Origin of the sequence: Thioalkalivibrio sp. ALMg13-2, assembly GCF_000381185.1 — a bacterium.
GTDB classification, from domain to species: Bacteria; Pseudomonadota; Gammaproteobacteria; order Ectothiorhodospirales; family Ectothiorhodospiraceae; genus Thioalkalivibrio; species Thioalkalivibrio versutus.
In genome coordinates, this window is sequence record NZ_KB906100.1 from 1 (window position 1) to 56353 (window position 56353).

Below are 56353 nucleotides of genomic sequence, written 5' to 3' on the forward strand. Positions count from 1 at the left end.
GCTCACCGTCTCCGCCGAGACGCCAACCCGCGCGCCAATCTCCGAAGCCTTCAGGCCTCGCGTGCTCAGCAGAATCATGCGCGCGCGCTGTTGTTCCGCCGCGGGCATCTGGCGCCGCCGCAGCCAGCTCTCGAGCTCGTCGCGTTCGGCTTCGCTGATCGTCAACGTCTTGATCGGTCGTCCCATTCCGGTCGCCTCCCGAGTGCCTGTTATCAGGATACAGGGGGACAGTCACGGAGTCGATGAACTTTTGTTAAAGGACACTAGGGAAACACTGATCAATGAACGCGTTCGCGCTCGAGTCGCTTTTGCGTGCGAACAAGGCGCGGTGACTGCCGTGCAGTCATTCTGCACAAAGGAGCCGCAACGCCGTTCCCGCGCAAAAGCGGCCGAGCCCCTGCTTTCAACCGTTTGCGGGGTTGGAACCCCAGGTTCCCCGATTCTGCGTTGCGCCGCTTGCCGGTAGAACCACTACCGGCTGCGCGCCGCGCCTTGTCTCGGAAAACCTGGGGCACCAACGCGAACGCGTTCATTGATCAGTGTTTCCCTAGCGTCCGTGGATGTAGCGCTCGTCCGACCAGGTCGCCAGCCACTCGGGACGCACCATGACCAGGCCGGTAATCACGATCCCGTTGATCACCGCCTCGGGCAGCACCAGCAGGGCCAGGTAGCGCAGGTAGTCGCGATGGATATCTGCCCAGGCGAGCTCGGTGAACAACCCGTAGATCGCCGCCGAGGCCAGCACGGTGGCAACCACCGAAAGCGCCCCGCCGAGGAAACCGACCGCGTAGAGGTAGATGAACATGTGCGCGGGCAGACGCGCCTCGGACAGCCGCAGCAGCCCCCAGGTGACCGCGACCGGCAGGATGCCCGCCAGCAGCACCGTCAACGGGAAGGCGGCTAGCGGGAGCACGCCGAACAGGCCGAGGATCGCCACTACCAGGAAGACCATCAGGATCGCCAGCTGCCAACCGAACATCAGGGTCACGGTGGCCATGCCCAGAAAATGCAGGGCCAGCCCATCCAGGGCCTGCGCCCGCAGGCTCCAGATCAGCAGCAGGCACAGCGTGGCGATCACGAACAGCTGAGCGCGGCCGGGCACGAAGAAGGTTTCCCAGGGCATGCGCCGCAGCATCACCAGCATGCCGCCACCCAGCAGCACGGCGGACAGCACCCGGAGCGCAACCGGCAGTTCGCCCGCCCCCTCGACCATGCTCAATCGGGCTCGCGCACCGCGGCCGCGACAGTGTACTCGCGGCCCTGCTTGACCTTGTCGTAGTTGCCGAACACTTCCTTGAACCCCTTCTCGATGAACCGCCGCAACCCGGTAATGGTTACGACATAGATGCGTCCATCCGGGTTCATCTGCTCGTGGGCGTCCAGCAGGTAGGTGTAGAGCATCTCGCGCCCCACCTTGGCCGGCAGGTTCGAGGTGACCAGGTCGAAACGCCGGTCACGGATCTGCGCGAAGCCGTTACTGGTCACGCAGTCCACATTGGTGATGCCGTTCAGCTCGGCGTTACGCCGGCTGTACTCCACCGCCAGGAAGTTGGTGTCCACCAGCGTGCAGTGGCCCTGCGGCGCCTTGCGCGCCAGCGTCAGGCCGATCGGGCCATATCCACAGCCCAGATCCAGGCAGGCATCGGTTGGCTCCACCTCGATGCGCTCCAGCAACATCCGCGTGCCATCGTCGATGCGGCGCGGCGAGAACAGGCCCCAGGTCGTGCGGAACCGCAGGTGTTCTCCGGCCAGCGTGTCCTCGAATTCCAGGTCGCGCTTCAGCTCCGCCTGACGGGTACGCCGCGCCTGGATCGTGGGGAAGTCCTCCTTCATGCCACCCCTCCGTCCGCAGTCCGCTCCACAGCCTCGGCCAGGCCCTGCCACAGGGCCTCGGCGGTGGAGGCCGCGGCGCCGGCGTCATCCTCGCCCGGCAGACCGAGCACGTTGACGTGCCCCATCTTGCGGCCGGACCGGGCCTCGGCCTTGCCATACAGATGCAGCCGCGCGCGGCCGGCAGCCAGCACGCCCTGCCAGTCGGGGTCCCCTGCGGCGGGCCACAGGTCACCCAGCAGGTTGACCATCGCCACCGGCGTGGTCAGCAACGCCGGGGCCAGCCCCAGCCCGCAGACCGCGCGCACCTGCTGCTCGAACTGGCTGACGGTGCAGGCATCCTGGGTGTAGTGCCCGGAGTTGTGCGGACGCGGCGCGATCTCGTTGACCAGCAATTCACCCTCCACCGTGAGGAAGAACTCCACCGCCAGTATCCCCTGGTAGTCGAGCTGCTCGGCGATGTGCCGCGCGATCGCCGTGGCGCGTTCGCGCGGCTCGTCGCCGACCCGCGCCGGCACCCGCGTCAGGTGCAGGATGCCCTCGTGATGGGTGTTTTCCGCCACCGGAAAGGCCTCGTTCGCGCCGTCCGCGGTTCGCGCCACCAGCACCGAGAGCTCGCGCTCCAGCTCGACCTGGGCCTCCAGCACGCAGTCCACCAGCCCCAGCTCGGCATGCGCCGCGGGCAACTCGCCGGCCTGCGCCAGCCGGACCTGGCCCTTGCCGTCATAACCCAGGCGCGCGGTCTTCAGGATCGCGGGGAACGTCGGCCCTCCCGCGTCCGTTCGCACTTCGGGCGTCTGGCCGGCCAGGACCGCCTGCCAGGGGGCTACCGCCACACCGATCTCGCCGAGGAAGGCCTTCTCCTCCAGGCGATCCTGGGCAATGCTCAGGGCGCGCGGCCCCGGGCGCAGACAGGCATGCGCATCCAGCCACTCCACGGCCGGGCGCGGGATGTTCTCGAACTCGGTGGTAATGACCGCGCAGGCCCCGGCCAGGGCCTGCAGCGCATCGGGGTCGTCGAAGGCCTGGCACAGGTGGCGCGCCGCCACTCGCCCGGCCGGGCTGGCCGGGTCCGGGTCCAGGACCCATACGGGATAGCCCATGCCCTGTGCGGCCTCCACGAAATAGCGGCCGAGCTGCCCGCCACCGAGCAGCCCGAGGGTCGCAGGGGGCTGGATCATGACGGGTCCGGTGGCAGGGTCTGCCCCAGCACGGCCTGACTTTGGGACTGACGAAAGGCATCCAGACGCTCACGCAGATCGGGATCGTGGTTCGCCAGCATCGCGGCGGCGAACAAGGCGGCGTTGGCCGCGCCCGCCTCGCCGATCGCGAAGGTCGCCACGGGGATGCCGCGCGGCATCTGCACGATGGACAGCAGCGAGTCCTGCCCCTTCAGGTGGCGCGAGGCAACCGGCACCCCGAGCACCGGTACCGGCGTCTTGGATGCCAGCATCCCCGGCAGGTGCGCCGCCCCCCCGGCCCCGGCGATGATCGCCTGTAGACCACGCTCGCGTGCCTGCTCGGCGTACTCGAACAGGAGATCCGGTGTTCGGTGAGCCGACACCACCCGGGCCTCGAACGGGACCCCGAGTTCGTCCAGCACATCCACCGCCCGCTCCATGGTCGCCCAGTCGGAGGTGCTCCCCATCACGACGCCCACGCGAGGCGCCGCCGAATTGCCTGCCATCTCAGTCATGGCCCGAACGATAGCGACCCCGGCCCCACCCGACAAGCCATGCGCACCACGAAGCCCACCAAGGCACGAAGAAAAGGCCGGTCAAGGGCGACCCACAGGGAGACGCAGAGGCCGGAAGGCCTTACTGGTGAGAGCGAAGCGGGGGCGTGAATGGCCGGTGGATAAGGCGCGACGCGCCCATGCGCTTGCTGCCGATCGTCGCGTCTCCTTGTGGATCGCTTTTCTTCGTGGCTTCGTCCGCTTCGTGGTGCGCAAGGCCCGCGCCCGGTAGAATCGCGGCATGACTGACACCCTGCTTGAAAGCCACCTCCCCGACCTGGAACTCGTGCATCGCGGCAAGGTGCGCGATCTCTATGCGGTGGACGCCGACCACTGGCTGATGGTCACCACCGACCGCCTGTCCGCCTTTGACGTGATCCTGCCCACGGCCGTGCCCGAGAAGGGCCGAGTGCTAACGGAGATCACGCAGTTCTGGATGCACAAGGTGGAGCGCGAGCTGGGCATTTCCAACCAGCTGACCGATATCCCGCTGGAACAGGTGATCCCGGACCCGGCCGTTCGCGCCCCGCTGGAAGGACGCAGCCTGGTGATCCGCCGGCTCGAAGCCCTGCCGGTGGAGGCGGTGGTACGCGGCTACCTGATCGGCTCTGGCTGGAAGGACTACCAGGCCAGCGGCGCGGTCTGCGGCATCCCGCTCCCGGCCGGCCTGGAGCTCGCCTCGAAGCTCCCCGAGGCGATCTTCACCCCCAGCACCAAGGCCGACGTCGGCGACCACGACGCCAATATCGACTTTGATGCCGTCGTGGCGACCATCGGCGAGGACCGGGCGCGGCAGGTGCGCGACGCGGCACTCTCGATCTACGCGATGGCGCGCGACTACGCGGCCGAGCGCGGCATCATCATCGCCGACACCAAGTTCGAGTTCGGCGTCGATGCGGCCGGCACCCTGCATCTGATCGACGAGGTCCTGACCCCGGACTCCTCGCGCTTCTGGCCCGCCGACCGCTACGCGCCAGGCACCAGCCCCGAGTCCTTCGACAAGCAATACGTACGCGACTACCTGGAGACCCTGGACTGGGACAAGCAGCCGCCCGGCCCCAAGCTGCCCACGGAAGTGGTGGAACAGACCGCGGCGCGCTATCGCGAGGCCCTGGAGCGCCTGACCCGCGACGCATGAGCCCGACACAGACAGGAGCGCCCCCGCAGGGCCTGTTCGTCACCGGCACCGACACCGGCGTCGGCAAAACCTTCGTCAGCTGCGCGCTGCTGGAACTCTGGCGGAATCGTGGGCTGCCGCCGCAACCACGCAAGCCGGTGGAATCCGGCTGCCCGCCGGGCCCGGATGGGCTGCGGCCCGAGGACGGGATGAACCTGACCCACGCGGCGGGCCTTCCGGACGCCGCCATCGAGCAGGTCACGCCCTGGCGCTTCCCCGATGCCATCGCCCCGGACCAGGCCGCCGCGAACCAGGGCGTGCGCCTGACGATCGCGGAGCTGGCCGCGGCCTGCGCAGCCGACGGCACGGGCCCGCGGCTGGTGGAGGGTGCGGGGGGCTTCTACTCGCCGCTCTGCGCGGATGGCCTGAACGCGGACCTCGCCGCGGCCCTCGGGCTACCGGTCCTGCTGGTGGCCGAGGACCGGCTGGGCACACTGAACACCTGCCTGCTGACCCTGGAGGCCCTGGAACGACGCGGCCTGCAACTGGCCGGGATCGTACTGAACCGGCGCCGGGTGGATGCCGACCCGCGCCTCGACAATGCCGCCGCGCTGCGTTCACGCACGAGCGCCCCGATCATCGAGTCAGCGGAAGGCATCACCCGCGCGGCGCTGGCTCAGAAGCTCTCCACCTCGAAGTTGTCCGGGCGCACGCCGCCGGAGGACTCGCGCTCCTGACCGCGGGACTCGGAGGCCGCAGGGGCTTCCTCTTCGTCAACCCGGAACCCGGCCAGGGTCTCGCGCAGGGCACGGGTTCCCTCGCGGTCGACGCGGCGGGTCTCGATGATATGCACCGGGCGCTGGGACTCGCCGTAGTACGCCTCGTTGAAGTCGTCGCGCACGGTCATGCGCGAGCCGGACAAGCTCATGCCCAGGTAGGCACCCCGCGCCCGCGAGTAGGACAGGAAGTCGGCCGTCGGGGTGGCGCTACGGCCCGCACCCACCGGACCGGCAGCCACCGAGGCATCGCCCCCCAGGCGGATGGCGGATCCGAACATCGAGTCCACCGCATCCTGGGTGCGCGCGACCATCACCACCTCGGCGGCATCACCACCGAACTGCATGCCGAAACTGACCGAACCGAGGGAGTAGAACGCCACCGGCGAATAATCGCCGCGCTCGTCGTCCCAGGCCAGGAACACGCCGATGCCGCCGGAGCCTCCGATCAGGAAGGCCCCGCGAGCCACGCGCGGGAAGATCACTACGCCGCGGGCGTCGCGCAGGTCCTCTTTAAGGGACTCGTACTCGGGGTGGGTCGCCATGTTCTCCACCGTCGCCTGGGCGCGATCGATGATGTCCTGCGGATCGATCTCGCGGCTGAACGGGTTCGCGTGAGCGCTCCCCACCATGGTGGCAAACACCAGCGTCGTCAGGCAGAAAAGGATCAGTCGTTGCATCGTGGAAACCTCCAGAAAGGCCAAGGGAGACGCGGCCGCGCGAATGCGTCGGCGTCTCCCTAACGAATACATTCATCATGGCACAAAAAAAGGGGGCCGAAGCCCCCTTTTTCGTGCTGCAATCCGCAGGATCAGTTGACCTTGGGATCCAGCTCGCCGGACAGGTAGCGCTTGACCATGTCGTCCAGGGAGATCGGCTTGATTTTGGACGCCATGCCGGCGCAACCGAAGGCCTCGTAACGGGCCTGGCAGAGGTCCTTCATCGCGGCAGTCGAGGCCTTCAGGAACTTGCGCGGATCGAATTCCTTCGGGTTCTCGGCCAGGAACTTGCGCACCGCACCGGTGGAGGCCATGCGCAGGTCGGTGTCGATGTTGACCTTGCGCACGCCGTGCTTGATGCCTTCCTGGATCTCTTCGACCGGCACGCCGTAGGTCTCGCCCATGTCGCCGCCGTACTTGTTGATGATCTGCAGCCACTCCTGCGGAACGGAGGAGGAGCCGTGCATGACCAGATGGGTATCCGGGATGCGGGCGTGGATCTCCTTCACGCGCTGGATGGCCAGGATGTCACCGGTCGGCGGACGGGTGAACTTGTAGGCGCCGTGGGAGGTACCGATGGCGATCGCCAGGGCGTCGCACTTGGTGTTCTTCACGAAGTCGGCGGCCTCGTCCGGGTCGGTCAGCAGCTGGTCGTGGGACAGCTGGCCCTCGGCGCCGGAACCGTCTTCCTCGCCGGCCATGCCGGTTTCCAGGGAGCCCAGGCAACCCAGCTCGCCTTCCACGGACACGCCACAGGCGTGAGCGATCTCGGAGACCTTGGCGGTCACGTCACGGTTGTAGTCGTACGAGGCCGGGGTCTTCATGTCAGGCATCAGGGAGCCGTCCATCATCACCGAGCTGAAGCCGGACTGGATGGAGCGCAGGCAGACTGCCGGCTCGGAGCCGTGATCCTGGTGCAGCACAACCGGGATGTCCGGGTACTGCTCGATGGCGGCGATGATGTTGTGGCGCAGGAAGGGCTCGCCGGCGTACTTGCGGGCACCGGCGGAGGCCTGAATGATCACCGGGGAGTCGACCGCAGCGGCCGCTTCCATGATCGAATGGACCTGTTCCATGTTGTTGGCGTTGTACGCCGGCATGCCATAGCCATGTTCGGCGGCATGGTCCAGAAGCTGGCGAAGTGAGATTAGAGCCATGGATTCCTCCTTACGGGATTCGGACTGAGGTAGTGAAAAAGTCGATTATCTGGTTGGCGACTGCGGGCGGTGCGCGGTTCAGGCCAGTTCGCCGACGCGCACGATCTTCATGGCGTTGGTGCCGCCATGCTCGCCCTGCAGGTCGCCCTTGGTAATGATGACCAACTCGCCATCCTGCACGACGCCCTCGGCCTTGAGCAAGTTCACCGCCTCACGGTTCACGCTTTCGTGGCTCTCGGGGATCGGCTTCAGGGTCACCGGATAGACGCCGCGATAAAGCGTCATGCGGCGGCTGGTGGATTCGTGCTGGGTGAGCGCGTAGATCGGGATGCCCGAGCTGATGCGCGACATCCACAGCGCCGTGGACCCGGACTCGGTCAGCGCGGCGATCGCGGAGACATCGAGATGGTTGGCGGTATACATGGTGGCCATCGCGATGGCCTCGTCGACCCGGCCGAAGGTCGAATCCATGCGATGGTCCGACTGACGTGCGGCGCGCTGGCGCTCGGCGGCCTCGCAGATCCGGTCCATGCTGGTGACCACGCGCGCAGGATAACGCCCGGTCGCGGTCTCGCCGGAGAGCATCACCGCATCCGTGCCGTCCAGCACCGCGTTGGCCACGTCGAACACCTCGGCGCGGGTCGGGATGGGGTTCTGGATCATGGTCTCCATCATCTGGGTCGCGGTGATGACCAGACGATTGAGGCTGCGCGCGCGCGTGATCAGGGTCTTCTGCACCCCCGGGAGCTCGGCGTCACCGATCTCCACGCCCAGATCGCCGCGGGCGATCATGATGACCTCCGAGGCGGCGATGATCTCGTCGATCACCTCCAGGGCCTCGGAGCGCTCGATCTTGGCGCAGATCCCGGCCTCCCAGCCGGCATCCTTCAACAGGCCCCGCGCCAGGTGCAGGTCCTGGGCGGAACGCGGGAACGAAACGGCCAGGTAGTCCACCTGCAGCTCGGCCGCCAGGCGGATATCGTCGCGGTCCTTGTCCGTAATCGCGGGCGCAGACAGGCCGCCGCCCTGGCGGTTGATGCCCTTGTTGTTGGACAGCTCGCCACCGACCTCGACGGTGGTCTCGATCCGGCTGCCATTGACCGCCGTGACCTTGAGCACGATACGACCGTCATCCAGCAGCAGGATGTCGTCCGTGCGCACGTCGTCCGGGAGGTCCTTGTAGGTCAGGCCGACCTGGGTGGCATCGCCCGCGTCGCGATCCAGCTCGGCATCCAGCGCGAAGGGCGCGCCCTCTTCCAGCTGCACCTTGCCCTGCTGGAAGCGGTCGATGCGGATCTTGGGGCCCTGCAGGTCGCCCAGGACACCAACGCAACGGCCGGCGCGCTCGGAGGCGGCCCGCAGCCGCGCCAGGCGCTGGCGGTGGTCATCCGGATCGCCATGCGAGAAGTTCAACCGGACCACATCCACACCGGCCCGGATGATGGCCTCCATGGCCTCGTCGCTGTCCGTTGCCGGCCCCAGCGTGGCTACGATCTTGGTACGTCTCATCCGCGCGTGTCTCCGTCAGCGGGGAAGGACAAGGGCCTCAGCCCTTGGCCCGTTCTTCCAGGATGGCGACGGCCGGCAGGGTCTTGCCCTCGAGGAACTCGAGGAAGGCGCCGCCGCCGGTGGAGATGTAGCTGATGCGATCCGCCAGGTTGTACTTGTCGATCGCGGCCAGGGTGTCGCCACCCCCGGCGATGGAGAACGCATTGCTCTCGGCGATCGCCTCGCCCAGGGCCTTGGTGCCACCGGCGAACTGATCGAACTCGAACACGCCCACCGGGCCGTTCCAGACGATGGTGCCGGCATTGCGCAGAGCCTCGGCATAGGTGGCCGCGGTCTCGGGGCCCACATCGAAGATCATGTCGTCGTCCGCAACGGCGTCCACGGCCTTGGTCTCGGCCGGGGTGGATTCGGAAAACTCCTTGCCCACGGTCACGTCGGTCGGGACCGGGATCTCGCCGCCCTTGGCGCGGGCGGCCTCCATCAGGCGCTTGGACTCTTCGACCAGATCCGCCTCGTACAGCGACTTGCCGACACCATGGCCCTGGGCCGCGATAAAGGTGTTGGCGATGCCGCCACCGACGATCAGCTGATCGACCACCTTGGACAGCGACTCCAGCACGGTCAGCTTGGTCGAGACCTTGGACCCACCGACGATCGCCACCAGCGGGCGCTTCGGGGTCTCCAGGGCCTGCCCCAGGGCCTCCAGCTCCTTGGCCAGCAACGGGCCGGCGCAGGCCTGCGGGGCGAATTTGGCCACGCCATGGGTGGAGGCCTGGGCGCGGTGGGCGGTACCGAAGGCGTCCATCACGAACACGTCGCACAGCGCAGCGTACTTCTTGGCCAGCGCCTCGTCGTCCTTCTTCTCGCCGGCGTTGAAGCGCACGTTCTCGAGCAGGATCACCTCGCCCGGCTTGGCATCCACGCCGTCGAGGTAATCCCGCACCAGGCGCACTTCTCGCCCGAGCAGGCCACCCATATGCTCGGCGACCGGGGCCAGAGAGTCCTCCTCGGAGAACTCGCCCTCGGTCGGGCGGCCCAGATGCGACATCAGCATCACGGCCGCGCCGGCGTCCAGGGCCTTCTGCACGGTCTCGAGGCTCGCGCGGATACGGGCGTCCGAGGTGACCTTGCCGCCCTTCACCGGGACGTTGAGATCCTGACGCACCAGCACACGGCGACCCTGCAGGTCGAGATCGGTCATCTTGATGACAGACATGGGAGTACCTCTCGAAATACGGTTGGAAAGAGAAAAGGCTTCGGGCGAGCCCCCGCAGGGACTGGCCCCAGGCCTCTTGGACCCAGGCAATGCAAATGGCCGGACCCCGAGGGGCCCGGCCATCCGGCCTTACTTGGCGACGTGCTCCACCATGCGCAGCATGTTGCAGGTGTAGCCGTACTCGTTGTCGTACCAGGCGACGACCTTCACGAAGGTCGGGTCCAGCTGGATGCCGGCACCGGCGTCAAACACGGACGGGGCGGTGTAGCCACGGAAGTCGGTGGAGACCACCAGGTCTTCGGTGTAGCCCAGCACGCCCTTCAGCTCGCCCTCGGAGGCCTTCTTCATGGCCGCGCAGACGTCGTCGTAGTTGGCGTCGCTGTTGAGCTCCACGGTCAGGTCGACCACCGACACGTCGGAGGTCGGCACGCGGAAGGCCATGCCGGTCAGCTTGCCGTTCAGTTCCGGCAGCACCTTGCCCACGGCCTTCGCGGCACCGGTGGAGGACGGGATGATGTTCTCCAGGATGCCGCGGCCCCCGCGCCAGTCCTTCATGGACGGGCCATCGACGGTCTTCTGGGTCGCCGTGGCGGCGTGCACGGTGGTCATCAAACCACGCTTGATGCCGAACTTGTCGTTCAGCACCTTGGCCACCGGGGCCAGGGCGTTGGTGGTGCAGGAGGCGGCGGAAACCATGGTCTGGCCGGCGTACTCACCATGGTTCACGCCAAAGACGAACATCGGGGTGTCGTCCTTGGACGGCGCGGACATCACGACCTTCTTGGCGCCGGCGTCCAGATGCTTCTGGGCGGTCTCGGCGGTCAGGAACAGACCGGTGGATTCGATCACGATGTCGGCGTCGATATCGCCCCACTTCAGCGCGGCCGGATCCTTTTCGGCGGTCAGGCGGATGCGGTTGCCATTGACCACCAGGTCGTTGCCGTCGACGCTGACGTCGCCTTCGAAGCGGCCATGGACCGAGTCATAACGCAGCATGTAGGCCAGGTATTCCGGATCCAGCAGGTCGTTGATGCCGACCACCTGGAGGTTCGGGAAATCCTTGGCGATGGCACGGAAAGCCATGCGGCCGATACGACCGAAGCCGTTGATACCAACCTTGATAGACATGAGAGTCTCCTCTTTATTGCTTAAGCGAAATCGATTCGGGCTCAGCCGTTCATCACGTCACGTGCGACCTGGGCGACGTTCTCCGGCTTGAAACCGAAGTAATCGAGCAGGGCACCACCGGGGGCGGATTCGCCGAAGCGATCCAGGCCAAACACCGCGCCGTCGAGGCCGGTGAACTTGTGCCAGGTCGTGGTCGCGCCGGCCTCGATGGCGACACGGGCGCGCACGGCCTTCGGCAGCACGGCTTCGCGGTAGGCCGGATCCTGCTGGTCGAACAGCTCGACACAGGGCATGGAGACCACGCGGACCTTCTTGCCCTCGCCGCTCAGCACGTCGGCGGCCTGCACGGCCAGTTCAATCTCGGAACCGGTGGCGATGAAGATCAGGTCCGGGGTGCCGTCGCAATCCTTCAGCACGTAACCGCCGCGGGCGATGTTGGCGAGCTGCTCGCCGTCACGCTCCATGTGCGGCAGGCCCTGACGCGACAGGATGAACGCGGACGGGCCGTCGGTACGCTCGATGCCGGCCTTCCAGGCGACGGCGGTCTCGACCGCGTCGCAGGGGCGCCAGACGTTCAGGTTCGGGATCAGACGCAGGCTCGGAGTCTGCTCGATGGGCTGGTGGGTCGGGCCGTCTTCGCCGAGACCGATGGAATCGTGGGTCAGCACGTACATCACGCGCTGCTTCATCAGCGCGGACATGCGGATGCCGTTGCGGGCATAGTCGGAGAAGATCAGGAAGGTACCGCCGTACGGGATGAACCCGCCGTGCAGGGCGATGCCGTTCATGATTGCGGCCATGCCGAACTCGCGCACGCCGTAGAACACGTAGTTGCCGGCGGCGTCGTCACGGGTGACGCCCTTGGACCCGCCATACATGGTCAGGTTGGAGCCGGCCAGGTCGGCGGAACCGCCCAGCAGTTCCGGAACGGCCGGGGCCATGCCGGCGATCGCGTTCTGCGAGGCCTTGCGCGAGGCGACCTTTTCGGCCTTCTCGATGGTCTGCTTGATATAGGCGTTGGCCTTCTCGCTCCAGTCAGCCGGCAGATCACCGGCAATCCGGCGCTCGAACTCGGCGGCCAGTTCCGGATGGGCGGCCTTGTAGGCGGCGAAGCGTTCCTTCCACTCGGTCTCGGCCTTGGCACCCTTGTCCTTCGCGCTCCAGCCCTCGTAGATGTCGCCCGGGATCTCGAACGGGCCGTGCTCCCAGCCCAGTTCCTTGCGGGTCAGGGCGACCTCGTCGTCGCCCAGGGCGGCGCCGTGGCACTCTTCCTTGCCGCACTTGTTCGGGGAACCGAAGCCGATCACGGTCTTGCAGCAGATCAGGCTCGGCTTGTCGCTGTTCTGGCGTGCCTCTTCGATCGCGGCCTTGACCGCGTTGGCGTCGTGGCCATCCACGCCGCGCACGACATGCCAGCCATAGGCCTCGAAACGGGCCGGGGTATCGTCGGTGAACCAGCCCTCGACTTCGCCGTCGATGGAGATGCCGTTGTCATCCCAGAACGCGACCAGCTTGCCCAGACCCAGGGTGCCGGCCAGCGCACAGGTCTCGTGGGAGATCCCTTCCATCATGCAGCCGTCGCCAAGGAAGGCGTAGGTGTTGTGGTCGACGATGTCGTGACCGGGCTGGTTGAAGTGGGCGGCCATCATCTTCTCGGCCAGCGCCATGCCGACCGCGTTGGAGATACCCTGGCCGAGCGGACCGGTGGTGGTTTCGACACCGGCGGTGTAGCCGTATTCCGGGTGGCCCGGGGTCTTGGAGTGCAGCTGACGGAACTGCTTGATCTCGTCCATCGGCAGGTCGTAGCCGCTCAGATGCAGCAGCGAGTAGACCAGCATGGAGCCGTGACCGTTGGACATCACGAAGCGGTCGCGATCCGGCCAGCTCGGGTTCGCCGGGTTGTGCTGCATGTAGTCGTTCCACAGCACCTCGGCGATGTCCGCCATCCCCATCGGCGCTCCCGGGTGACCGGAATTGGCCTTCTGAACTGCGTCCATCGAAAGGGCGCGGATGGCGTTTGCAAGCTCTCTACGGGTCGGCATGCTGATCTCCTGCTCTAAGTAGTATTGGGTTCGGCTGATGGCGGGCGGCGGCGCGAGGCGCCAGCGGCGGCAGACCCGGACGAGTCGACCGAACGAGGGCTCACCAGTACCGGCCGGCGCGCCAGCGCACGGCGGTGGCCCGAGCAGCCTGCGGGAGCGGGCCCTTACTCGGCCACGCGAACGCGCGGCGGGCAGCACTCCCCATCAAAGGCGGTGCATTTTGGCCACTTTCGGGCACCGGGGCAAGTCGGCCCCAAACCGCGCCACGCTGCGCCCTCGCCGCCGGCCGGGACACCGATGCCCTGACTGTCGCGGGGGAGGGGCTTAGAAAAATCCTGCGAGTCGCGTTACACTAGAGGTCGTTTTGCGCAAAACTAAATCGAAACGACCCCAAAAGGAACGCTTAATGTCCAACGACTATATCTTTACTTCGGAATCTGTCTCTGCCGGTCACCCCGACAAAATGGCTGACCTGGTGTCCGACACCATCGTCGACGCCATCATCGAGCAGGACCCGCATGCACGCATCGCCTGCGAGACCGCCACCAAGACCGGCATGGTCATGCTGCTGGGCGAAATCACCACTGGCGCGCAGATCGACTACGAGCGCCTGGTGCGCGACACCGTCGTCGAGATCGGCTACAACGATTCCGACGTCGGCTTCGACGGCAAGACCTGTGCCGTGCTTAACGTGCTGGGCGAGCAGTCCCAGGACATCGCCATGGGTGTGGACCGCGACGTCTCCGACCGCGCCACCCAGGGCGCTGGCGACCAGGGCCTGATGTTCGGCTACGCCGCCCGCGAGACCGACACCCTGATGCCCGCCCCGATCTTCTACGCCCACAAGATGGTGCGCATCCAGTCCGAACTGATGAAGAGCGGCAAGCTGCCGTGGCTGCGTCCGGACGCCAAGAGCCAGGTCTCCCTGCGCTATGAAAATGGCAAGCCGGCCGGCCTGGACGCCGTGGTCCTGTCGACCCAGCACAGCCCGGACATCTCGCAGAAGGACCTGAAGGAAGCGATCTACGAAGAGATCTTCAAGAAGGTCCTGCCGGCTGAATGGCTGAGCCAGGTCGCCGACGACAAGCTCCACATCAACCCGACCGGCAAGTTCGAGATTGGCGGCCCGGTGGGCGACGCTGGCCTGACCGGCCGCAAGATCATCGTCGACACCTACGGCGGCATGGCCCGTCACGGTGGTGGCGCGTTCTCCGGCAAGGACCCGTCCAAGGTGGACCGTTCCGCAGCCTACGCCGGTCGCTATGTGGCCAAGAACATCGTTGCCGCCGGCCTGGCCGAGAAGTGCGAGATCCAGGTCTCCTACGCCATCGGCGTGGCCGAGCCGACCTCGATCACGATCGACACCTTCGGCACCGGCAAGCTGGACGATCGCAAGATCGAAGGCTTTGTGCGCGAAGTGTTTGATCTGCGCCCGTGGGGCCTGATCCAGATGATGGATCTGCTGCGTCCGATCTACAAGGCGACTGCCGCCTACGGTCACTTCGGCCGCGAAGATGTCGACCTCCCCTGGGAGCGTACCGACAAGGCCGAGGAACTTAAGAAGATGGCGGGCCTCTAAGAGCCCCGACATTTCTTGAAAGAAATACCCATCCGGCTGAGGAGCGCTGCAGCGGTTTTACCGTCAGGCTCAGCCGGATGCACCCTGAAACATGAACACGGCGCTCATCCAGATAAACGGAGAAGTTGATCCATGAATGCTGTGATGAACGACAAAAAGACCACCGATTACGTCGTCAAGGACATTAACCTTGCCGAATTCGGCCGCAAGGAAATTGCGATTGCCGAGACCGAAATGCCCGGTCTGGTCCAGACTCGCGAAGAGTACGCGGCCTCCAAGCCGCTGAAGGGCGCCAAGATTGCCGGCTCCCTGCACATGACCATCCAGACCGCGGTGCTGATCCAGACCCTGGAAGCCCTGGGTGCAGACGTGCGCTGGGCCTCCTGCAACATCTACTCCACCCAGGACCACGCCGCGGCCGCGATTGCCGACGCCGGCACCCCGGTCTTCGCCGTGAAGGGCGAGACCCTGGAAGAGTACTGGGACTACTGCCACCGCATCTTCGAATTCGACGGCGGCGCCAACATGATCCTGGACGATGGCGGTGACGCCACGCTGCTCCTGCACATCGGCGCCAAGGCCGAGAAGGACCAGTCGGTCATCTCCAACCCGGAGAACGAAGAAGAAGTCGCCCTGTTTGCCTCGATCAAGGATCGCCTGGCCAAGCAGCCGACCTGGTACTCCGAGCAGCTCGCCAAGATCAAGGGCGTGACCGAAGAGACCACCACCGGTGTGCATCGCCTGTACCAGATGGCGAAAGACGGCGAACTGGCCTTCCCGGCGATCAACGTCAATGACTCGGTCACCAAGTCCAAGTTCGACAACCTGTACGGCTGCCGCGAGTCCACCGTGGACTCCATCAAGCGCGCCACCGACGTCATGATCGCCGGCAAGATCGCCGTGGTCTGCGGCTACGGTGACGTCGGCAAGGGTGCCGCCCAGTCGCTGGCCGGCCTCGGTGCCACCGTGTGGATCACCGAAATCGACCCGATCTGCGCCCTGCAGGCCGCGATGGAAGGTTTCCGCGTCGTCACGATGGAAGACGCGGCCGACAAGGCCGAGATCTTTGTCACCGCGACCGGTAACAAGGACGTGATCACCGAAGATCACATGACCCGCATGAAGAACCAGGCCATCGTCTGCAACATCGGTCACTTCGACTCCGAGATCGCCGTGGCCGCGATGCGCAAGTACGAGTGGGAGAACATCAAGCCGCAGGTTGACCACATCATCCTGCCGAATGGCAACCGGATCATCATGCTGGCCGAAGGCCGCCTGGTGAACCTGGGCTGCGGTACCGGCCATCCGAGCTTCGTGATGTCCAACTCCTTCACCAACCAGACCCTGGCTCAGATCGAGCTGTGGACCAAGGGTGACCAGTACGACAAGAACGTCTTCGTGCTGCCGAAGCACCTGGACGAGAAGGTCGCACAGCTGCACCTGTTCAAGCTGGGCGCCAACCTGACCCGTCTTACCGACGATCAGGCGAAGTACCTGGGTATGTCGGCGGATGGGCCGTTCAAGCCGGAACACTACCGCTACTGATCGGCCAGCCTCACATTTCAATTCGTTGGTAATGTGAACGCCGAGGCGGGCCGCATGTTCGTGCGGTCCGCCTTCTTTTTGTCTGGAGGACAAACATGTCTGCACAAGAACGCGTCTACAGCGTTGAATTTTTCCCGCCCAAGGACGAGGCCGGAGCCGAACGCCTGGCCAAGGCCCGCAAGCGTCTGGGCGCACTGAATCCCGAGTTCTATTCCGTCACCTTCGGCGCCGGGGGATCCACCCGCGACCGCACCCTGGAGACGGTCCGGGACATCATCGACCACGATGGCATCCCCGCCGCCCCGCATGTCTCCTGCATTTCGTCGACCAAGGACGAGCTGCGGGACCTGCTGTCGACCTACCGCGATTCCGGGGTCAAGCGCATTGTGGCGCTGCGCGGCGACCTGCCGTCCGGCACCAAGCATTCCGGCGGTGATTTCCGTTATGCCTCCGAGCTGGTGGAGTTCGTCCGCGCCGAGTTCGGCGACCAGTTCAAGATCGAGGTCGCGGCCTATCCGGAGTTCCATCCGCAGGCACCGAATGCCGAGAAGGACCTGGAGAACTTCAAGACCAAGGTGGATGCTGGCGCCGACGCCGCGATCACCCAGTACTTCTACAATCCGGACGCCTACGTGGCCTTCATGGAACGGGTAGAGAAGATGGGCATCACAATCCCGATCATTGCCGGGATCATGCCGATCACCAACTACACCCAGATCGTGCGCTTCTCCGAGATGTGCGGCGCCGAGATCCCGCGCTACATCCGCAAGCGGATGGAGGCCTATGGCGACGACAAGGAATCGATCCGCAAATTCGGGATCGAGGTCGCCACGCGTCTGACCGACGACCTGCTCGATAACGGCGCGCCTGGAATCCACTTCTATTCGATGAACCAGGCCGGACCGACCGAACAGATCTGGAAGGCCCTGGACCTCGACAACCGGAAGTAGACGGCATGCGCTGCCCCCGGCTGCTGCTCGAATCCGAGGCACTGGCCGCGGGGCAGTTGCTCCCCGCCCCACAGGACCGGCTGCATTACGCCACCACCGTCCTGCGTCTGAAAAGCGGCGCCCCCTGCCGCGTCTTCGACGGCCTCGGCAACGAATTCGACGCGACCCTCGAACTCACCGACCGACGCCACGGCACCTTCCATCTGGGCGAACGTGCCGCCGCCCCAACCCATCCCGCGTTTCCGATCCACCTGCTGCAGGGCATGGCCCGCGGCGACCATATGGACCTGGCCATTCAGAAGGCCGTGGAGCTCGGCGTTCAGTCCATCCGCCCGGTGCTGTGCGAGCGCTCGCGTTCGGCTGCCGCCCACAAGGGACTGGAGAAGCGCCAGCGGCACTGGCAGGGCATCCTGCAGGCCGCTGTGGAGCAATGCGGCCGCAATGAACTGCCCGCGCTACATCAACCGGCCCTGCCCGCGGCCGCACTCGCGGAATGCCCGGACAGCCTCGGGCTGCTCGCCGAGGAAGGCGCGCCCGGGCTGGACGACCGCCTGGTCGCACGCGGGCACCCGCCCGGCGCAGTGGCGCTGTATATCGGACCGGAAGGGGGGCTAACGCCTGCGGAGCGCGAGCAGGCCCGGGCAGGCGGATTTCTGGGCGTCGGCATGGGCCCGCGGACCCTGCGCACCGAGACGGCCGCAATGGCCCTGATCACCCTGGTACAGGCGCGTCTCGGGGACCTTCGAGGCTAGTCACAACAGGCGGGAACCGCCCCGGTGGGGTCGCCTCGAGTCGCCGCCACATGATCAGGCTGGCTGCGTCTCCGCAAGCTCGAGCAGACGCTGCTCGAGGGTATCCAGTCGAAGCAAGTGCGTCGTCACGCCCGAGGCCTTCACCCGCCAGGACCACGGAGTGGCGTCGACGTCCTCCAGCGCATAGATATTCTGCGCGGTGATCTGCACCGGATGCGGCGTACCGCGAACCTCCAGGGCATAAAACGGCAGGTGATCCGGCTGCATCACCGCCTGCATCACCAGAAGGCGGGTGAACCGCCGGCGATCCTCGCCGCTGTCGCGGCCCGGATCCAGCAACTGGTTCACGTTGATCACCGGCACCTGCACGTCCTGCCAGACCAGGCTGGGCTGCAGCCAGGGGACATCCGGATGCTCGGATTCCTGCTGGACGGCCCCGGCGCGGGTGGTCACCTCGAGAAAGGCGCTGCGGGGCAGCAGGATGGAGCCGCTATCCAGCTGAACGATCACCGCCTCGACGGCCTGACCCTGTGCTTCCTCGCTCATGCCAGTATCCCTTCGAGTTGCTCGCGGATCGCGTTCAGCAGGTCATTCTCCAGATACGGTTTCCCGAGATAACCGTTGACCCCGAGACGGTTGGCGCGCTCGCGGTGCTTGGTCCCGCTGCGCGAGGTGATCATGATGATGGGCACCCCCCCGAAGTCCGGATGATCGCGCACGTGGGCGGCGAACTCGAAGCCGTCCATGCGCGGCATCTCCACGTCCAGCAGGATCAGCTGCGGGCGCCGCTCGTCGAGCAGGCCCACCGCATCGAGACCGTCGCGGGCCGTGACCACGTCGTAGCCGTGGCGCGTCAGCAGGCGCGCGGTGACCTTGCGAATGGTAATCGAGTCATCCACCACCATGATCCGTTTCGCGCTCGCCGTCTCGACAACAGCCTGCGGCGTCTCCGCCAGGGACGCCGTCGCGGAGGCAAACCGCACCAACATGCTCAGGTCAAGAATCAGCATGACCGAACCATCGCCCTGGAGGGTGGCACCGGCCACACCCGGGATACGACTGAGGACCGGGCCTACCGACTTCACCACAACCTCCTGGCTTCCCAGCAGGCCGTCAATGCGCAACGCGATACGCTGATCGTCGGCGCGCACGAGCAACAACGGGAACGGATGATCCGGCAAGTGTTCGACGCCCGCCTGACTCTCCACACCCATCAAGTCACCGAGCCCGCGCACTGCGTAGTCCTGACCGATGTAGTTGTAGATTGCCTCGTCGTCCCGGCGATCGATCTCCTCGGCTCGCGTGCGAACCACGCCCTCCACCGAGGCCATCGGGACGGCAAAGGTTTCTTCGCCCACCTGCACCAGCAAGGCCTGCGAGATCGCCAGGGTGAACGGCAGGCGCATGATGAAACGCGAGCCCTTGCCTGGCGTCGACTGGATCTCCAGCGTGCCGCCCAGCTGTTTCACATCGCTGTTCACCACGTCCAGGCCAACGCCGCGCCCCGCCACCTGCGAGACTTCGGCGGCGGTGGAGAAACCGGACTGCAGGATGAGCTGCAGGGCCTGGGCATCCGTGACCTCGGCATCCGCCGCGATGAGCCCGCGCTCCGCCGCGCGCGCCCGGATCGCCTCGGCATCGATGCCCCGGCCGTCATCCGTGACCTGCAACCGGATCTCGCTGCCGGACTGCTCCAGACTGACATCGATCTGGCCCTGCGCCGGCTTGTGTGCCTGTTCCCGCTCGGCAGCGCCTTCGATACCGTGCGCAATGGCATTGCGCAGCAGGTGCTCCAACGGCGACACCAGGCGTTCCAGCAGGGCACGGTCCAGCTCGGCCCCCTGGCCGGTGAACTCGACGCGGACCTGTTTGCCCAGGTCCTCGCCCGCCTGGCGTACCACCCGTCGTAGCCGCGGCGCCATACGCGCGAAACGCACCATGCGCTGACGCATCAACTGGTCCTGCAGATCGGTTCCCACGCGCCGCTGCTGCAGAAGGATGCCCCCGGCATTCTGCAACTCGTCACCGACTTCCTGCTTCAGGGCCTCGAGGTCACTGACACTCTCGGCGAGCGCGCGGGACAGCTGCTGGATGCCGGAATAGCGGTCCATTTCCAGCGGATCGAAGTCGAGGGCGTCCTCCCCACTCTCCTCCTCCACCCGGAACAGGATCTGGGTCTCGGTTTCGATCTCGAGCTTGCGCAGCTGGTCGCGCAGACGGGCGATGGTGCGCTCCAGTTCGTCGACCTGGCTCTCGACCCGCCCAACCGTCTGTTCGAAGCGGCGATGGAAGGTCGCCAGCTCGCCGGCATTGTTCACCAGGCTGTCGAGGACCTCGGCATCCATGCGCACCTGGTCCTGGATCCGCCGGCCCTCGGTCTCCGGCGCCTCGTGGCTGCGCCGGTCCGTCTCCGCTCGGGCCTCCTCGACCACCAGATCCTTCCCGGAGGTGGCTTCGGCTTCGGAGTCGTCGCTCTCAAACGTATCCGTCTCGGGCTCCGCTTCGGTCGATTCGGCGTCCGCTTCACCCCCGGCCCAGGCGCGCAGCGCGGGCAGCGATTCGCTGGCCGATTCGTCCATCTGCCAGGCCCCGACCCCGCGCTCGACCAGGCGCTGTACGTCGCTCAAGGCCCGCTCGGTAAGCTGGAAGAAGCCGTCGCGCGGCTCCAGACCGGTCTCGGTCTCCACACTCAACGCACTTTCCAGGGCGTGCGCAATGGCTCCGACCACGGTGAAACCGGCCATGCGGGCGCTGCCCTTCAGGGTGTGCACTTCGCGCTGGAAGGCATTCTGATCGGGCCCCGGGCGCCCCCCAGTCTCGCGCCAGCCATTCAGGGCCGTGAACGCAGACTCGAGGATATCGCGCGCCTCCTCGATGAAGACCTCGGCAAACTCCCAGTCGATCTCCGGTTCCGGTTCCGGCTCTGCGGTCGACTCGGCGACATCGAGGTCGTCGAAGTCGGGCGACTCTTCCTCGCTGGCATCATCTTCTGTTCGCAGCAGCTGTTCCGCGGTCGCATTATCCAGCAGGGCATAGACCTCGGGGGCCCAGGGCGGCGGGTCCAGGACCTTGAGCGGGTCCGGTGCCTCGTCGCCGACTGCATCGGCCACGTACGTCTCCAGCTGCCGCAGCAACTCGATGGCCTGCGGCAGCAGCGCCCATTCCATGTCGCGATGGATCCGGATCAGCCGTTCGAACGGTCCGCACACCGAATAAATGCCACGAATATCGGCCGTCCGGGCGCTGCCGTTCAGGGTATGCAGCGCCCGCTCGAGGTCATGATTCGGGACCCGGTCCGGGCGCCACTGGGACTCGTCCAGCCAACCACGCAGCGCGAGCAGATGGACCTGCGCCTCAGCGGCAAACACCTGCCACAGCTGGGGATCCGTGTCCATGCGAGCGGCCACAGGCTCGGACGGGAGCTCCGGCTCTTCAGCCTCGGCCTCTCCGTCGACAGGACCTTCGAGGGCGCCCTCCTCGACGGCGCCGGAATCCTCCCCGACCTCGACCCCAACATCCGGGGCCATCGTGTCGCCCTCGGTCAGCGCCTCTTCGGTCACCTCGAAGGCATCGGCGGGAAGCTCCAGGGCGTCGAGATCCAGCGGTTCAGCAGACCGCTCAGCCGCCGGCGGCTCTTCCGTCTGCCACGGCGAATCCAGGGTTCCGCCGTACTCGGACTCGGCGGATTCCGTTCTGTCGGTCGCCGCTGCAAGGGCATCCGGCGGCAGATCGGGCACAAAGGCGCCCGGCTCCTGCAGGAGCTCGTCGACCGCCTCGTCCTGGTCGGGGGCTGCCGTCTCGGCGCCTGCGAACGAATCCGGGGCGTCCAGTTCGTCGAGGGTGCGCGCCAGGGCCTCGAACTCCGCGTCCGCCCCCGGCGGCGCAGCGCGCACAGCCGCCTCGTCATCTTCCGTTTCGGCCTCGTCGGGTTCCGGCTCGCCGGCGGCCAGAGCCCGCAGACGCAGGGCAATGTCCAGAACCGGCGTAACCGGCCCGGTATCGTCACGCACCTCCGCGACCAGTCCGGGCAGGACGCCGATGCCATCCTCGATGACCTGCAACGTGGCGTGGTCCGCCTCCTGGCCGGAATCCAGCTGGCGGTTGAGGAACGACTCCACGGCCCAGGCGAATTCGCCCAGACGCAAGGCGCCGGCCAACCGGCCCGACCCTTTCAGCGTGTGGAAGGAACGGCGAATGACCGAGAGGCTGTCGAGATCGGCCGGGTTGGCCTGCCAGCGCGGGAAGTGTTCGCCCAGACTGGCTACCTCCTCGTCCGCCTCCTCGAGGAAGATTTCCAGGATTTCCAGGTCCACATCGGGACCGCGGACCTGCTCCGCCAGCACGGTGTCGTCGAAAGGCAATGAATCGCGGCCGGCCGCGGGCAGCGGGCTCGCCGGCTGCACGACAGGCGCCGCATCGGCATCGGCATCGGCATCGGCATCGGCATCGGCGGCGAGCGTGTCCAATGGATCTTCGTCAGGTTCATCGCCGGGTGTGCCGAGATCGAAAACCGGAGGCTCGGCGAGGCCGGCGGGGTCCGCTTCAGCCCCGGTGTCTGCCGCCGGCGCATCCGGGGCCGCAGCCAGACGGACGGCGGCGACATCGCCGCCGCCGGAGATCGCACCAATGCGCTGCAGGGCCGCAATCCCCCGCTCGTGAACACTGTCCAGCTCACGCCAGGGCTGTCCGGAAGACTCCAGGGCGACCTCGATACTGCTAAGGACCTCGGCAAGCGCCTCGACCTCGCCTTCGTCGAGTTCGGCCGCTGCCATGCCGGCGCGGGAATCAAGATGACGGATCAGCGGGCCCAGCAGGGCGTGCAGGGCCTCGAAGCCGGACATCGACATCGCGCCCTCGATCCGGCGCAGCCCCTCGCGGGCCTCGTCGAGTCCATCGCCAGAGGCGTCCGCGCCGGCATCAAGGAATCCGAGGAAGATGTCGCGGACCCGGCGCACATCCACCAGGGCCTCCTTGTAGACGGCCGCCGCCAGCGCGCGATCGAATTCGGCCTGGGGCGAGGGGCTGGCGCTCTTGCGGCGCAGACCCGATTCCAGCAGGGACTCCAGCGCCAGCAGGTGCTCCGCCAGCACCATGTCGACCTGTTCATCCGCCGCGCCCGCGCGCTCGGGAGTAAGCGATGCCATCAGGGCGTCGGTGTGGTCCTGTCCGGCATCCAGCCCGAGAAGACTGAGTGTCGAGCCAATACGCTCGACCTGCCCGCGCAGGCTCTCGAGGTCGTCGACACCCCGCACCTGTGACCGCATCAAGACATCCAGCCGCTCGCGGACCTCGGCAAGGTCGTCTTCCAGGGCCTGGCGCAGGTTGTCGTAGACCGAACGGCCCACCCCGGTACCACCTTCCACGAGGCTCAACTGGTCGAGCCCGAATACCTCGCGCACGGCGAGGGTCTGTTCGCCCTCGGAGGTTGCACAGGCAACGTGGAACAGAAGGGTCTTGATCAGGTCGGGCGATGCCTCGTATTCCGGTTCCGATCCGGCATTACCGGCCTCCACATGGGCCGACAAGGCGTTCAGATAGCGTCCGAGTTCGCGATCGACCCGGCCGACCAGTCGGCGCACGTCGGTATCGGCTTCAACACCGCCCTCGGCGACCGCCTCGAGCATCGCACCGGCGACCCAGAACAAGCGCCGGGCCTCGCCCGCCGGAACGGCCTCCTCCACCACGCGGGCAGTCGCCTGCATTCGGGCGGCTGGTTCGGTCGCATCTTCGCCGCGCACCAATTCCAGCAGATCGCGCTGAAAGCGCCGACGCGCCTGTTGCAGCAGCGGGACGCGAGATGCCGGATCGAGCACATCGCCACCCGAGCCTACACGCTCGTCGTCCACTGTCTGCGGGTCCGGCATCAATGCCGCGACATCCAGCAGCAACGAAGCGCCGCGACTGGTGCGCAACTCATTCAGCAGAGGGACAAGGATCATGGGCGACGGCAATTCGCCATCGCCCTCGTTCTCGAGGTAGTCGGGCAGCTGCAGGGCGGCCCGCAGCAGCGGCTCGGTGGCGGCCACATTCGGCTCGTCAGCGCGTTCGATCTGCCCCAGGACCTGCAACATCTCGTCGCAGATCAGGACCACGCTGTCGACCTGGACCATGACCAGGGTGTTGCGGATCTGTTCGACACGACTGCGCGCCTCGGCCAGACAATCGCTACAGCCCGGATCGTCGGAGTACCGTCGCAACGCGTCCTGGACCTCGACAAACAGCTTGTCGAGTTCGTCGCGGACCCAGTTCAGTGCGCTGGATGCCATCGGCCGCGTCCGCCGTCAGGCTCGTTGTTCGTCGGAAGAGGTCGGATCGGGGTCGGAAGCCGGCTCCCCCTCGATCGCAGCATCGACGCGTTCGGTGGTGCCGCCCGGCTCCGGCAGCTTGAAGTCCGATACCGAGGACTGCAGCTGGGCCGAGAGCTGGGCCAGGTCGCCGATCGCCGCCGCGGTGGACTGGGTCCCCTGCGTGGTCTCGGAGGTAATCTCGCGGATCTGGGCCATGATGGAGGTCACGTCCTGCGCCATCTCGGACTGCTTGCGCGCCGACGAGGAGATCCCGTCGATCAGATCCGCCAGATCACTGGAGACCTGCTCGATCTCGGACAGCGCCTCGCCCGCGGCCTGGGCCAGTTCGGCCCCCTGCACCACGTTGGCGGTACTTTGTTCCATGGAGCTCACGGCCTCGCTGGTATCGGCCTGGATGGCCTTGACCAGCCCCTCCACCTGACGGGTTGCACTGGAGGAGCGCTCCGCAAGGCGCTGGACCTCATCCGCCACCACCGCGAAGCCGCGACCGGCCTCGCCCGCGGCGGAGGCCTGGATCGCGGCATTCAGTGCGAGCACGTTGGTCTGTTCGGCGATGTCGTTGATCAGGCCGATGATGTCGCCAATCTCCTGCGACGATTCACCCAGGCGCTTGATCCGTTTCGCCGTCTCCTGGATTTGTTCGCGGATGTTGTCCATGCCCTCGATGGAACGGCGCACGGTGCCCGCCCCGCGGGATGCAATCTCCACCGAGTTACGTGCCACGGAGGCCGACTGTTCGGCATCCTGGGCGACCTTGTCGACCGAGCCCGACACCTCCTCGATCGCGTCGTCCGCGCGCTGGATCTCGCGGGCCTGTTCTTCCGACTTCTCGGCCAGCCCCAGCACCTGGGACCGCGTGGAAGCCGAGGATTCGCTGATATCGGCCGCCACCGTGTTGATGGTCGCGACCAGGGTGCGCAGGTTCTCGATCGCGTAATTCATCGAGTCCGCGATGGCCCCGGTGAAGTCCTCGGTCACCGTCGCGTTGACCGTGAGGTCGCCATCCGCAAGGTTCATCATTTCATCGAGCAGGCGCAGGATTGCCTGCTGGTTGCGTTCATTCTGCGCCTCGGTCTCGGCCAGCTCGCGCTTGGTATCGCGGTAGAGGAACAGACCCATCGCGATCAGCAGCAGCAGCGCGAGGCCACCGAAGCCGAACCCGATGAGCGCGACCAAGCCCGCGCGTTCGGCCTCAACGGTGATGGCGTTTTCGAAGTCCCCGGTGGTCTCCAGCATCGCGCCACTGCTGGCCTCGACATTGGAGGCCGCCGCATTGACCTCGAACACCTGGGTAGAGGTATCCAGAACGCCTTCCACGGCCTCGCTAAAGGCGACGAACAGCGTGGCGATCTCCATCAGCAAGGCGCGCGCTTGCGGGTCATCGACCGGTTCGACCCCCAGCGGGGCGAACCCCTCGATCAGGCCGTCCAGCACGCGGCCGTACAACGTTGCATCACGCTCGAAGCGCTCGATCGCGGGGGCCGCCTCGGCGCCCCCCTGGAGCACGCGACCCAGGCTGTTGGCAATACGCTGAATCAGCATGGTCTGGCGCGCCGCCACATAGACCTGCTCCGGCGGCTCGCCGATCCGGGTCATGCGCCGCACCACATCGTCGGACAGGCGCGAGAGCTCCGGCGAAAACGCGGCCACCGCATCGGAGAATTCCGTGATCAACTGGATGTCCGAACGCCCGAGGATGACCGTGTTGATGTTGTCCCGGTACGCCGACCATTCGCGATCCACCGCGGCGATATCCTCTTGCAAGGGTTCCGGAAGTGGCTGCAGACCGTCACCCCCCTGGCGGATTCGATCCAGGCGGGCCTCGAAGTCATCGCGCAGGGACTGCAGATCGCGGAATCCCTGCTCGGAGCCGGCGGCCGCCTCCAGCGAGCTGGTGGCGAGACGCTGCGACAACAGACGCAAGTCATTGGCCAGCGCGATCCGGTCACGGTACTGACTCTGCTCGTACTCGTGGTAGGTAAAGGCCCCGCCTGTCGCGATCAGGGCCAGCACCAGCAAGCCCCCGAGGACGAAGTTACGTGCGCGACGACTCGATCCCATCAGTTCATACTCCCTGTCGCAGCACCGCGAACCCCGTCATCAGACGGTAGCTGCGGACTGTTCGCTATTGGATGCACCGGCCAAGCCCGTGCCGGTAAAGCGATTGTTGTCATTGAGTAGCAGGTCCAGATCCAGCACCGGGTGCAACCGGTGCCCGAGATCGAATCCGCCAGTAATAAAGGGTCGGACGGCCTCGGGTACCGAGACCTCCAGGCGCCGTTGGGAGGGGATGCAACGGCGCATCCCCTCGACCTGGCTGACCAGAAGCCCGGCCATGCCTTGGCCCTGAGGCGCCACCACGATGCGCTGCCCGGTCGCGTCGTCCGGCAATGGCCGGTCCAGCAGCAGCCTGCCCATGTCGAAGACCGGCAGCACCAGCCCCCGCAGATTGCCCACGCCGAGCACGGCGGAGTCCGCCAGCGGCACGCGGGTCAGCGCCATCGGGTCGGCGACCTCCGCGATCGAATCCATATCGACCAGGAAGCGGAAATCGCCAACCCGTAACAGGACGCCGCGCCAGCCGGTGCCGATGTCCCGCCGCAGTTCGCGATTGACGCGGCGCCCTTCACGATCAAGGCTCGCAATCAGCGCAAACGGCGAGGACAGGTCGGTCTTCATGCCGACAGATATTTCCCGATGGTGGCCAGCAGGTCCTTCTCGACCACTGGCTTGGTGATGTAGTCGCGAGCCCCCTGACGCATCGCCCAGACCCGGTCGGTGGCCTGATCCTTGGTGCTGACCACAACCACCGGGACATGCGCGGTTTCATCCGCCTGGGAAAGCTGACGCGTGGCCTGGAAGCCATTCAGGCCCGGCATCACCACATCCATCAGGACCAGATCCGGCACCTGCGACTTGGCGGCGGCCACCCCATCCTCGCCACTTTCGGCGGTGGTCACCGAGTGCCCGTTTTTCTCGAGCATCGTGCGCAGGACATGGATTTCGGTCGGCGAATCGTCAACGATCAGAATGCGGGCCATGGGGTTCGTCTTTCCTTGGTTGGTGTGCAGTGGCGACGCTGTGCATCACGCCGCAGGACTGGCGTATCGGCGCATGGCGCCCAGGAGGTCATCCCGGGTAAACGGCTTGGTGAGGTAGTCTTCCGACCCCACAACGCGCCCCTTCGCCTTGTCGAACACGCTGTCCTTGCTCGACAGCATGATGATCGGCGTGGCACGGAATTCCCTGTTGTTCTTGATCAGTGCGCAGGTCTGGTAGCCATCCAGACGCGGCATCATGACGTCGATGAAGATAATGTCCGGGCGCGACTGCGCGACCTTGGACAGCGCTTCGAAGCCGTCCACGGCGGTGATGACTTCGGCCCCGTGCTTCTGCAGCAAGGATTCGGCGGTACGCCGAATGGTCTTGCTGTCATCGATCACCATGACCTTGAGCCCCTGAAACTCGGTGGCCGAGTCCGCTTCGGCAAGCGCGTTAGACACCTTTTCCCCCTGAGGTCATTTCGCCCCGAATCTAGCGGAACCGGGGCTCTGTGACAAACAGCACACAATGATATTGCATACCGGGGGCCGCAACGCGCGCGGCGCTGATCCAGCTTGCGGGGTCACCGACAGCCCCGGCGGGCATGGCATACTCCCCGGAACATCCCGTTCGTGCGAGGCAACGTGGCCCAGAACATCGCCATCCTGATGGACCCGATCGCGGGTATCAAACCGTGGAAGGACACCACCTTCGCCATGATGCTGGCAGCACAGGCCCGCGGCCATCGCCTGCACTACCTGGAGCCGGCCGACCTGTGGATCGAAGAGGGCCGGGCGGCGGCCCGGAGCCGCCCGATCGACGTGCACGACCGGCACGAGGACTTCTTCACCCTGGGCGAGCCCGTGACGGGTCCGGCGGCGCGCTTCGACCTGCTGCTGATGCGCAAGGACCCGCCGTTCGATCTGGAGTACATCTACGCGACCTACGCGCTCGAGCTCGCCGAGCGCGACGGCGTACGGGTATCGAACCGCCCGCAGGCCCTGCGCGACGTCAACGAGAAGGCCTTTACCGTCCACTTCCCCCAGTGCTGCCCGCCCACCTTGATTACCCGTGACCGGGGCCGGATCCGCGCCTTCCTCGAGGCGCAGGGAGACATCGTGGTCAAGCCACTGGACGGCATGGGCGGGGCCTCGATATTCCGTGTCCGCGAGGGCGACCCGAACACCTCGGTGATCCTCGAGACCATCACCGAGTTCGACCAGCGCAGCGTGGTCGCGCAGCGCTTCCTGCCGGAGTTCACTGCTGGGGACAAGCGCATCATCCTGATCGGTGGCGAGCCCTACGACCACGCCCTGGCCCGCATCCCGGCCGCGGGCGAAAGCCGCGCCAACCTGGCCGCCGGCGGCCGGGGCGAGGCCGTGCCCCTGACCGAACGCGATCGCTGGATCTGCCACGAAATCGCCCCGGAGCTGAAGGCCCGCGGGCTGGACTTCGTCGGCATCGACGTCATCGGGGACTCCCTGACCGAGATCAACGTCACCAGCCCCACCGGTGTCCGCGAACTGGACGCGGCAGGCGGCGACGACCTGGCCGGCCAGTACATCGACTACCTCACTCGCCCGATCGAAGGATGAGCGGCATGCGCTCCATATTGATTCGAACCCTGCCCCTGCTGCTCGCGGCCGCCCTGCTGGCCGCCTGCGGCCGCGAGGAACCGGATACGGAACAGCTTGGCTTTTACGCCTTCGGCACGCTGGTGGACCTCAGCCTTTACCCGGCCGGCGAATACGACGTGGAGGCGATCGGGACCGCAGTTCAGGAGGAACTGGAAATCCTGCATACCTCTTGGCATGCATGGGAACCCGGGTCGCTCGGGCGCACCAACGAGCTACTCGCCCTGCAGGGCGAGTTCAGCGCCCCGCCGTCGGTGCTGCCGCTAATCGAGCACGGCCGCGAGATGGAGACGTTGAGCGACGGCCTCTTCAACCCCGCACTGGGCAAGCTGGTCGCCGCCTGGGGCTTCCATCAGGACGAACCCGGCGGCCCACCCCCGGACGAGGCCACCCTGGCCGAGCTGCTGGACGACCCGCCCCGCATGCAGGACATCGAACGCAACGGCGTACGCCTGCGCGGGACGCACCCGGACCTGCAGCTCGACTTCGGCGGGCTGGCCAAGGGCCTGGCGGTGGAGCGCGTACTGGAGCTGCTGGCGGAACGCGGTGTCGAGGCCGCGATCTTCAACGCCGGCGGCGACCTGATGACCCTGGGCCGCCCCAGCGAACGGCCCTGGCGGGTCGGCATCCGTCATCCACATGGCGGCGTGCTTGGCAGCATCGAACTGGACGCCGGCGAGGCCCTGTTCACCTCCGGCGACTACGAGCGCGGCTACGAGTGGGAAGGCGAGCGCATCCACCACGTCATCGACCCGCGCAGCGGCCACCCGAGCCAGGGAATCGACAGCGCCACAGTGCTCCACCACGATCCGGCGCTGGCCGATGCCGCCGCCACCACGCTGATGATTGCCGGGCCCGACGCCTGGCCGGAGTACGCCCGCAAGATGGGCATCGAACAGGCCCTGGTGGTTCTCGGCGACCGCATCGAGGCCACGCCGGCGCTCGCCGAGCGCGTGCAACCCGGCCCCGACCGGGAGCCGTTCGTGGTGCGCGAACTGCCGTGAACCACAGGCTGCTGCGCTGGGGCGACACCCTGATCGGGGCTCTGGCTGCGGGGGTCGTAGTCGCGGCCTTCGTTTTCGCCTACAGCCCTTCGGGAGAGGCCCGGGTACTGATCATCAGCCAGGCCGGGGCCACCCCGCAGCACGAGCCACTGGATCGGGCCCGGGTCCTCGAGATCCACGGTCCGGCCGGGATCACCCACATCGAGATCGAACCGGGCCGGGCCCGCTGCGCCGACTCCCCCGGGCGCCAGAATATCTGCGAGGCCAGCGGCTGGCTGCAGGCCCACGGCGAGGTCGCCGTCAGCCTGCCCAATCGACTGACCCTGCAGGTCCTCGGCACGGAACCGGGCTTCGACAGCATGCATTACTGATGTGGCCACGATGACCGGCGATCCGCATGCCGGGACCGACACCCGCGACCGCGCGATCGCTGCGCTGGCCGCCATTGCCATCGGGATCCAGATCCTCGAGGCCGCCATCCCCAGCCCGGTCCCGGGCATCAAGCCGGGGTTGGCCAACATCGTCACCCTGATCACCCTGCTGGTCCTCGGCTGGCGCGCGGCCGTCGCGGTCACCCTGATCCGGGTGGTCGGCAGCAGCCTGCTGCTGGGGACCCTGCTGAGCCCGGCATTCTGGCTGTCGCTGGCCGGCGCCCTGGCGAGCCTCGTCCTGCTGGCCGCCCTGCGCCCCTTCGCCCCCCGGCATGTCGGCCCGGTGGGCCTGGCCATCGCCGCCGCGATGGCCCACATCACCGGGCAGTTTCTGCTCGCCTGGGCAATCATCATCCCGCACCCCAACCTGCCGCTGGTGCTACCGCCACTGTTGCTCGCCGCCCTGATCACCGGCGGCCTGACCGGTATACTGACCGCCCACGTACTCGCCGACCCGCGAATCCAGCGCCATGTCCACAACCCCACGCCCAATGATTAGCGCCAGTCCGGCCCGCCCCACGGGCCCCGGGGCAGTGTGCGTCCGCCGTGGGCCGGAGGGGACGTGACAGCGAATACCGCTTCGAACGCCCTCGCCGGACGGCCAGCCGGCACGCCCCCGCCGGAGGCGCCCCGCGTACAGGACCACCTGGGGACCATGATCTTCCTCGCGGTGGTCGTGCACGCGCTGATCATCCTGGGGATCGGCTTCGCGGTCGATCCGATCGAGGCACCCACTCGCGAGCCCCTGGACATTACCTGGGTCACCGATCCCGATGCCCCGCCACCAGAACTGGACGACGAGGTCGAGCACATCGCCACCCGCGACCAGGCTGCGAGCGGTGAAGGCGAGGAGGTCCGCGAGGCGCAGGCCCCGGATGCAGAGGATGCCGGCATCGGCGAGCCCGCGCCGGAGGGCCTCGACGCGCCCTTGCCGGAGGCCGGCCCGCTGATCCTAGACCCGGCGCTCCCGGAGCCCGAGCCGGAACCCGATCAGGTCACCGCCGACACCCCGGACGAGCGTGCCGCGCCGCCCGAGGTCGCCGACCCCGAGCCGCTGGAAGCCCCCGATGCCGAGGACCGACCCTCCGCCGCGACCCTGATGAATCGCGGCCTGGAGAGCGCGCGGGCGGCACCGGCGGAAGAGCGCCAGACATTCTCCACCCGCGCCAGCCGCACCCGCTATCTGGACAGCCTGGCCGCGCGCAGCGCCCCCGAAGCCGCCTATCTGCAGGCCTGGATCAACAAGGTGGAACGCCTGGGCAACGTGAACTATCCAGACGAGGCGCGGCGCCGCGGCCTCTCCGGGACCCTGGTCCTGTCGGTCCGCCTGAACCCGGAGGGCGAACTGATCAACATCGAGGTCGCCCGCAGCTCGGGCGAGCCGGTCCTGGACCAGGCCGCCATCCGCATCGTGGAGCTGGCGGCCCCGTACGCGCCGTTCACCGAGGCGATGCGCGAGGAATACGACGAACTGGTGATTACCCGCACCTGGGCCTTCCGCCGCGACCAGATAGAACAGATCCGCTAGGGAGACACGAATTAACGGCGCCGCACACGGGATCGGGAAAACCGGCCCGGCCTTCCTTGCGACCTGCAGAGTCAGCATCGATACTGGTGGCATGAAGCCGACGCCCGCCCGTCACGAGCCCGACTGCCTGCGCGATCACTTCCTGATCGCCATGCCGAGCCTGAACGATGGCTATTTCAGCCATGCGGTCACCTATATCTGCGATCACGACGAACAAGGTGCGCTGGGCCTGGTCATCAATCAGCCCACCGAGTTCTCCCTGCGCGAGCTGCTGGAACATGTGGAGCTGGAACCCGGCGAGGATCTGCCGGAGATGCCGGTCTATCGCGGCGGCCCGGTGCAGCCGGAACACGGTTTCGTTCTGCACTCCGCCGAGCAGACCTGGCGCGGCAGCCAGCCCATCACCGACTCCATCGTGCTGACCACCTCGCGCGACATCCTCGAGGCGATCAACGCGGGCCAGGGGCCGCGCCGGGTTCTGGTCGCATTGGGGCACGCTGGCTGGGGCCCCGGCCAACTGGAAAGCGAGCTGGCCGATAACGCTTGGCTCACCGCTCGCGCCGACGCGGACATCCTGTTTGATCGCGCCAGCGCCGAGCGCTGGCGCGCCGCCGCGGAACTGATCGGCATCGACGTCAACCTGATCAGTTCGGCCTCCGGCCACGCCTGACGGTGGGGCTGCTGGCGTTCGACTACGGGCGGCGCCGGATCGGGGTCGCGGTGGGCGAGGAACTCACGGGTTCCGCGCGCGGCCTGCGCACGCTCACCAACGATGCGCCCGCCCTGTGGCCCGCGATTGATGCCCTGGTCGCGGAATGGGGCCCGGAGGGGTTCGTGGTCGGCTGGCCAACCCAGGCCGATGGCAAACCCACGCCGCTGGCCCGACGTATCCGCGCCTTTGCGCGCACGCTCGAAGAGCGCTACGGGCAACCGGTATACTGGTGCGACGAGCACCTGACATCTCATCTGGCCCGCGAGCGACGCCGGCCGGGACGCCATGACCCGGGGCTGGACGCCCACGCCGCCGCGGTCATCCTCGAAGGCTGGTTTCTGGAGAATGCATCATGACGACACCGGACGTCCCGACCCTGCTCGACGACATGGCCGAGCAGGCCCGCCACTACCTGAAGACCCACGGGATCGCCGCACCCATCGTGGTCGGCATCCATTCCGGCGGGGTCTGGATCGCGGAGCACCTGCGCGAACGCCTGGGGGTGGAGCGCCCACTGGGCAAGCTGGACATCAGCTTCTACCGCGACGACTTCTCGCGTATCGGCATGCACCCGCAGGTGCGCCCGTCGGAACTGCCGGAAGATCTCGACGGGGAACACGTGCTGCTGGTGGATGACGTCCTGTACTCCGGCCGCACCATCCGCGCGGCCCTGAACGAGCTGTTCGACTATGGCCGCCCGGCCTCGGTGACCCTCGCGGTGCTGGTCGAGCGCGACGGGCGCGAGCTGCCGATCGCGGCGGCGATCGTTGGCGCCCACATGGAGCTCGGCAAGACCGAACAGATCAAGCTGCGCGGCCCCGAGCCACTGCGCCTGGAACGGGTGACGATCGATCCCGAGGACCTGAAGGCCTGACCCGCCGGATGCACAACGGATGACCGAGACCCAGATCGCCCACCCCGGCGCGCGGCTGCCCGAACCGGGCCCGCTGCCCAACCGCCTGCAGCTGACCGATGACGGCCAGCTGCGCCACATGCTGACCATCGAAGGGCTGAACCGGGAGCTCCTGACCGAGATCCTGGACACCGCCGAATCGTTCGCCAACATGAACGAGAAGGCGGTGAAGAAGGTCCCGCTGCTGCGCGGCAAGACCATCGTCAACCTGTTCTTCGAGGCCAGCACCCGCACCCGCACCACCTTCGAGCTGGCCGCCAAGCGCCTGTCCGCCGATGTATTGAACGTGAACATCAACACCTCTTCGGCAGTGAAGGGTGAGAGCCTGCTGGACACCCTGCGCAACATCGAGGCGATGAATGTCGACATGTTCGTCGTGCGCCACGAGGAGAGCGGGGCCGCCCATTTCATCGCTCGCCACGTAGCCCCGGGGATCAGCGTGCTGAACGCTGGCGACGGCCGCCACGCGCACCCGACCCAGGCGCTGCTGGACATGTTCACCATCCGCCGGCACAAGGGCGACTTCACCAAGCTCAAGGTCGCGATCGTCGGCGATATCCTGCATTCGCGGGTCGCGCGCTCGCAGATCCACGCGCTGAACATCCTGCAGACCGGCGAGGTCCGCGTGGTCGCCCCCTGCTCGCTGCTGCCGTCGAATGTCGAACAGCTCGGGGTGCACGTCTACAACGACCTCGACGCCGGCCTGAAGGACGTCGACGTGATCATCATGCTGCGCCTGCAGCGTGAGCGCATGGAACACGCCCACCTGCCCTCCGAGCACGAGTACTACCAGCTGTTCGGCCTGACCTCGCGCCGGCTGCAACTGGCGCACCCGACCTGCCTGGTCATGCACCCCGGACCCGCCAACCGCGGGGTGGAGATCGAATCCGCCGTGGCCGACGGGCCGCACTCGGTGATCCTCGAACAGGTGACCTACGGGATCTCGGTACGCATGGCGGTGATGTCCATGGTCATGGGGGCTCATCAGGCATGAGCGTGCTGATCGAGAACGCCCGCATCCTCGATCCGGTGGACGGCTTCGACGCGGTCGGCGCGCTATGCGTGCAGGGCAGCGAGATCCTCGCCCGCGGCCAGATCCCGGACGGCTTCGAGCCCCGCCGGCGCATCGACGGCAGCGGGCTCTGGCTGATCCCCGGCCTGATCGACCTGGCCGCGCGCCTGCGCGAACCGGGCCAGGAACACAAGGCCACCGTCGCCAGCGAGACCCTGGCCGCGGCCCGGGGCGGCATTACCAGCGTGGTCGTCCCGCCGGATACCGAGCCGCCGATCGACTCGCCCGCCGAGATCGAGCTGATCAATCGCCGCGCCCGCCAGGCCTGCGGCGTACGCGTGTACGTACTCGGCGCGCTGACCCATCAGCTGGAGGGCCAGCAGCTGGCCGAGATGGCCGCCCTGATGCAAGCCGGCGCACGCGGAGTCAGCAACGCGAGCAAACCACTGGCCAGCCTGCTGGTACTGCGCCGGGCACTGGAATACGCCACCACCTTCGATCTGACCATCGTGCTCTCGGCGCAGGACCCGGCCCTCACCGGCTCCGGTTGCATGCACGAGGGCGCAGTCTCCACCCGCCTGGGGCTGGCCGGCATTCCCGAGGCCGCCGAGACCGCGGCGCTGGGCGCCATCCTGGCGCTGGTGGAGCAGACCGGGGCGCGGGTCCACGTGGCCCGGCTGTCGACCCGCCGCGGCGCGGAGATGATCGCCAAGGCGCGTGCCGACGGTCTGCCGGTGAGCGCAGACGTGGCCGCCCACCAGCTGTTCCTGACCGAGGTCGACGTCGCCGAATACGACCCGAACTGCCACGTGATCCCGCCACTGCGCGGCCAGCGCGACCGCGACGGCCTGCGCGCGGCCGTCGCGCGCGGCGACATCAGCGCGATCTGCTCCGACCACCAGCCACATGAACCGGATGGCAAGCTGGGCCCATTCGCCAGTACCGAGCCCGGCATCTCGGCGCTGGAGACCCTCCTGCCGCTGACGCTGCGCCTGGTCGAGGACGGACTCCTGAGCCTGCACGATGCACTGGCCCGGGTCACCACCGGGCCGGCGGATATCCTCGGCTTTGCCCAGGGACACCTGAGCGCGGGCGCGCGCGCCGACTTCGTGCTGTGGGACCCGGCCGCAATGCACGAGGTCCGCCGCAAAGACTGGCTGAGCGCAGGCCACAACACGCCCTTCTTCAACTGGACCTTCGCCGGACAGGTCCGCGAGACCTGGGTCGCCGGGCGCCCGGTCTGGACCCGCCCCGCCGAGGACACCGCATGAGCACGACCCAAACTGCCGACCGGAACCACCGAGGCACGATCTTCCAGGAGGAAGGCCGCATCCTGGACCATCACGACGCAGGGGCGGACCAATGGATCCTGCGGGTCTCCGCGCCCAAATGCGCCCACGCGGCACAGCCCGGGCAGTTTGCCCATCTGCAATGCGCCCCGCGCCTGCTGATGCGCCGCCCGCTGTCGATCCAGCGCGTGGACCGCGAGGCCGGCTGGGTGGAGTTCCTCTACAAGGTGGTCGGTGACGGCACGCGCGCCCTGTCGCAGCAGGCTAAGGGCGATACCCTCAGCGTGCTGGGCCCGATTGGCCAGCCGTTTCGCCTGAATCCGGAACGTCCGAGGCGCCTGCTGCTGGGGGGCGGGGTCGGCATCCCCCCGATGATCTTCCTCGCCCACCGCCTGCATCTTCAGGGCGAGGCGGGAAAGACCCATGCGGTGCTGGGCTCCGAGGTGCCGTTTCCCTTTCATGCCCGCCCGTCGGAGATCCTCTGGTCGGGCCTGCCGGACGGGGCAATCGCGACCCTGCCGCTGCTGGAAGACTGGGGGGTCGCCTGCCGCCTGACCTCCAAGGCCGGGCTGCCGGGCGCCTATGACGGTTTCGTCACGGACCTGGGGCGCGCCTGGCTCGCCGGACTCGCACCCGAGGAGCGCGCCCAAGTGGAAATCTTCGCCTGCGGCCCCCATCCGATGCTCGCCGCCTGTGCCGAACTGGCCGCGGAGTTCGATCTCCCCTGCCAGGTTTCGCTGGAGGAGTTCATGGCCTGCGCGGTAGGCGGCTGTGCCGGCTGCACGGTACCGGTGCGCACTCCGAATGGGGTAGCGATGAAACGGGTCTGCGTGGACGGCCCGGTGTTCGCGGCCGCCGATGTATTCCCGGAGCCGACGAGCGCCTGAAGCAAAATCCCGGAACCGGCTTTGGCAGGGACTTCGCCTGCGAACAGGCTCCTACCGGTCGGGGAGCTTCAACTCTTCTTCGGTCTCGTCGGCGGAGGCGACCCCGCCCCCGAAGTTCAGGCGCCACTCGAGATCGGCGCGCGAATCCGCCTTGTTCAGGGCCTCGTCCAGCATGACGTCGCCGGTCTTGAACAGCTTGACGATCGCCTGATCGAAGGTCTGCATGCCCACGGAGCTCCCCTTGGCCATGATCTCCTTGATCTCGCTGATCTTCTCGTCGCGGATCAGCTCGGAGATGTAAGGCGTGTTGACCAGGATTTCCAGCGCGGCAACGCGTCGCCCGTCCTTGGTCTGCAGCAGGCGCTGGGCGACGATCGCACGCAGGTTCAGTGACAGGTCCGACAGGATCTGCGGGCGGTTGTCCTCGGGGAACAGGTTGATCACTCGATCCAGGGCCTGGGTGGCATTGGTCGCGTGCAGGGTGGTCAGGACCAGGTGCCCGGTATCGGCATAGGTCAGCGCCGCGCGCATGGTCTCGCGCGAGCGGACCTCGCCGACCATGATCACGTCCGGGGCCTCGCGCATGCCCTCCTGCAGGGCGTGGTCGTAGCTGGGGGTATCGATCCCGACCTCGCGTTGACCGACGATAGAACGCTTGTGGCTGAACAGAAACTCGATCGGATCCTCGACCGTCAGGATATGCCCACTCTGGTTCGTGTTGCGGTGATCGATCATCGACGCCAGGGTGGTCGACTTCCCGGTGCCGGTGGCCCCGACAATCAGGATCAGCCCGTCGTTGTAGGCCACAAACTGCTTGAGCACCTCGGGCAGCCCGAGCTGCTCGATGGTCGGGATGGAGACCCGGATGAAGCGGATCACCATCGCGACCTCGCCGCGCTGGCGATAGACATTCACGCGAAAGCGCCCCAGGCCCTCACGCGACAGGCCGAAGTTGACGGCCGTCTCGCGCTCGAAGATCTCCGCCTGATGCTCGCTCATCATCTCGCGCGCAATGCTCTCGGCCTGACCGGGCGCCAGCGCCTTGCGCGAGATTGGCTGCAGCGCGCCGTCGACCTTGATACTGGCCGGCGCGCCGGTCAGAAAAAACAGGTCCGAGGCGGCCTTCTGGGCCATCAACTTCAGGTAGGGCTCGATCTGCAACTGGCTCATGTTTTCTGTTTCCCCAACGACTAGCGCAGGTTGAAGTCCTCGGCGCGCTCGTCCACGGACAGGCCTTCGCCCTCATCCGTTACGGCGGGGGCTCCGTCGTCCTGGGCTCGCTGGCTGTCGAGCTTGATGCGCAGGCGCAAGTCGTTCACCGAGTCGGCGTTGCGCAGGGCCTCGTCGTAACTGATGTGGCGATGCTCGTAGAGGTCGAACAGGGCCTGGTCGAAGGTCTGCATGCCCTGTTCGCGGGAACGGGACATCAGCTCCTTGATCTCGTGCACCTGGCCCTTCAGGATCAGGTCGGCCATCAGCGGGGTGTTGATCAGGATCTCCACCGCCGGCACCCGGCCCTCGCCGCCTTCCTTGCGTACCAGGCGTTGCGAAATCACGGCCTTCAGGTTCAGCGACAGGTCCATCAGGAGCTGTTCGCGCCGGTCCTCGGGGAAGAAGTTAATGATGCGGTCCAGTGCCTGGTTGGTGCTGTTCGCATGCAGCGTGGACAGGCACAGATGCCCGGTCTCCGCGAAGGCGACGCCGTAGTCCATGGTCTCGCGGTCGCGGATCTCGCCGATCAGGATCACGTCCGGCGCCTGGCGCAAGGTGTTCTTCAGCGCGATCTCGTAGCTCTCGGTGTCCACCCCGACTTCACGCTGAGTGACGATGCTCATCGCGTGCTCGTGAACGAACTCGATAGGGTCCTCGATGGTGACGATGTGGTCGGCTGTCGTGCGGTTGCGATAGCCGATCATGGCCGCCAGCGAGGTCGACTTGCCCGAGCCGGTGCCGCCGACAAAGATCACCAGGCCACGACGCTCCTGGGTAATCTTCTCCAGCTGCGGCGGCATCTGGATGTCCTCGAACTTCGGGATCACGGAATTGATGGTTCGCAGCACCATGCCCGGGCTGCCACGCTGGGTGAAGACGTTTACGCGAAAACGCGACACGCCCTGCAAGCCAATCGCGAAGTTGCACTCCTGGTGGCGCTCGAACTCGGCCGACTGCTTGTCGTTCATCATCGAGCGAACCAGTGCCTGGGTATGCGAGGGCGTCAGGTTCTGTTCGGTCATCCGCACCACGCGACCGTCGATCTTCGCCGCCGGCGGCATGCCCACCGTGATGAACAGATCCGACCCGCCCCGGTCCACCAGGGCCCGTAGCAGGTCGTGCATGTACTTGATCGCCTTGTCACGATCCATGGCGTTCTCCCTTGGTACCCGGTCCGACGGTCAAGCGCATCGGCGGCGTGGTGGTCAGATGGAATCCGGGTTGCTGGCCTTGCGGCGGGCGTCCTCGCGGCTGATCACGCCCTGCGCGAGCATGTCCTTCAGGCACTGGTCCAGCGTCTGCATGCCGGAGCCGGAACTGGTCTGGATGGTCGAGTACATCTGCGCGATCTTGTTTTCGCGGATGAGGTTCCGGATCGCCGGCGTGCCGAGCATGATCTCGTGCGCCGCGACGCGCCCGCCGCCAATCTTCTTCATCAGGGTCTGCGCGATGACCGCACGCAGCGACTCCGACAGCATGGCCCGCACCATATCCTTCTCGGCCGCCGGGAACACGTCGACGATGCGGTCGATCGTCTTGGCCGCGGAGCTGGTGTGCAGGGTGCCAAACACCAGGTGGCCGGTCTCGGCCGCCGTCAGCGCCAGGCGGATGGTCTCGAGATCACGCAGTTCGCCGACCAGGATGGTGTCCGGGTCCTCGCGCAGGGCCGAGCGCAGGGCCTCGCTGAAGCCGTGGGTGTCGCGGTGTACCTCGCGCTGGTTGATCAGGGACTTCTTCGATTCGTGCACGAACTCGATCGGGTCCTCGATGGTGAGAATATGCCCGTAGTCGTTTTCGTTGCGGTGGTTGACCATGCCCGCCAGCGTGGTGGACTTGCCCGAACCGGTCGGGCCGGTCACCAGCACGATACCGCGCGGATAGTCCGAGATCTCCTCGAAGATGCGCGGGGCACCCAGCTCTTCCAGGGTCAGGACCTTGGAGGGGATGGTACGGAAGACCGCCGCTGCGCCCCGGTCCTGGTTAAAGGCGTTGACACGAAAACGCGCCAGCCCCGAGATTTCGAACGAAAAGTCTGACTCCAGGAACTCCTCGTAGTCCTTGCGCTGGCGGTCGTTCATGATGTCGTAGATCAGGCCCTGGACCTCCTTGTGGTCCATGACCGGCACGTTCACCCGGCGCATGTCGCCGTCGATACGTACCATCGGCGGCATGCCCGCGGAGATGTGCAGGTCCGAGGCCCCGTTCTTGACCGAAAAGGCCAGCAACTGCGTGATATCCATGCATCCCCCTGTTGTCGGGCGTAAGGCCGACCCGCGCCAACGCCCTGGTGGCAGCCACGACCACCACCCCCTGTCGCTTATGAAGGCCCGCGCGAAAATCCGCGGTGACCTTGTGTTCTTCCGGACTATATCATAGGGAAATGACCACACCAGACCATGCCCTGAGCACCGTTCGAGCCCGTATCGAGGCCGCCTGCCGCGAGGCCGGACGCGACCCGGATTCGGTCCGTCTATTGGCCGTCAGCAAGACCCGCGGTGCGGACGAGATCCGTGCCCTGCATGCGCTGGGACAGTCCGCCTTCGGCGAGAATTACGCCCCGGAGCTGGTGGACAAGTACGACACCCTGGAGGCCGCACCCGCGCCACTCGGCCTCGAGTGGCACTTCATCGGCGCGCTGCAAGGCAACAAGACCCGCGCGGTGGCCGAACGCGCCGCCTGGGTGCATACCGTCGACCGCGAGCGGATCGCCCGGCGCCTGTCGGATCAGCGTCCGGAGGGCATGCCGCCGCTGCAGGTATGCCTGCAGGTCAACATCAGCGAGGAACCGCAAAAGGCCGGCGTCGCACCCGGGGAGGTCGCCGCCCTGGCCGCCGCAGTGCAGGACCTGCCCGGCCTCGCATTGCGCGGACTGATGGCCATTCCGGCCACCGCCGACAACATCCCGCTACAGCGGGAACCCTTCGCGCGCCTGCGCGCCCTGCGCGATACCCTGAATGCTCGGGGCCATTCGCTGGATACACTGTCCATGGGGATGTCGGGCGATCTCGAGGCCGCCATTCTCGAGGGGGCAACCATCGTGCGCATCGGCACCGCCCTGTTCGGCCCGCGCCAACCCAAATCCAAGGAATCCACATGACGGAACACCGCTTCGAGGTCGGCTTCGTCGGGGCCGGCAACATGGGCGAGGCCCTGCTTCAGGGACTGGTCCAGTCCGGCCATGCCGCCGAACGCATCGCCATCGCCGACAAGGGCGCCGAGCGCGTACGCGATCTGCAGGCGCGATACCCGGGGCTCGCCAGTGGTAGCGCCAGCGAACTGGCGGCCCAGAGCGCCACCCTGGTGCTTGCGGTGAAGCCACAGACCCTGCCTGAGCTCGCCCCGACGCTGCGCGATGCGGTGCAGCAGGGTCAACCGCTAGTGATCTCGGTAGCCGCGGGCACCACCACCACCCAGCTGGCCGGGTGGCTGGGCGACGCCACGCGCCTGGTCCGCGCGATGCCGAACACCCCGGCCCTGGTCGGCGCCGGGGTCACCGGACTCTACGCCGCCCCCACCGCAAGCCCCGAGGATCGCGCCACGGCCACCCGGCTGCTGGAGTCGGTGGGCCGCGCGATCTGGGTGGAGGACGAAGAGCAGATGCACGCCGTGACCGCCACCTCCGGCAGCGGACCGGCCTACGTCTTCCTGATGATCGAGGCGATGCAGGAGGCCGCGAAGTCACTGGGGCTGCCGGCGGATACCGCACTGGAACTGACCCTGGGCACCCTGGCCGGGGCCACCCGTCTGGCCGCAGAGGGCGACGAGAGCGCCGCGGAGCTGCGCCATCGCGTCACCTCCCCGGGCGGCACCACCGAACGCGCCCTGCAGGTCCTGGAAGACGGCGACCTGCGCGACCTGATGCGCCGCGCCATGACCGCAGCCGCCGAACGCTCGCGCGAACTCGGGCGTTGAAACCCTGAGCCCCCACGAAACGCACGAAGGAAGGGCCGCCCAAGAGCGGTTGGTGGTGGGGCAATCAGCGCAGTTCGGCCAGCAGCTGGCGGATCATGCGCTCGGCCTGGGGGCCATAGCCGCCGCCGAACAGGTGGTCGTGATTGAGGATGTGGTAGAGGTTGTAGAGTGTGCGCCGCACGCCATAGCCGGGGTCGATGGGCAGGATCTCCTCGTAGGCGGCGACGAAGTCCTGGCCCGGGTGACCGAACAGTTCCATCATCGCCAGGTCGGCCTCGCGGTCGCCGTAGTACACCGCCGGATCGAAGATCGTCACGCTGCCATCCGCCAGGAACCCCCAGTTGCCGCTCCACAGGTCGCCGTGCAGCAGGGAGGGTACCGGCTGATAGTCGCTAAAGAAGCCGCCCAGCGAGGACTCCAGCTCCTCCAGCGCCCCCAGTAGCGATCCCGCCGCCCCACGCTCCCGCGCCAGCCGACGCTGGAAGCCCAGACGTTCATCACGGTAGAACGCCGCCCAGTCGTCGTGCTCGGTATTCGGTTGCGGCGTACTGCCAATGAAATTGTCGTGATCCAGCCCGAAGCGCGGACGGGTCTTCTGGTGCATGTCGGCAATCCCGTGCCCCAGAGCCACCCCGTCGCGGGGGCCGCCCAGCGCCAGGTTCTCCAGCACCAGAAAGTGCGTGCCGCCCGCCGATCCGGTGCCGACGACAGCGGGGATTTTCAGGCGTTCGCAGCGCGCGAGTTCTTCCAGGCCGCGCGCCTCGGCCGCGAACATCGCAGCGCCGTCGCCCCCACTCAGCTTGACGAAGAACGCCCGCCCGTCGCTTCCGGTGAAACGCTGCGCCTGATTGATGGAGCCCCCGGAACAGGCCTGGCTTCCTGTTGGGTCGAAGGGCGTTCCGGTATGGTCGGCAATACACTGGGCCACCGCAGCCGTCACGGCATCGGGGCCCGTTGGATCGAATTGGTTCATCCTTGGCATCCGGGTTCCATGTCAGTGTGCAGGTTACCGGCTGTCGCAGGATCCGTCAGGAGACCCCCATGGCCTTTCGCAAGCTCGAACCTCTGTGCGACAAGATCGGCGCCGAGCGCATCCGCGCGGTGATCGACGACTTTTACCGCCGCCTGTCGGCCGACCCCCAGATCGGCCATCACTTCGAGCGCATCCAGGACTTTCCGGATCACGTGAAGCGCATCGCCGATTTCTGGTACATGAACCTGGGCGGGCGCCTGGAACAGCCGCCGACCATCGACATGGTCGGCAAGCACGCACCGCTGAACCTGACCGAGGCCGACCTGGCCGTCTGGATGCGCCACTTCAAGGCCACCACCGAGGAGCACCTGGAGCCACCTCTGGCGGCCGAATGGCAGCAATTGGCCGACGGCATCGCCAGCCGCATGCGCGAGGACATCATCCGCGGCTGACCCGCCTTTGTTTGCACGACGAAGCACACGAAGGCACGAAGAAGGGCCAGGTCAAGCACGGTTCAGAGGAAGCCGGGAGCATTGTGGCATGGCGACGGGCGAGCCCCGTGCCTGGAGCCTTTGCGATCGCCGTTGGCGATGCCCTGCGGCGAGGGCCCGTGGCGGATGTCCGTCACCAAATCGGCTCCTGACAGGCCGTCGCGCCAGGGGTCGGCAGAGGCCTCGGCCCTCCGGGCGATCGGCCGCCTGCCGCTCTTCAAGCCTTCCGGTTGCAAACCGCCCTTGGCCTTCTTCGTGGCTTTGTGCGCTTCGCGGCGGGCAGACTAGCAGGCGTTGTCGGTATAACCCGGGGCGTCGCAGAAGGCGCGGCTGAGGGCGATGCCCGCCTCGCCAGGCAGTGTGGCCAGGTGGCGTTCGCGGCTCGCGGCGAGGCCATCCTGCGGCGTGACCGGATACAGCAGGGTGGCCAGCGACGGCGGCTCCTGCCCCAGGCGGACCGCGTACAGGATGCGGTAGGCAAACACGCGGCGGATGTAGTCGCGGGTCTCGGAGAACGGGATCAGCTCGGCCCAGATATCCGGATCCATCGCGCGGTCCTCCGGCAGCCAGGAATTCACACGGTGGGCGCCGGCATTGTAGGCCGCGGAGGACAGCATGCTGTGGCCTCCGAAACGGTCGAGATTGCGCCGCAGGTAGTAGGTGCCAAGCCGGGCATTGGTCGCCGGGTCAAGGATGTCCCAGTCGGAGTTCACGCGCACACCCGCCGCCGAGGCGATCGACCGACCCGTCGCGGGCATGACCTGCATGATACCCAGCGCCCCGGCACCGGAACGGACGTCGTAGAGGAAGGCACTCTCCTGGCGTGCGATCGCCATGGCCCAGGCCGGATCGATACCCTGTTCACGGGCGCCGGCCACGATCAGGTCATCAAAGGCGAGCGGGAAGCGCAGCTCGATGTCGTCCCAGTTGCGGGCGCGCGCCGCGGTGAAGATCGCGCGGTCGTGCCAGCCCCAGTCGGCGAAGGTGCGCGCCGCCGCCTCCAGCTCTGCAGTATCCATGTCGGCCACGGCGTGCGTCCATTCGCGGCGGGCCTCGGCGTTACGGTCCAGGCGGACCAGTTCGCGCATGCGCTGCATGCCGGCGTGCGTGCGCATGGCGGCACGCTGCCCGTCTTCCAGCACCAGGGGCTGATGCCCGATGCGATAGGGCTGCCCCAGGCGGTCGGCCGCCAGGAAGCCGTAGAAGTTGCGTTCGCGGGCCGCGCGCTCGTAGAAGCCGCGTGCGGCCTCCAACGACTCGATCTGTTCCAGGGCACGGGCATACCAGTACTGCCACGCGGCCTCGTCGCGCACGTCGCGATCCATGGCGCGGATCGCGTCCATCACCACCTCCCAGTCGCGCTCGTACAATGCCGCGCGCACCTGCCACTGGCGCAACTGGGTGTCGAACACCTCGGGCTCCAGGGCCGCCATGAAGTCCAGCGCCTCGGGGCGATAGCGCAGCGCCAGGCGCAGGGCCAGGGCATGCTGCACGCGCCCGGCCGATTCGGAAGACAGTCCGAGATCACGCCCGTCCTTCTCCCAGCCTTCCAGGGCGGCATCCAGGTCCTGGCGGATCCAGCGGGTGAAGGCCCGCTCCATCAGCGCCTCGGCCGAGCGGTGAGCACCGGCGTCGAAGTCGGCCTCCACAACCCGTGCGGGCTGGCTGGCCAGATCCAGCCAGCGCTCCGCCCACGGGCGGTCATCGCGGTCAAGGTAGCGGCGCAAGTAACGAGCCAGACCCGTCTGTCCCGCCTCGACGGACAGCACGAATCGATCCCAGGCGAGTTCACCGGTCAGCCCCCCGGCATCGCGCCAGGCCTTCAGGGCCGGATCGCAGGCCGAAGGGCGCGACTGCCCGTGCAGCCAGATGGATTCCACGTCCTCCAGGGCCGCATCGCGTTCTCCCGTCTCCAACAGGGCCTGGCGGCGATTGCAGTCCTGCTCGACGGACAGCGAACGGTCCGAATCGAGGAATTCGAGATACGCCCCCCACTGCTCTTCGCGCGCGAGATGCGTCAGATAGCTCCCGTGCAACCGGGCTGCCAGCGGGGTGTCGTCATGCTCGCGTACAAAGCGGCGCACGGCATCCGGGTCGGCGCGATTGAGATTGCGCGCCAGATCGCGGTAATCCAGGTAAGGGGTCAGTGGGTAGCCGGTCAGGGTGCTGCGCGCGGCGCGGTAGGCCGTCATGTCGCCGCGGTTCAGGGCGCGCTCGGCGAGAAGGTACAGGCTGCGCTCGAAGACATAAAGGTCTTCTTCGCCAGCGGCCGCCGGCAGCGCCGCGGCCAGGAGCAGCAACAGGCCGGCCAGCCCGGCGATTACGTTCCTGGATTGGAGCATGTCCCGCCCTCGTATCAATGGTTTCCTATCATCGGCCTGCACCGGAGCGCTTGCAATGAGGATCCTCCGGTTTCGCGCGACGCGGGCGGCAGTTCCGGCATTCCGGGGTTTCAAGAGCCCCTTAACCCGTCTCCAGGGTGCGAAACTCGCCCCGCGCGAGGCCATCGAGGGTCCAGGAGTCGACCCGGTAACGCACCAGGCGCAAGGTCGGGTGACCTACCGCCGCGGTCATTCGGCGAACCTGGCGGTTGCGCCCCTCGCGCAGGGTGAGCGCCAGCCAGCGGGTCGGGATATGGCGCCGAAAACGCACGGGTGGGTCGCGCTCCGGGATGTCCGGCGGGTCCATGCGCTCCACCTTCGCCGGTCGGGTCAGGCCATCCTTCAACTCGACACCCTCGCGCAGGGCATGCAACGCGGCATCGTCGGGTTCGCCCTCGACTTGCACCCAGTAGGTCTTGCTGGTCTTGTGCTGTGGCTGGGTCAGACGCGCGTTCAGACGCCCATCGTCGGTCAGGACCAGCAGGCCCTCGCTGTCACGGTCCAGACGACCGGCCGGATAGACCCCGGGGATCGCGATGTAGTCGGCCAGTGTCGGACGACCCTCGGGGTCGGTGAACTGGGGCAGGACACCCCAGGGCTTGTGGAACAATACGACCCGGGCCATAACCAGTGCCTCAGTCGCAGCGCAGGGTGACGCGTTCGGCAAAGTGCCGGCCGAGGTCGTAATCCACGCTGGCGCCATAGTCCAGCGCCAGCGCGCGCGCCACCAGCGCCGGATCCGGGCGCGGCCGTTCGAGCCGGGCCTGACAGGTCGCATCCACCAGTCCGGACGCATCAAGAATCTCCGTGCCATGCGGGTCCTGATGCAGGATCTCGATGAAATACGTCGGGTCGTAGACCCGGTAGGCCAACGGCTCGTCGGTCGGATCGACCGGTTGCTCCAGCTCCAGCCGGAAGCGGAAGTGCAGCAGCCCCGCGTCCATGGCCATCCGGGGATCGGCGGCGGCCGCGATCCCGAGCGCCTCTCCAGCCACCTCCAGGTGGCTGTACCAGCGGTACTCGTCCAGATTGTCGAGGATCTCGGTGGCAAGCCCCTGCAGGCGCGCCTCCGGCGTATCGCCGGACTGATGCTCCTGGGCATCGTCGTACAGGTACTGCCCGTAGGTCGGGTCGAAGCGCCAGTGATGGAGCATATGGGTGATCTGCCCGTCGCCGTCGCGCTCGAAGCTGATCCGCAGGTCGATCCAGGCATGCGGGTGCGCCTGTACGCCGGCCGGCAGAAGCACGAGCGCGGCCAGCACCACGCCGCCCAGGATGTGCAGGCGGCGCATCATGCCGTCTGCCTCGTATCCGTCAGGCCCCAGGCGCCGGCGGCGGCCAGGAGCCGGGCGTGGTAGGCGGGGGCAACACCCAGGTCGTGCAGCCAGGCGGACGCGTCCGGATCGGGGCCCGTCGGATGCAATTCTCCGGGCGCTGGCAGATCCGGGATACGGTCGGCGAGGCCGGTCAGCCGGCGCGAGCGGCGCAGCCGGTCGGCCTGCCCGGCGATGGCCGCGGCTACGGCGGGCGCGCGACGGATGTTGCAGCGGGTGACGGCCGGCGGGTCGGCCAGGACCGTGTCGAGGTCGCGTAACCGGCGCAGGATACGCGCGGCCGTCTTCGGTCCGACCCCGTCGATTCCGGGAATGTTGTCGCTGGCATCCCCGGCCAGGGCCAGCATGTCCGCGACTTGCTCGGGGCGGATGCGAAAGCGCTTTTCGATGGCGCGACGATCCATGTCGACCCCACGCTCCGGGTCGTGCAGGCGATCCTGCCCGCCCAGGATGACCTGGGTCAGATCCTTGTCGGCACTCTTCACGTCGATGCGATAGCCGGCCACGCGCCCGGCGCGGGCCAGGCTGGCGATCAGGTCGTCGGCCTCGTACTCCGCGTCGGCCAGAGTCGCAAACCCCAGCCGGCCCAGCAGTTCGCGGATGCGCGCGAACTGCTCGCGCAGCTCCGGCGGGGCCGGCGGGCGATGGGCCTTGTAGGCAGGGTCAATGCGGTGACGAAAACCCCGGCGCAGGCCGGTGTCGAAACAAAAGGCCACCGGACCCGGCGCGCAGGCCGGCAACCACTGGCAGAGCGAGTGCACCAGGCCATGCAGCGCACCGCCCGGCCGGCCCTGCGGATCCGGGTCCAGGCCGCGCGCGAACCAGGCGCGAAAGACGAAAATGCTGCTGTCGACCAGGGTCAGGGTCGGCAACCGCACAGCCGGCACTGGGCCGGATTCAGGCGAGGCGTTCAAGGTCCTTCCGCACGCCAGCGATGGACTGGTCGAAGCCCGCGCGCTCCTCGGCATTCAGTTCCAGCTCGATGGCACGCTCCATCCCGCCCTGACCAAGGATACAGGGCACGCCCATGGCCACGTCGCGCTCGCCGTACTCGCCGTCCAGCAGGGCCACCGTGGGCAGCACCCGCCGCCGATCCAAGGCGATTGCCTCGACCATCTCGGCGATGGCTGCGGCCGGTGCGCCGTAGGCGCTGGAGGTCTGTTTCAGGGCCAGGATCTCGGCGCCGCCGTGCCGGGTCCGCTCGACGATGTTGTCCAGCGTGGCCTGATCCATGAAGTGATGCAGCGGGACGCCGTTGACGGACGAATAGCGCAGCATCGGAACCATGGCATCGCCGTGGCCGCCCAACACCAGCGCCTGGATGTCGTGGGTGGACAGACCGGTCTCCAGCGCGATGAAGGCGGCCATGCGCGAGGTATCCAGCACCCCGGCCTGGCCGAAGATACGGTCGCGGCTCCAGCCGGTCTTCTGCCAGGCTCGGTAGGTCAGCACATCCACCGGGTTGGAGACCACCAGGATCCGGCTCTGCGGGGCATGAACCAGGATGTCCTGCAGGATCACATCGAGGATTTCGACGTTCTTGTCCAGCACGTCGGAGCGCGACATGCCGGGCTTGCGCGGCAACCCGGCGGTGATGATCACCAGCTCCGCTCCAGCGATCACCGACGCCTCGTGGCTGCCGGTCAGCCGGGTATCGAAACGCAGCAGTGGCGCAGTCTCCTGGATATCCAGGGCGGCACCGGCCGCCGCGCCCTCGCGCACGTCCAGCAGCGCGATCTCGCGGGCGATGTCGCGGCGGGCCAGAAACTGGGCGGTGGATTCGCCGACGCGTCCGGCGCCGACAATGGCGATCTTCTGCATGCGCTGCTCCTCCTACAGGACTGCGTTACAGGCGGGCGACCCCGCTGTCGCGGGCGGCCTGACTGATCGCCTGCGGCACGGTGTCGATCAGACGCGGATCGAATGGGGTCGGCAGGATGTAGTTCGGGCCGAATTCCAGGGCCTCCAGGCCGTAGGCATCCAGTACCACCTGCGGCACCGGCTCGCGGGCCAGTCCGGCCAGGGCGTGTACCGCGGCCACCAGCATCTCGTCATTGATCGTCCGGGCGCGCACATCCAGCGCGCCGCGGAAGATGAACGGGAAGCCGAGCACGTTGTTCACCTGGTTCGGGTAGTCCGAGCGCCCGGTGGCCATGATCAGGTCATCGCGGGTTGCGTGCGCCAGCTCCGGACGGATCTCCGGGTCCGGGTTGGACAGGGCGAAGACAATCGGCTTCGGCGCCATGGACCGCAGCATCTCCGCGGTCAGCAGGTCCGGGCCGGACAGCCCAATGAACACGTCGGCACCGGCACAGGCATCGGCCAGGCTGCGCGCGTCGGTGTCCACCGCGAAGATCTGCTTGTATTCGTTCAGGTCATCGCGCTGGCTGTGGATCACACCCTTGCGATCCACCATGAACAGATTCTTCTTCGCCGCGCCCAGGCGGACCAGCAGCTGCATGGACGCGATCCCCGCAGCCCCTGCGCCGACACAGACGATCTTCGCCTCGCTCAGCTTCTTGCCCTGGATCTCCAGCGCATTGACCAGGCCGGCCGCGGTGATGATCGCGGTGCCGTGCTGATCGTCGTGAAAGACCGGGATATCCAGGCGTTCGGACAGACGGCGCTCGATCTCGAAACAGTGCGGCGCGGCAATATCTTCCAGATTGATGCCACCAAAGCCGCCGGCAATGCGCGCGACCGTGTTGATGAAGTCCTCCGGCTGCGCGGCGTCCACCTCGATATCGAAGACGTCGATATTGGCGAAGGCCTTGAACAGTACGCCCTTGCCCTCCATCACCGGTTTGGACGCGAGCGCACCCACGTTGCCCAGCCCCAGCACCGCAGTGCCATCGGTAATCACTGCGACCAGGTTGCCCTTGCCGGTATAGCGATAGGCCAGCTCCGGGTCCTTGGCGATTGCCCGCACCGGTGCAGCGACGCCCGGCGAGTAGGCCAGCGACAGATCATCCTGGGTGACTGTGGGCTTGGTGATGTGGATCGCCAGCTTCCCGGCCGGCTGCTGCTCGTGGTACTCCAGCGCGCGCTGGTTGAAATCCTTGGACATGGTGTAGCGAGGCCTTTTGTCGGACGGTTGCTTCAGAAACAGGTGCAGGCCCGGTGCGGTAGGCCCGCACCGGAAACGAAATCAGTTGACCGGGTGGGTAGGGACAGACCCGCGCCGGGCCTCGTCATACACCGGGCGGTACTGATCGGCCAGACGGGTGAGTTCGCGCTGGCGCGAAGCCGGTGCCGGGTGAGTGCTCAGGAATTCCGGCTGACCGCCATTGGCCTGGGCAGCCATCTTGCGCCAGAGAGTGGCCGCGGCATCCGGGTTGTAACCGGCCCGCGCCGCCAGCTCGATACCGATGCGGTCGGCCTCGGATTCCATGCCCCGGCTATGCGGGAGCTGCACGGCGAGCACAGCCCCCAGCGCCGCTCCGGTCAGGGCCAGATCCGAACGGTCGCCGGAGAGGGCGTACCCCGTCAGGGCCAGATTGCTGGCCAGCGCGACCGACATCTTTTCCGCCGTATGCGCCGACAGCGCGTGGGCAATCTCATGCCCGATGATCTGCGCGAGCTCGTCATCGGTCAGCTCCAGCTGTTCGATGATGCCCGAGTAAATCGCCATCTTGCCGCCCGCCATGGCGAAGGCGTTGACGGTATCCGGCGCCTCGATCACCGCGATCTCCCAGTCCCAGTCCGCGGTCTCGGGACGGTATTTGACCGCCTGCGCAACCACCTTTTCGGTGATGCCCTGCACCCGCGCGGTCATCGCAGGATCGGCATTGATGCGACCCTCCTCGCGCGCCGGAGCCAGCATCTCGACGTAGGCGCTGCGCGACGCATCGATCGCCTGATTCTCGGAGACCAACATCAGCTGCGAGCGTCCGGTCACCGGATTGGTGGTACAACCGGGGATCGCCACGGCCAGGCCGGCGGCGACCAGAACCGTCAGGAACAGAGAGGCCAGACGACCGCGAGCGGTCCGCCAGGACTTGGAAAGAGCACGCATTATTCCGGTACCTCTAGATCGAGCGGATGGCGTATGCGCATCCGGAGTCGGTCTCTCCAAGGATACACCTGACCGCGCACAATCACCGCCTCGCCGTTCAAGGTATCGGGCTGCAGATCGGGCCAGTGATCGCGGTCACGCCCGCGAATCAGGACGTCCAGCGGCCCGTCCAGCTCCAGCACCCAGTGACGCGACGTCTCGCGCACGGCCACCACCTCGCCCTGCACCCGCAGCCGGCCCTGGCGCAGGGCACCGGAACGCGGGTCCAGGATCCGGACCGGCAGGGCCGCCGGCCGCTCCAACCACAGACCCCGCTGCCCTGCCCGTGCTTCGGCCTCGGCCACGTAGAAGCAGGTATCCAGGGCGGTCGGCTGCGGCCCGGGGCGCGGCATCGCTTCGCCGGCGGCAATCAATTCGGCCGCCAGCAACGGCCCGCCGGGCAGCCAGGCATGCATGCGCAGGCGCCCTTCGGCGTCCCGGGCGGGACGGCCCGGGCGCAGGATCAGCCGCTGATCGACCGCGTCCAGCCGGGCGGCCAGTGCCTCGCGCAGCCCCTCGTGAAGATGCAGGGGTCGCATCGGGCCGGCCCTCTCCGGCAGTGGCGCGGCCGGGGCCAGACCAATCACCTGAACGGTCCGCCCATCGGTCAACCGCAGACTATCGAAGCCCTGGACGCGCTCCACCTCGACCTCCTGAAGCCCGCGCGGATCCTGATCCGCCAGCCGGCACTCGGCCCGGGCCGCAGTGGCCAGCAGCACCAGGGCCAAGCCCACAACGCAGACGAGGGCGCCCCGCAGGACGCCCTCGTCGGGTCGGACAACGTCCGCCGCAGCAGTCACGTGTCCGTTCGCGTTGCGCGCCATCCGGCGCGCCGCAGCCTCAGAATGCGAAGCGGCGGTTGAACTTGTCGACCTGGCCGGCGGTATCAACGATCTTCTGCTTGCCGGTGTAGAACGGATGGCATTGCGAGCACACGTCCAGGTGCATCTCCTCGCCGGAGAGCGTGGAGCGGGTCTCGAACTGCGTACCGCAGCTGCAGATAACCTTGACGTTGTGGTAGTTCGGATGGATGTCGGCTTTCATGGTCGGCTCACGCAGGTTCTGGCGAAAAGTCCGATAGCATAGCGGTGCTACCCGCCCGAGCGCAAGACCAGGTTGCGACAGCAAGTGCAGAGCGCGTTTCAACTCCGGGTGACAACTGCCTGAATGACTGGGTGGTTTTACCCGTCCAGACAACCTGTGGATAACTTTGTGGACGAATTGTCGCGCCCGGAACGGAATCCACCGGAAACGTCAAGGCGGCGGCGCCGGATCCCGGCAAAGATATCACGCAAGCAACTGGTTTTTAGGCCATTTAATACCGACCCATCAGTCCGGTGTGTTGCCACGGGCCACCCCCTTGAGCCTCGAGCACCATCGCCAGGTGCTGTGCATAAGGGCCGCCGTATCTTCCTCATTGCCCCGCGTTTTCCGGGGCAATCGTGGTGTAGATGGCCGAATAATCCGCATCGGCCAGGCCCTGCTCGCGCGCCCGATCCAGCAGATCCGCCAGCAGCGGCAGCCACGGCCCCACCAGGTGGGCATCCTCCACCGCGCGTTCGGTCAGGCGCACATCCTTCAGCAAGTGCTTGACCGGAAAGTTGGCGGTACCGAAGTCACCGGAGACCATCTTGCCAAGCTTCTTGTCGAAGGTCGGGGCATACAGGGCACTGTCGCGCAGGATCTCCATGAAGGTATCCACCTCCACCCCCTCGCGCCGCACCAACCCCAGGCTCAAGGAAAACGCCGCGGTGAGACTCGCGATCAGCTGGTTGAAGGCCAGCTTCAGCGCCGCCCCCTGCCCGACCGAACCGACATGCCGGGGTGTCTCGCCCAGAGCCGCCAGTACCGGCTGGGCCCGGGCAAAGTCGGCCTCGCGGTCGGCGCCCGCCATGATCAGCAGACGGCCATCCCGGGCCTCGGGGATGGAACCCAGCACCGGCGCCTCCAGGTAGCAGGCGCCGGCGCCCCGCACCCGTTCCGCCAGGGCCCGGCTCTCGGCCGGCAGGATGGTCGCCATCTGGATCACGCAGCGACCATCCAGCGCACCCGCCGGCAGGGCATCCAGCACGGCATGGATGGCCGCGGCATCACTGAGCATCAGCACCAGCACGTCCGCCTCCGCGACAGCCGCGGCGGGCGAACTGTGAACGGTGACCCCCTCGGCCGCCAGATCGCTCGCTCGCGCGACCGTGCGGTTGTAGGCCACCACGGGAAATCCGGCCTGCAAAAGACGCAGGCCCATGGGTTGCCCCATGAGCCCGCATCCCAGCAGCGCCACTCGGGACGCAGCCATCGTTACCCCCTACTTGATCTTGTCGTCGAGATCTTCCGTATACCCCAACAGGGTATGCGGCGGCGGGGCCTCCTTCTGGTACTTGCTCGGGGTGACCGCTTCGGTCTGATGCAGGCTCTTCCACAGGCCGAACACCATGATCAGCATGATGACCGAGAACGGCAGCCCGACACTGATCGCGGCCGCCTGCAACGCGGCCAGACCGCCCGCCAACAGCAGGATGGACGCGACAACCCCTTCGAGGATGGCCCAGTACACGCGCTGGGTGACGGTCGGGTTGCGCACATCACCGGAGGCCAGGGTGTCGATCACCAGCGAGCCGGAGTCCGAGGAGGTCACGAAGAAGGTGACGATCAGCACCGTCGCCGCCGCCATCACAGCCACGGACAGCCAATCCCACAGCGGCATGGCCTGGAGGGTCACGAACAGCGCGGTGGACATGTTCTCCGACACGGCGCCAGTCAGGTCGACCACACCCTCGAGCTCGTAGCTCATCGCAGTGCCGCCGAACACGGCCAGCCAGACGAAGGCCGCGGCGGTCGGGGCCAGCAGCACGCCGGCGACGAACTCGCGAATGGTGCGGCCACGGGAGACCCGCGCAATGAACATGCCGACATACGGGGCCCAGGAGATCCACCAGCCCCAGTAGAAGATGGTCCAGGAGGTCGCCCAGCCGGAATCCTCGATCGTGTCGGCCCACAGGCTCATCTCGGGCAGGAACTGAACGTAGACGCCGGTGCTCTCCACCAGGAGGCGGAGGATGAACAGGGTCGGACCCATGACCAGCAGCAGCGCGATCAGGATCACCGCCAGACCGATATTGAAGTTCGACAGGCGCTTGATGCCCTTGTCGACGCCCAGCGCGACCGAGCCCACCGCGATCAGGGTAATGATCGCGACCAGCACGATCTGCATGTAGGTGGATTCCTCGATCCCGAACACGAAGTTCAGGCCCGAGTTGATCTGCATGACGCCCAGGCCCAGCGAGGTCGCCACGCCAAACATGGTGCCGAACAGCGCCACCACGTCCACCAGATGCCCCCAAGGGCCATAGATCCGGTCACCGATGAAGGGGTACAGCGAGGAACGGATCAGCAGCGGGAGATTGTGGCGGTAGGCGTAATACGCCAACGACAGGCCGACGACAATATAGATCGCCCAGGCATGCAGCCCCCAGTGGAAGAAGGTATAGCGCATCGCCTCGACAGCCGCCGCGCCGGTCTCGCCCTCGGCGTGCGGTGGGCTGAGGTAGTGGTACATCGGCTCGGCGATGCTCCAGAACAGCAGCCCGATCCCCATACCCGCGGAGAACAGCATCGCGAACCACGCGGTGTAGCTAAAGCGCGGGGCCTCGAACTGATCACCCAGGCGCACCCCACCGTAACGGCTGAACATCAGGTACAGGGAGAAGACCAGGAACACGGTGACGACCAGCATGTAGTACCAGCCGAGATACTCCCCGATGCCGCTTTGCAGCTGGGCAAAGACCGCTTCGGCGGTGTCCGGGAAGATCGCTCCGAACAGCACGAACAGTGCGATCACGATGCTGGCGGTGTAGAAGACCGGGCTGCAGATCACGCCAAAGCCGCCGAGGCGGGTTTGCGTCAGACCGGGGGTGGACTGCTCATCCATTCGGTTTCCCCTTGTATTCTTGTGGCGAACGCGGGCCGGCGCGGGCTTGCTCCGAACGTGCTCCGGGAGCCGCACAGGATCACGCCCGTTGGGCGTTGCCGCAGTAGGTGGGACAAAGCCACCGTAGCGAAAGACTACTCCGACTGCAAAAACGTGAAGGGCTTCGCACCCGGCGTCATATCCTGCGCCATATCCGGGGCCATATTACGCCGCCTCGGCGACTGGAGCACGGGCTAGCAACAGGGCACGGGCCTGCCCGCCCTGACGCTCGCGCTCGATCTCCCAGCCACCCGCAGCGAGGAACTCGAGGTCCGCCTCGGACTCGATTTCCACGTAGATCCGGCTGTCCGCGTGCAGCCAGTCGTGCGCGCGAAGGGCCTCCAGCACCGGCGCCACCCGGCCCTGGCCGAATGGCGGATCCACCAGCACCAGATCGAAGGGCAACCCGCCTGGCGGTTCCCCGGCCAGCAGGCGCAGGGCGTCATCCCGGCGCACGCTCACCTGCTCGGCCCCCAGGGTCTCGCAGTTGGCCTGAAGCTGGGCCGCGGCACGGGCATCGCGCTCGACCAGCAGCACCGAGTCCGCCCCGCGCGAGGCCGCTTCCAGCCCCAGCGCCCCGGTGCCGGCGAACAGGTCGAGCACGCGCGCGCCCGGGAGTCGCGGCTGCAGCCAATTGAACAGGGTCTCGCGCAGGGCGTCCGCGGTCGGGCGCAACCCGCCGACCCCGAGCACCGGCAGCCAGCGGCGGCGCCAGGCGCCGCCGATGATGCGGATGCGCGCGGGGCGTCCGGCGGGGGCGCGCCTACTCCTGGCCACCCACGATCACCGTGACCATCGCTTCCGGGTTGATGCGCTCGCGCAGCCGCGCGTTCAGGTGATCCAGCTCGACCGCCTCCATGCGTTCGATGTAGCGTTCCAGATAATCCAGCGGCAGATCATAGAAGGCGATCATACCGAGCAGACCGACGATGTCGCTGTTCGAGGCCAACGACAGCGGGAAGCTGTTGACCACGTTCTCGCGCGAGGCCTCCAGCTCGTCGGCATCGATACCCTCGGCATGCCAGCGCTCGAGTTCCTCGCGCAGCGCGGTCACCGCCTCGTCCGCCTGATCGACCCCGGTCTGCATCCCGATACGGAAGGGACCCTCGACCGCCATGGGCTGAAAGCGGCTGCTGATCGAATAGGCCAGTCCGCGCGCGCTGCGAATCTCCAGGAACAGGCGCGAGATAAAGCCGCCCCCGCCGAAGGCATGG

General features: G+C 67.0%; 54 protein-coding genes and 1 riboswitch (1 of these 55 cut by a window edge). Of the genes, 20 read left to right on the top strand and 34 right to left on the bottom strand.

Translation table 11 applies throughout. The annotated features are described in order from the left end of the window. The 5 genes from F618_RS14645 to purE all read right to left on the bottom strand — a co-directional run. Positions 1–186: helix-turn-helix domain-containing protein (locus F618_RS14645; protein WP_019567440.1), on the bottom strand; the 186-nt coding region annotated here is incomplete at its 3' end. Between the two features lie 361 nt (positions 187–547). Beyond that, positions 548–1213: an energy-coupling factor ABC transporter permease gene (locus tag F618_RS0100010; RefSeq protein ID WP_018145149.1), complete on the bottom strand. Its 666-nt coding sequence runs from the start codon at positions 1211–1213 to the stop codon at positions 548–550. Positions 1214–1215: 2 nt separating this feature from the next. Beyond that, the gene (locus F618_RS0100015) at positions 1216–1833 is read right to left on the bottom strand and encodes a class I SAM-dependent methyltransferase (RefSeq protein WP_018937374.1); all 618 of its coding nucleotides are present in this window, start codon (positions 1831–1833) and stop codon (positions 1216–1218) included. After that, positions 1830–3011, bottom strand: a complete 1182-nt coding sequence (locus F618_RS0100020; protein WP_018937375.1) for a 5-(carboxyamino)imidazole ribonucleotide synthase — start codon at positions 3009–3011, stop codon at positions 1830–1832. The genes F618_RS0100015 and F618_RS0100020 overlap by 4 nt, the downstream gene beginning before the upstream one ends. Then, complete coding sequence (gene purE, locus F618_RS0100025) at positions 3008–3517, bottom strand: 5-(carboxyamino)imidazole ribonucleotide mutase (protein ID WP_018145146.1); 510 nt, start codon at positions 3515–3517, stop codon at positions 3008–3010. The genes F618_RS0100020 and purE overlap by 4 nt, the downstream gene beginning before the upstream one ends. A 289-nt stretch (positions 3518–3806) precedes the next feature. Between purE and F618_RS0100030 the strand changes: the two genes are divergently transcribed. Next, positions 3807–4703 (top strand): phosphoribosylaminoimidazolesuccinocarboxamide synthase, encoded by an 897-nt coding sequence (locus F618_RS0100030; RefSeq protein ID WP_026331095.1) that lies wholly within the window; start codon positions 3807–3809, stop codon positions 4701–4703. Beyond that, positions 4700–5419: a dethiobiotin synthase gene (gene bioD / locus F618_RS0100035; RefSeq protein ID WP_019567442.1), complete on the top strand. Its 720-nt coding sequence runs from the start codon at positions 4700–4702 to the stop codon at positions 5417–5419. Before F618_RS0100030 ends, bioD begins: the two co-directional genes overlap by 4 nt. Here the strand turns inward: bioD and F618_RS0100040 are convergent. From F618_RS0100040 to tkt, 6 genes are all read right to left on the bottom strand, one after another. Beyond that, the gene (locus F618_RS0100040) at positions 5359–6138 is read right to left on the bottom strand and encodes a lipid-binding SYLF domain-containing protein (protein WP_019567443.1); all 780 of its coding nucleotides are present in this window, start codon (positions 6136–6138) and stop codon (positions 5359–5361) included. The two genes, bioD and F618_RS0100040, sit on opposite strands and share 61 nt — an antisense overlap. Positions 6139–6269: 131 nt before the next feature. Further along, complete coding sequence (gene fba, locus F618_RS0100045; RefSeq protein ID WP_018145142.1) at positions 6270–7334, bottom strand: class II fructose-bisphosphate aldolase; 1065 nt, start codon at positions 7332–7334, stop codon at positions 6270–6272. A 78-nt stretch (positions 7335–7412) separates the two neighbouring features. Further along, positions 7413–8843, bottom strand: a complete 1431-nt coding sequence (pyk, locus tag F618_RS0100050; RefSeq protein ID WP_018145141.1) for a pyruvate kinase — start codon at positions 8841–8843, stop codon at positions 7413–7415. Positions 8844–8880: 37 nt separating this feature from the next. Further along, a complete protein-coding gene (locus tag F618_RS0100055) occupies positions 8881–10059 on the bottom strand; it encodes a phosphoglycerate kinase (RefSeq protein ID WP_018951005.1) in 1179 nt (392 codons plus the stop codon). Between the two features lie 129 nt (positions 10060–10188). After that, positions 10189–11187 carry a type I glyceraldehyde-3-phosphate dehydrogenase gene (gap, locus tag F618_RS0100060; protein WP_018145139.1) on the bottom strand — a complete coding sequence of 333 codons (999 nt, stop codon included), beginning with the start codon at positions 11185–11187 and terminating at the stop codon, positions 10189–10191. Positions 11188–11228: 41 nt separating this feature from the next. Then, positions 11229–13229, bottom strand: coding sequence for a transketolase (gene tkt / locus F618_RS0100065; RefSeq protein ID WP_026287884.1), 2001 nt, complete (start codon positions 13227–13229; stop codon positions 11229–11231). 406 nt (positions 13230–13635) lie between these two features. On the opposite strand from tkt, the gene metK reads away from it, so the two are divergent. From metK to F618_RS0100085, 4 genes are all read left to right on the top strand, one after another. After that, positions 13636–14808 carry a methionine adenosyltransferase gene (metK, locus tag F618_RS0100070; protein WP_018145137.1) on the top strand — a complete coding sequence of 391 codons (1173 nt, stop codon included), beginning with the start codon at positions 13636–13638 and terminating at the stop codon, positions 14806–14808. 32 nt (positions 14809–14840) lie between these two features. Beyond that, positions 14841–14921: riboswitch (S-adenosyl-L-homocysteine riboswitch) on the top strand. A 19-nt stretch (positions 14922–14940) separates the two neighbouring features. Next, positions 14941–16353 carry an adenosylhomocysteinase gene (ahcY, locus tag F618_RS0100075; protein ID WP_018937383.1) on the top strand — a complete coding sequence of 471 codons (1413 nt, stop codon included), beginning with the start codon at positions 14941–14943 and terminating at the stop codon, positions 16351–16353. Between the two features lie 95 nt (positions 16354–16448). After that, positions 16449–17303, top strand: a complete 855-nt coding sequence (gene metF, locus F618_RS0100080) for a methylenetetrahydrofolate reductase [NAD(P)H] (RefSeq protein WP_019567445.1) — start codon at positions 16449–16451, stop codon at positions 17301–17303. A 5-nt stretch (positions 17304–17308) separates the two neighbouring features. After that, complete coding sequence (locus tag F618_RS0100085; protein ID WP_019567446.1) at positions 17309–18055, top strand: 16S rRNA (uracil(1498)-N(3))-methyltransferase; 747 nt, start codon at positions 17309–17311, stop codon at positions 18053–18055. A 54-nt stretch (positions 18056–18109) separates the two neighbouring features. On the opposite strand, the gene F618_RS0100090 is transcribed toward F618_RS0100085, so the two are convergent. From F618_RS0100090 to pilG, 6 genes are read right to left on the bottom strand one after another with little or no spacing between them, the layout of a single operon-like run. Further along, positions 18110–18601, bottom strand: coding sequence for a hypothetical protein (locus F618_RS0100090; protein ID WP_018168944.1), 492 nt, complete (start codon positions 18599–18601; stop codon positions 18110–18112). After that, on the bottom strand, positions 18598–24321 hold the full coding sequence (locus F618_RS0100095) for an Hpt domain-containing protein (RefSeq protein WP_019567447.1): 5724 nt from the start codon (positions 24319–24321) through the stop codon (positions 18598–18600). Before F618_RS0100095 ends, F618_RS0100090 begins: the two co-directional genes overlap by 4 nt. 15 nt (positions 24322–24336) lie before the next feature. Beyond that, positions 24337–26424: a methyl-accepting chemotaxis protein gene (locus F618_RS0100100; protein WP_026289419.1), complete on the bottom strand. Its 2088-nt coding sequence runs from the start codon at positions 26422–26424 to the stop codon at positions 24337–24339. A gap of 39 nt (positions 26425–26463) precedes the next feature. After that, a complete protein-coding gene (locus F618_RS0100105) occupies positions 26464–27042 on the bottom strand; it encodes a chemotaxis protein CheW (RefSeq protein ID WP_018145130.1) in 579 nt (192 codons plus the stop codon). Next, on the bottom strand, positions 27039–27404 hold the full coding sequence (locus tag F618_RS0100110) for a PleD family two-component system response regulator (RefSeq protein ID WP_018145129.1): 366 nt from the start codon (positions 27402–27404) through the stop codon (positions 27039–27041). The genes F618_RS0100105 and F618_RS0100110 overlap by 4 nt, the downstream gene beginning before the upstream one ends. Positions 27405–27449: 45 nt before the next feature. Further along, a complete protein-coding gene (gene pilG, locus F618_RS0100115) occupies positions 27450–27866 on the bottom strand; it encodes a twitching motility response regulator PilG (protein ID WP_018175663.1) in 417 nt (138 codons plus the stop codon). A 183-nt stretch (positions 27867–28049) separates the two neighbouring features. Here pilG and gshB point away from each other — a divergent pair, with 183 nt between their 5' ends. The 11 genes from gshB to F618_RS0100170 all read left to right on the top strand — a co-directional run bounded on the left by gshB (position 28050) and on the right by F618_RS0100170 (position 36815). Further along, positions 28050–29000 (top strand): glutathione synthase, encoded by a 951-nt coding sequence (gene gshB / locus F618_RS0100120; RefSeq protein WP_038038014.1) that lies wholly within the window; start codon positions 28050–28052, stop codon positions 28998–29000. A 5-nt stretch (positions 29001–29005) separates the two neighbouring features. Next, positions 29006–30043 (top strand): FAD:protein FMN transferase, encoded by a 1038-nt coding sequence (locus F618_RS0100125; RefSeq protein WP_019567448.1) that lies wholly within the window; start codon positions 29006–29008, stop codon positions 30041–30043. Continuing rightward, positions 30040–30414, top strand: a complete 375-nt coding sequence (locus F618_RS0100130) for a NusG domain II-containing protein (protein WP_019567449.1) — start codon at positions 30040–30042, stop codon at positions 30412–30414. Before F618_RS0100125 ends, F618_RS0100130 begins: the two co-directional genes overlap by 4 nt. Before the next feature lie 10 nt (positions 30415–30424). Further along, on the top strand, positions 30425–30973 hold the full coding sequence (locus F618_RS0100135; RefSeq protein ID WP_019567450.1) for a Gx transporter family protein: 549 nt from the start codon (positions 30425–30427) through the stop codon (positions 30971–30973). A 156-nt stretch (positions 30974–31129) separates the two neighbouring features. Then, complete coding sequence (locus F618_RS0100140; RefSeq protein ID WP_019567451.1) at positions 31130–32002, top strand: energy transducer TonB; 873 nt, start codon at positions 31130–31132, stop codon at positions 32000–32002. 91 nt (positions 32003–32093) lie between these two features. Continuing rightward, positions 32094–32672 (top strand): YqgE/AlgH family protein, encoded by a 579-nt coding sequence (locus F618_RS0100145; protein ID WP_018937391.1) that lies wholly within the window; start codon positions 32094–32096, stop codon positions 32670–32672. A 2-nt stretch (positions 32673–32674) separates the two neighbouring features. Next, entirely contained in the window at positions 32675–33070 is a 396-nt protein-coding gene (gene ruvX, locus F618_RS0100150) for a Holliday junction resolvase RuvX (protein ID WP_019563071.1), read from the top strand. Continuing rightward, the gene (pyrR, locus tag F618_RS0100155; protein WP_018145120.1) at positions 33067–33588 is read left to right on the top strand and encodes a bifunctional pyr operon transcriptional regulator/uracil phosphoribosyltransferase PyrR; all 522 of its coding nucleotides are present in this window, start codon (positions 33067–33069) and stop codon (positions 33586–33588) included. The genes ruvX and pyrR overlap by 4 nt, the downstream gene beginning before the upstream one ends. A gap of 19 nt (positions 33589–33607) precedes the next feature. Continuing rightward, a complete protein-coding gene (locus F618_RS0100160) occupies positions 33608–34621 on the top strand; it encodes an aspartate carbamoyltransferase catalytic subunit (RefSeq protein WP_019567452.1) in 1014 nt (337 codons plus the stop codon). Next, complete coding sequence (locus F618_RS0100165; protein WP_019567453.1) at positions 34618–35910, top strand: dihydroorotase; 1293 nt, start codon at positions 34618–34620, stop codon at positions 35908–35910. The genes F618_RS0100160 and F618_RS0100165 overlap by 4 nt, the downstream gene beginning before the upstream one ends. Further along, positions 35907–36815 (top strand): dihydroorotate dehydrogenase electron transfer subunit, encoded by a 909-nt coding sequence (locus F618_RS0100170; protein ID WP_018950994.1) that lies wholly within the window; start codon positions 35907–35909, stop codon positions 36813–36815. Before F618_RS0100165 ends, F618_RS0100170 begins: the two co-directional genes overlap by 4 nt. A gap of 51 nt (positions 36816–36866) precedes the next feature. On the opposite strand, the gene F618_RS0100175 is transcribed toward F618_RS0100170, so the two are convergent. The 3 genes from F618_RS0100175 to F618_RS0100185 are packed head-to-tail and all read right to left on the bottom strand — an operon-like array spanning position 36867 to position 40267. After that, a complete protein-coding gene (locus tag F618_RS0100175; protein WP_018950993.1) occupies positions 36867–37985 on the bottom strand; it encodes a PilT/PilU family type 4a pilus ATPase in 1119 nt (372 codons plus the stop codon). 20 nt (positions 37986–38005) lie between these two features. Continuing rightward, a complete protein-coding gene (locus F618_RS0100180; RefSeq protein ID WP_019563075.1) occupies positions 38006–39178 on the bottom strand; it encodes a PilT/PilU family type 4a pilus ATPase in 1173 nt (390 codons plus the stop codon). A gap of 54 nt (positions 39179–39232) precedes the next feature. After that, a complete protein-coding gene (locus F618_RS0100185) occupies positions 39233–40267 on the bottom strand; it encodes a type IV pilus twitching motility protein PilT (RefSeq protein WP_019567454.1) in 1035 nt (344 codons plus the stop codon). A 140-nt stretch (positions 40268–40407) separates the two neighbouring features. Here F618_RS0100185 and F618_RS0100190 point away from each other — a divergent pair, with 140 nt between their 5' ends. Both F618_RS0100190 and proC read left to right on the top strand, forming a co-directional pair. Further along, entirely contained in the window at positions 40408–41124 is a 717-nt protein-coding gene (locus tag F618_RS0100190; RefSeq protein ID WP_019567455.1) for a YggS family pyridoxal phosphate-dependent enzyme, read from the top strand. Next, positions 41121–41939, top strand: a complete 819-nt coding sequence (proC, locus tag F618_RS0100195) for a pyrroline-5-carboxylate reductase (protein WP_019567456.1) — start codon at positions 41121–41123, stop codon at positions 41937–41939. Before F618_RS0100190 ends, proC begins: the two co-directional genes overlap by 4 nt. Before the next feature lie 64 nt (positions 41940–42003). Here the strand turns inward: proC and F618_RS0100200 are convergent, their stop codons facing one another. Next, the gene (locus tag F618_RS0100200) at positions 42004–42912 is read right to left on the bottom strand and encodes a fructosamine kinase family protein (RefSeq protein WP_018950990.1); all 909 of its coding nucleotides are present in this window, start codon (positions 42910–42912) and stop codon (positions 42004–42006) included. A 68-nt stretch (positions 42913–42980) separates the two neighbouring features. Here F618_RS0100200 and F618_RS0100205 point away from each other — a divergent pair, with 68 nt between their 5' ends. Then, positions 42981–43364, top strand: coding sequence for a group III truncated hemoglobin (locus tag F618_RS0100205; RefSeq protein ID WP_018950989.1), 384 nt, complete (start codon positions 42981–42983; stop codon positions 43362–43364). Between the two features lie 323 nt (positions 43365–43687). Here the strand turns inward: F618_RS0100205 and F618_RS0100210 are convergent, their stop codons facing one another. From F618_RS0100210 to F618_RS0100270, 13 genes are all read right to left on the bottom strand, one after another. Further along, positions 43688–45745 carry a transglycosylase SLT domain-containing protein gene (locus F618_RS0100210; protein WP_019567457.1) on the bottom strand — a complete coding sequence of 686 codons (2058 nt, stop codon included), beginning with the start codon at positions 45743–45745 and terminating at the stop codon, positions 43688–43690. 121 nt (positions 45746–45866) lie between these two features. Further along, positions 45867–46409, bottom strand: coding sequence for a pseudouridine synthase (locus F618_RS0100215; protein ID WP_019567458.1), 543 nt, complete (start codon positions 46407–46409; stop codon positions 45867–45869). A 10-nt stretch (positions 46410–46419) separates the two neighbouring features. Next, positions 46420–47079, bottom strand: a complete 660-nt coding sequence (locus F618_RS0100220) for a DUF1007 family protein (protein WP_019567459.1) — start codon at positions 47077–47079, stop codon at positions 46420–46422. Continuing rightward, the gene (locus F618_RS0100225; protein WP_196800396.1) at positions 47076–48032 is read right to left on the bottom strand and encodes a 5'-3' exonuclease H3TH domain-containing protein; all 957 of its coding nucleotides are present in this window, start codon (positions 48030–48032) and stop codon (positions 47076–47078) included. Before F618_RS0100225 ends, F618_RS0100220 begins: the two co-directional genes overlap by 4 nt. Continuing rightward, entirely contained in the window at positions 48016–48939 is a 924-nt protein-coding gene (gene mdh, locus F618_RS0100230; protein WP_019567460.1) for a malate dehydrogenase, read from the bottom strand. Before mdh ends, F618_RS0100225 begins: the two co-directional genes overlap by 17 nt. Before the next feature lie 25 nt (positions 48940–48964). Next, complete coding sequence (locus tag F618_RS0100235; protein WP_019567461.1) at positions 48965–50185, bottom strand: malic enzyme-like NAD(P)-binding protein; 1221 nt, start codon at positions 50183–50185, stop codon at positions 48965–48967. Between the two features lie 81 nt (positions 50186–50266). Continuing rightward, complete coding sequence (locus tag F618_RS0100240; protein ID WP_018175981.1) at positions 50267–51133, bottom strand: M48 family metallopeptidase; 867 nt, start codon at positions 51131–51133, stop codon at positions 50267–50269. Continuing rightward, positions 51133–51996, bottom strand: a complete 864-nt coding sequence (locus F618_RS0100245) for a thermonuclease family protein (RefSeq protein WP_019567462.1) — start codon at positions 51994–51996, stop codon at positions 51133–51135. Before F618_RS0100245 ends, F618_RS0100240 begins: the two co-directional genes overlap by 1 nt. A 16-nt stretch (positions 51997–52012) precedes the next feature. After that, positions 52013–52216: a 50S ribosomal protein L31 gene (rpmE, locus tag F618_RS0100250; RefSeq protein ID WP_018145101.1), complete on the bottom strand. Its 204-nt coding sequence runs from the start codon at positions 52214–52216 to the stop codon at positions 52013–52015. Positions 52217–52586: 370 nt separating this feature from the next. Next, entirely contained in the window at positions 52587–53468 is an 882-nt protein-coding gene (locus F618_RS0100255) for an NAD(P)-dependent oxidoreductase (RefSeq protein ID WP_081618715.1), read from the bottom strand. Positions 53469–53477: 9 nt separating this feature from the next. Continuing rightward, entirely contained in the window at positions 53478–55100 is a 1623-nt protein-coding gene (locus F618_RS0100260; RefSeq protein ID WP_018937409.1) for a BCCT family transporter, read from the bottom strand. A 204-nt stretch (positions 55101–55304) separates the two neighbouring features. Beyond that, positions 55305–55916, bottom strand: a complete 612-nt coding sequence (gene rsmD / locus F618_RS0100265; protein WP_018950982.1) for a 16S rRNA (guanine(966)-N(2))-methyltransferase RsmD — start codon at positions 55914–55916, stop codon at positions 55305–55307. Next, a protein-coding gene (locus tag F618_RS0100270) for a pitrilysin family protein (protein ID WP_018175978.1) crosses the window boundary here: on the bottom strand, positions 55903–56353 show its 3' end. It continues 854 nt past the right edge of the window; only the last 451 of its 1305 coding nucleotides appear in the window; the start codon falls outside the window, past its right edge — the gene reads right to left on this strand; the stop codon is at positions 55903–55905. The genes rsmD and F618_RS0100270 overlap by 14 nt, the downstream gene beginning before the upstream one ends.

Excerpts from the sequence above, each read along its gene's own strand:
- F618_RS0100010 (WP_018145149.1), bottom strand. The coding sequence starts at position 1,213 with ATGGTCGAGGGGGCGGGCGAACTGCCGGTTGCGCTCCGGGTGCTGTCC.
- F618_RS0100015 (WP_018937374.1), bottom strand. The coding sequence starts at position 1,833 with ATGAAGGAGGACTTCCCCACGATCCAGGCGCGGCGTACCCGTCAGGCG.
- F618_RS0100020 (WP_018937375.1), bottom strand. The coding sequence starts at position 3,011 with ATGATCCAGCCCCCTGCGACCCTCGGGCTGCTCGGTGGCGGGCAGCTC.
- purE (WP_018145146.1), bottom strand. The coding sequence starts at position 3,517 with ATGGCAGGCAATTCGGCGGCGCCTCGCGTGGGCGTCGTGATGGGGAGC.
- F618_RS0100030 (WP_026331095.1), top strand. The coding sequence starts at position 3,807 with ATGACTGACACCCTGCTTGAAAGCCACCTCCCCGACCTGGAACTCGTG.
- bioD (WP_019567442.1), top strand. The coding sequence starts at position 4,700 with ATGAGCCCGACACAGACAGGAGCGCCCCCGCAGGGCCTGTTCGTCACC.
- F618_RS0100040 (WP_019567443.1), bottom strand. The coding sequence starts at position 6,138 with ATGCAACGACTGATCCTTTTCTGCCTGACGACGCTGGTGTTTGCCACC.
- fba (WP_018145142.1), bottom strand. The coding sequence starts at position 7,334 with ATGGCTCTAATCTCACTTCGCCAGCTTCTGGACCATGCCGCCGAACAT.
- pyk (WP_018145141.1), bottom strand. The coding sequence starts at position 8,843 with ATGAGACGTACCAAGATCGTAGCCACGCTGGGGCCGGCAACGGACAGC.
- F618_RS0100055 (WP_018951005.1), bottom strand. The coding sequence starts at position 10,059 with ATGTCTGTCATCAAGATGACCGATCTCGACCTGCAGGGTCGCCGTGTG.
- gap (WP_018145139.1), bottom strand. The coding sequence starts at position 11,187 with ATGTCTATCAAGGTTGGTATCAACGGCTTCGGTCGTATCGGCCGCATG.
- tkt (WP_026287884.1), bottom strand. The coding sequence starts at position 13,229 with ATGCCGACCCGTAGAGAGCTTGCAAACGCCATCCGCGCCCTTTCGATG.
- metK (WP_018145137.1), top strand. The coding sequence starts at position 13,636 with ATGTCCAACGACTATATCTTTACTTCGGAATCTGTCTCTGCCGGTCAC.
- ahcY (WP_018937383.1), top strand. The coding sequence starts at position 14,941 with ATGAATGCTGTGATGAACGACAAAAAGACCACCGATTACGTCGTCAAG.
- metF (WP_019567445.1), top strand. The coding sequence starts at position 16,449 with ATGTCTGCACAAGAACGCGTCTACAGCGTTGAATTTTTCCCGCCCAAG.
- F618_RS0100085 (WP_019567446.1), top strand. The coding sequence starts at position 17,309 with ATGCGCTGCCCCCGGCTGCTGCTCGAATCCGAGGCACTGGCCGCGGGG.
- F618_RS0100090 (WP_018168944.1), bottom strand. The coding sequence starts at position 18,601 with ATGAGCGAGGAAGCACAGGGTCAGGCCGTCGAGGCGGTGATCGTTCAG.
- F618_RS0100095 (WP_019567447.1), bottom strand. The coding sequence starts at position 24,321 with ATGGCATCCAGCGCACTGAACTGGGTCCGCGACGAACTCGACAAGCTG.
- F618_RS0100100 (WP_026289419.1), bottom strand. The coding sequence starts at position 26,424 with ATGGGATCGAGTCGTCGCGCACGTAACTTCGTCCTCGGGGGCTTGCTG.
- F618_RS0100105 (WP_018145130.1), bottom strand. The coding sequence starts at position 27,042 with ATGAAGACCGACCTGTCCTCGCCGTTTGCGCTGATTGCGAGCCTTGAT.
- F618_RS0100110 (WP_018145129.1), bottom strand. The coding sequence starts at position 27,404 with ATGGCCCGCATTCTGATCGTTGACGATTCGCCGACCGAAATCCATGTC.
- F618_RS0100125 (WP_019567448.1), top strand. The coding sequence starts at position 29,006 with ATGCGCTCCATATTGATTCGAACCCTGCCCCTGCTGCTCGCGGCCGCC.
- F618_RS0100135 (WP_019567450.1), top strand. The coding sequence starts at position 30,425 with ATGACCGGCGATCCGCATGCCGGGACCGACACCCGCGACCGCGCGATC.
- F618_RS0100140 (WP_019567451.1), top strand. The coding sequence starts at position 31,130 with ATGATCTTCCTCGCGGTGGTCGTGCACGCGCTGATCATCCTGGGGATC.
- F618_RS0100145 (WP_018937391.1), top strand. The coding sequence starts at position 32,094 with ATGAAGCCGACGCCCGCCCGTCACGAGCCCGACTGCCTGCGCGATCAC.
- pyrR (WP_018145120.1), top strand. The coding sequence starts at position 33,067 with ATGACGACACCGGACGTCCCGACCCTGCTCGACGACATGGCCGAGCAG.
- F618_RS0100160 (WP_019567452.1), top strand. The coding sequence starts at position 33,608 with ATGACCGAGACCCAGATCGCCCACCCCGGCGCGCGGCTGCCCGAACCG.
- F618_RS0100165 (WP_019567453.1), top strand. The coding sequence starts at position 34,618 with ATGAGCGTGCTGATCGAGAACGCCCGCATCCTCGATCCGGTGGACGGC.
- F618_RS0100170 (WP_018950994.1), top strand. The coding sequence starts at position 35,907 with ATGAGCACGACCCAAACTGCCGACCGGAACCACCGAGGCACGATCTTC.
- F618_RS0100175 (WP_018950993.1), bottom strand. The coding sequence starts at position 37,985 with ATGAGCCAGTTGCAGATCGAGCCCTACCTGAAGTTGATGGCCCAGAAG.
- F618_RS0100180 (WP_019563075.1), bottom strand. The coding sequence starts at position 39,178 with ATGGATCGTGACAAGGCGATCAAGTACATGCACGACCTGCTACGGGCC.
- F618_RS0100185 (WP_019567454.1), bottom strand. The coding sequence starts at position 40,267 with ATGGATATCACGCAGTTGCTGGCCTTTTCGGTCAAGAACGGGGCCTCG.
- F618_RS0100190 (WP_019567455.1), top strand. The coding sequence starts at position 40,408 with ATGACCACACCAGACCATGCCCTGAGCACCGTTCGAGCCCGTATCGAG.
- proC (WP_019567456.1), top strand. The coding sequence starts at position 41,121 with ATGACGGAACACCGCTTCGAGGTCGGCTTCGTCGGGGCCGGCAACATG.
- F618_RS0100200 (WP_018950990.1), bottom strand. The coding sequence starts at position 42,912 with ATGAACCAATTCGATCCAACGGGCCCCGATGCCGTGACGGCTGCGGTG.
- F618_RS0100205 (WP_018950989.1), top strand. The coding sequence starts at position 42,981 with ATGGCCTTTCGCAAGCTCGAACCTCTGTGCGACAAGATCGGCGCCGAG.
- F618_RS0100210 (WP_019567457.1), bottom strand. The coding sequence starts at position 45,745 with ATGCTCCAATCCAGGAACGTAATCGCCGGGCTGGCCGGCCTGTTGCTG.
- F618_RS0100215 (WP_019567458.1), bottom strand. The coding sequence starts at position 46,409 with ATGGCCCGGGTCGTATTGTTCCACAAGCCCTGGGGTGTCCTGCCCCAG.
- F618_RS0100220 (WP_019567459.1), bottom strand. The coding sequence starts at position 47,079 with ATGATGCGCCGCCTGCACATCCTGGGCGGCGTGGTGCTGGCCGCGCTC.
- mdh (WP_019567460.1), bottom strand. The coding sequence starts at position 48,939 with ATGCAGAAGATCGCCATTGTCGGCGCCGGACGCGTCGGCGAATCCACC.
- F618_RS0100235 (WP_019567461.1), bottom strand. The coding sequence starts at position 50,185 with ATGTCCAAGGATTTCAACCAGCGCGCGCTGGAGTACCACGAGCAGCAG.
- F618_RS0100240 (WP_018175981.1), bottom strand. The coding sequence starts at position 51,133 with ATGCGTGCTCTTTCCAAGTCCTGGCGGACCGCTCGCGGTCGTCTGGCC.
- F618_RS0100245 (WP_019567462.1), bottom strand. The coding sequence starts at position 51,996 with ATGGCGCGCAACGCGAACGGACACGTGACTGCTGCGGCGGACGTTGTC.
- rpmE (WP_018145101.1), bottom strand. The coding sequence starts at position 52,216 with ATGAAAGCCGACATCCATCCGAACTACCACAACGTCAAGGTTATCTGC.
- F618_RS0100255 (WP_081618715.1), bottom strand. The coding sequence starts at position 53,468 with ATGGCTGCGTCCCGAGTGGCGCTGCTGGGATGCGGGCTCATGGGGCAA.
- F618_RS0100260 (WP_018937409.1), bottom strand. The coding sequence starts at position 55,100 with ATGGATGAGCAGTCCACCCCCGGTCTGACGCAAACCCGCCTCGGCGGC.